The organism is uncultured Duncaniella sp., from assembly GCF_910577345.1.
Lineage (GTDB): Bacteria > Bacteroidota > Bacteroidia > Bacteroidales > Muribaculaceae > Duncaniella.
Map to the genome: position 1 here is coordinate 1 of NZ_CAJTMT010000021.1, position 55,672 is coordinate 55,672.

Genomic DNA, 55,672 nt, shown 5'->3' on the forward strand with positions numbered 1-55,672 from the left:
ACATTTTCCTCCCCCTTTCCTCCTCCCCTCGAAAGAAATTTGTAATTTTGCGGTGTTATTAAGACAACGTATACTGAATTAAGACAAGTATATGAGACAACGTTTATTTATAAGTCTGTTTATTTATGAAAATGTCAATTTTGCGTCAGAGGCTTAAGCCTTGGATGCTGCCGATAGCCATGTTGGCCGGGATGGTTTTTCATGACTTCATGGGACGGATCGAGTTCATCGCCCCCTACCTCATCTTCATCATGCTCTTCATCACCTTCTGCCGTGTGAAACCGCATGAATTCCGCATCACCGGGCTTTCCTGGGGCTTGCTCTCAGTGCAGGTCATCGGTGCTATCGCCGTCTACTTCTGCCTCCTCCCCCTCAGCCCCGACATCGCGCAAGGAACATTCATCTGTGTCTTCTGCCCGACAGCAACCGCCGCCCCCGTCATCACCGGAATGTTGGGTGGAAGCGTTCCGCGACTCGCCACCTTCTCCATCATCTCCAACGTCACCGTCGCCATCCTCGCGCCCATCCTCTTCACACTCATGGGCACCGAAGCCGACATAACATTCATGGACTCGCTCACCACCATCTCCATGAAAGTCATGCCCCTCATCATCCTCCCCCTCATCCTCGCCCTCCTCTTGCTCAAGGTAGCCCCCAAAGTCCACCGCGCGGTGGCCGAACGCCAGGCAATATCCTTCTACATCTGGGCCGTTTCGCTCTTCATCGTCGTCGGACGCGCCGTCAGCTTCATCATGGACGAACCAGCCGCTGCCGTCCCCGAAATGATACTCCTTGCCATCTTCTCGGGCGTTGTCTGCTGCGGTCAGTTCTGGATCGGACGCAAGATCGGACGCCGTTGCGGCGACAAGATTGCCGGCGCGCAGGGCCTCGGACAGAAAAACACCGTCCTCGCAATCTGGATGGCCCTCACCTACCTCAACCCCGTGTCGTCGGTAGCTCCCGCAGCCTACGTTGCTTGGCAAAACACCATCAATTCCGCCCAACTCTATTTCAAGGCCAAGCGTGATGCCAAAAACGCCACTGCAGAATCGTAACCTTTGATACAAAAGCACAAAAGTGCATAAGCGACAAAAGAATTTTATCATAAAAAATACGAATACAACTCCCAATCTTGCAGAAAACATATATCTTTTGTTTCTTATGCCCTTTTGCCCGTCTGTATCAAAAAAACGGAAAACCCAAAACAAAGTGTTAATTCAAAAACTAAAATCTCCCAATTTACGTTAAGAGATAAATAGGGCACCGCACCCTTTGCGGACGACATCTTAATCTACACGACAGATCATGGCACTCAACAGCATGTATGAGAATCTCATGGGGCTTCCCCTCTTCAACGGCGTCAGCTACAATCGCATCTCAGAGATTGTCGGCAGCACCCGTCTCGCCTTCTCTAAATATCTTCCCGGCGAGAAGATCCTCGACGCAGGCGACCCCTGTGTGCGCATGATGTTTGTCATCGGCGGCAGCGTCAGACTGACCGTCCGCAACAGCACCGACCGCTTCACCGTCAGCCAGACACTCGAAGCTCCGACCGTTGTCTCGCCTGACTTCCTTTTCGGACGAAACACTCTCTATCCGGCTACTGTCACCGCCATCGACACTGTGTCAATCATGCAGATTGACAAAAACGACTTCATCAACATCATCCGTTCCGATGAGGTCTGCCTCTTCAACTACCTCAACTACATCTCAACCAACGCACAGAAAGCCATCGACGGCGTCCTCGCCCTCACCTCAGGCTCACTGGAGGAACGCATAGCCTTCTGGATCATTGCCCTCACCCAGCGTGACGCCAAAGACATCACCCTTGCCTGCCGTCAGCGCGACCTCTACGCACTTTTCGGCGTGCAGCGCTCATCGTTCATCAACACGCTCGACAGCCTCAAATCACGCGGCATCATCGACTACACGTCCACCGAAATCCGCGTCATCTCCCGCACCGACCTCCGCTCAGTCCTCCTCAAATCCCCCGATTGACCAAACGTCCGGAAAAATCGAATATCTATTGACTCTTTAAAATCAAAATACCGATAGCCCTCCATATCTGCATGAATGCGAATATGGAGGGCTATCGGTATATCACTATCGCGAGTTTTATGGTAGAAACTCAATCATACGCTTCACACGCTCTTCCCCATCCGGAAGAGGACGCGGCCGAGTTCGCCTATCCAGAGGACAAGGGATGTCGAGAGGACTATGATTACCCAATCCTCAAGTTTGAGGGGAACGACGTTGAAGAAGTCTCCGCCGATGGTGACAATGACAATCTGACCGATAAAGATGATAGCGGCTATCATCAGGAATTCGCCACAGGAATGAAGGTGGAAAGCGCTGCGATGGGTTGCAAACGCACGGGCATTGAAAAGGTTCCAGAACTGCAGCATCACGAATGTGGTGAAGATAATTGAGAGTTCGTAAGGACTCAACCCCTGACGGCCTCCGATATGGACAGAAAGCAGGTCGGCAAGCGAGGTCACATCAGCGTGTTCAAACACATAGACCATCCCGAGCACAATCGCAGCGAAAAGCAAGCCGACACCTCCGATAAAGCGCCACATGCCCCCTGTGATGATAAACGCATGGCGGTCGCGGGGCTTGGCATCCATCACAGATCTCGAAGGAGGCAGCGACGACAGCGCCATCGACGCGAAGGTGTCCATAATCAGGTTGACCCATAGCATCTGCGTGACGGTAAGCGGCGATTCCGTACCCATGAAGGCACCGACAAGCACCACCAGACAGGCCACGACATTGACCGTCAATTGGAAAAGGATAAACCGTTGCAGATTCTGGAACAGCGACCGTCCCCACATCACGGCGCGGCCGATGGATGCAAATGAATTGTCGACAATAGTGATGTCGCTCGCCTCCTTGGCCACCGACGTACCGTCGCCCATCGAAAGCCCTACATTAGCAGCTTTCAGCGCAGGAGCATCATTTGTACCGTCGCCGGTGACAGCCACTACATTTCCATTCTTCTGCAGAGCCTCCACCAGCCTCTTCTTGTCCATCGGACGTGCGCGGGCAATGATTTTCAAATCACCCACACGGTCGAGGAGTTCTGCATCTGTCAGCTCGCCGAATTCAGGGCCGGTGATGATGTTGCGCTCCCCGTCGCCCGGTTGCCACAGACCAATCTGACGGCCTATCTCACGCGCGGTGGCAGGAGTGTCGCCGGTGACGATCTTCACAGCGATTCCGGCATCGATACATTCCTTTATCGCATCCGGCACCTCCGCCCTGACAGGGTCAGCAATGGCAACGATACCAATAAACTCAATACCGTCGGCATCCACGCCATCATCACCGATACCCTCCGCACCGTCAGGCAGCAGACAAGTCGCGAAACCAAGCGTACGCATTGCCTTCTCCTGATAGCCGAGAAGCTGACTGTTGATATGGCTACGCTCCACTCCGCCGGCAACACTGTCAGCCATCGCCATGACGATTTCGGGCGCACCTTTCACGAACAGACGCTTCCCTTCAGGAGTAGCCACTACGGTAGCCATATACTTGCGTTCGGTTGTAAACGGCAATTCCTTCACCACCTTGGCCTCTTCACGGAGCTTGCGGTAATCAACACCGTTGTCGCGGAGCCAGAGCAGAAGAGCGCCTTCGGTCGGATTGCCGAGCACCGACGGATGCTCAGGATTCGAGAGGTCAAGCTGCGCAGTCGAATTGACAGCAATCGCAGTCTCTATCAACTTGCTTGTCGCATCGTCGCCAAGTTTCTGCGACGGTAACGCGAAGAAATCAGTCTCAGCCACGCGCATCTGATTCTGCGTCAGCGTACCGGTCTTGTCCGTACAGATGACAGTCGTCGCACCCATAGTCTCGCAAGCGTGCATCTTCCGGACGAGGTTGTTGGTGCGGAGCATACGGCGCATACTGTAGGCCAGACTGAGCGTGACAGCCATCGGCAGACCTTCAGGAACCGAAACCACAACGAGCGTCACGGCAATCATGATGCTCTGGAGGAAATATGCGATAAACGACAGCCACTCGAACTGGCCGTTCTCGATGAAATACATCACTATGCGCCCGACGATGACAGCTCCGCCAATCAGATAACTGCCCTTGGTGACAAGTCCGCCGAGCCGTTCAAGCTGTTCGGTCAGCGGAGTCTTGGTTCCGTCGTCGATATGGGCAGCCTCATAGACCTTACCGTTCTCAGTCGAGTCACCGACAGCAAACACCTCGGCCACACCATGCCCCTCCATAACGCGGGTTCCGCGCATCACATGGTCCGACGGAAATGTAGCCTCCGGATCGAAATGCTCCGGATCCGTTGTCTTCGAAGCCATCGGTTCGCCGGTCAGGGTCGATTCGTCGACATTGAGCTGAGTCGACTCAAGCAGACGGGCATCAGCAGGAATCTCCTGACCGGTATTGAGAATGATGATGTCGCCGACAACCACATCCTTCTTTGAAATCTCGGTCGGATTACCGTCGCGTATCACCTGGACGAGTTCATCGTCATTCACCTGATTCAGAATCTTGAACTCATCCTCAGCCTTCTTCTCGAAGTAAAACGAAAGCCCGGTGGCAAGAAAAATCGCCATGAAGATACCGACAGGCTCGAAAAACACCGTGCCCCCCTGGTCAAGCGCGAAATATTCATAGCAGGAAATCAACACTGACAACACTCCCGCCATAAGCAGGACAATTATCAATGGATCCTTGAACTTGGCTAAAAACAGATGCCAAAGCGACTCCTCGGCTGGAGGAGTGAGCACATTTGCTCCATGCAGACGGCGGCTTTCCTCAACCTGCTGTCGAGTCAGTCCGCGATGAGGGGCAGAATTAGGTGTCATATAGTCGAAAGTGAATTTTAAACGGGCACAAAAGTATTACTTTAACAAATTATAAACAAATAAGGGTCATTAATATTTCATTAAATTCTTGTTTATTGAAAATTTTAACGGACTCAATCATCTTTTATGTCTCCCCTATCTGCATGAAATCAGACAATAGACTTTAAAAGTAAAAAATTGCGACAACAGCAACTTGTTTGATTTTGCATAATAAGGAATAAAACGCTATCTTTGCATTGTTTGATTTAAGAAGGTGCTTAATAAACTTTTCGCCTCTTAAATGGTCATAAAATAAAAGGGCATATTATGATAGCGATACCTAAGACCGGACAGATTGATTCCATAGTGTTTGCGAATTATATTCTTAAACATTATGGCCCGATGTCACATTTGAAACTTCAAAAATTACTGTTTTACTGCGACGCATATTGCTTGGCCTTTTTTGGAAAAGAATTGCTGTCAGACAAATTTGAAGCGTGGGTCCACGGTCCCGTATGCCGGAAAGTATTCAATGAAATGAGAGGTGCCTCGCTCCTCTATTCTGATATGTCCTACTCCCCCATCAATGGGATTGACGAGGATTCCCATTTCAATAACCTCTCCATTGATGTCCGCGAATTGCTGAATGATGTGCTTTCAAATCTGGCTCAGTGGACGGGTATTGAACTTGAACGTGCAACCCACCGTGAATTGCCGTGGATTGAAGCAAGACAAGGCTACGGAGAAGCCGACAAATGTCATGTGGAAATTGCAAAAGAGACAACCCGCAAATTCTACCGCACCCAACAAGGACTATAATGGCCAGGTTCAAACCATCGGAACGATCTTCCGTAATTCTGGAAAGAGGTTCTGTGTCGGATGAAAAGAATACGTCCAACTTCAAGATTTCGCTCGCATATTTCGATCCGCAACAACCGTTCGCATCGAGCTTTCATCATTGGCAATCCGTTGGTTTGCTGAGCCGTGCTATGGAGACTCTTCAAGGATTCTGCAAAAGGCCGTTACGACAACAGATAGATGGTGAGAAATTTGCTGTTTACCAATCATTTCCACCAGCTGATAAAACGAGATTTGAATACCCCAAGCATGTCCCTGAAGATGCTGAATGGGCAAGAATCCATGTAAACGGTCCGGCTGTGCTGGTGGGTCATATTGTCGGAGATACCTTCTATCTGGTATTTCTTGACAAAACGCATAAATTCTGGTTAACCAAAAGAGTTACCGGCAAATAACTCTCCCGATAATTTTGCCTTTGAATCATCTACACAGGTGCTTATGAAACGTTTCTTCTATTTTCTACTGTTATGCCTGCTTGCATCGCCGGTCGTGACGATGGCTGGAAATCCACGGTCGTATGGCAGAGTTGGCTTTAGCGGGGCTCTCACATCGTCGGACACCTACTCTCTTGAAGCCTCGTATCATCAGATGTTTGGCTCCTACATCGGTATTGGCGGAGCTTTGGGCTACTGGGCGAATTACTATGAAGTCGGTTGGGCTTCCGGTCCGAACTGGAACATTGACAGCGACGACAACAAACCGTCGAACTTCTTCCTCCGTCCCTCCCTCGTGCTCAAATCGCCCGGCATCAGATACCACGCCACCCGCTGGTCGCTCTATGCCGAACCCGGCGTGATGCTCAACATCCCCTATCGCCGGGTGTGCATAGAAAGCACTCCGGAATGGCCCAAAACCGACTATCACTACATCAGCACCAACAAAGGCCAATGGGCCGCCGTAGACCTGCGCATAGGTGTCTGCGCCACAATCGGCCCCTGTGAGGTAATCGCAGGCTACATGATGTCGAACCTCGATATCTACAGCCAATACCGCCACCTTTCGTATCAAGGAAAATCATTCAAGGATTTTTATCCTACGAAATCATTCATGCAGGGAGCCTACATCACACTCACCTACAACCTCAGCTATTACTATTAGAATTACAGACAGCTTTTAACGACTACGATTAGAGATGCCTCCGGTTTTTCACCGACCACCTGACGCCACCCCTTATAAGACCGTACAAACAGTTTCTCACTTCCCAAGCGGGACATTTTTAGTCTTTCCAAACCTGCGGCGACGCTCCTGCTCCAGACGGCGGCGCTGTCGGCGCGTCATTCTATAAGTAATACTATCGTCTTCGGCTACTTCACGCATAGCCATAGTAATTACCCGCTCAATATCGCTGTCGGTTGGAATCATGCATGAATCTGTCCGGTTAGTCTCTTCGCAATCAGTGGATTTAGCCACAGGCTCCGACGCTTGGCAACAATGACAATCCGACTCCTGACTCTCTGCCGACTCCACAGCACCCTTAGCCTTCCTTCCCTTTGCCCGTTCCCTTGCCCTGCGTGAACGTCTCATAGCCTTATCTATCTCAGGACGCAACATGGCAAATACCAACCTCAAGCTCGCATCTGTATCTTCCACCACCACAACGCCTTCCGAGATATACAGATCAATCATGGCTTTCATCGCTGCATACGTCTCGTCCCCGCCTCCAATGCAAGCGGCAGCTTCACGCAGACGGTTGTCAATGTCGACATAAAATTTCCGTGACACACACTGACGCAACTTCTCACTCATCCTCACACTTCCTTTGGCAGAGCGTTTCACACTTCCCTTAACAGACCGTTCCACTCTTTCCTTGGCTGACCGTTTCACACTTCCTTGACCAGAGAATTCCACCCTTTCTTTGGCAAACCGTCCCAAACTTCCTTGACCAGAGAATTCCACCCTTTCCTTGGCAGACCGTCCAAAGCATTTTTCAGTCTTCTCCGTCATCATACCATTTGTTTTCACAATTGATTTTTCCTTTTTCATAGTCATTTTAATGGGTTTCATGCTTGTTTCCATAACCGATGTCAATTTGTAAATTTGTTTCCACAAATTTACGATGCAAAAAAGCCGGGAACAGTGCGATTATGCAAAATCACCGCAAAAAATTCACATCCTCACCCCTCCCCACCAATGCACCCTTTCCTTCCCAAAAGGAAACTTTTTCCATTTTCTTTCCTTCTGAAAAGGAAACATTTTAGAAATCTTTCCTTATTAAAAGGAAACTTTTCCCAAATTCTTTCCTTTCTAAAAGGAAAGTTATTATATTTGCATTATGAAACGTAAAGAAGTTATTCAAGGCATAATCTCAACAATGCAACAGGAGATACCATTTCCTGTGATATGCCGAGATATGGAACTGCCAATAAACAGCGGTCAAATGATTACTGTTCCCGGAGTAAGACGCTGCGGCAAATCTTCCATGATGAAAATTGTGGCCAACAATCTGGTGGCATCCGGAATAGATTCGTCAAGAATCCTTTGGGTAAACTTTGATGATGAACGACTCGACGGTATGAATAGCGATGAACTCGATGAGGTACTCCAAGCTTACCGTGAAATGTTTCCATCCATCCGGCTAAATGACATCTATATATTCTTCGACGAAATTCAACATGTCGAAAAATGGGAATTGTTTGTATTGCGCGTATATAAGACATATTGCAAGAACATTTATGTTTCTGGAAGTAATGCACAGATGCTCTCATCCGAACTATCGAGCGCATTGCGCGGCTGGCCGTTGGAATATGAAGTATTTCCCTTATCTTTTCATGAATACTGTAAGTTTAAGGATATTGCAGTAGACAAATACTCAGAAGAAGGACGTGCCATACTTCTGACCACTTTCAAAGAATATCTTCATGCGAGCGCATTTCCGGAGGTCACGCTTATGGAAGAAAAATCATTGCAAATCCGGAAAGTTCAAGCCTATTTCAACACGATGCTTTTCAGGGATCTCGTGGAACACTACAAGCTCAACAACCCTGATATTGTGAGGTATTTCGTAAAACGCATCATGGCCAATCTCACAAAGCCGACTTCCATCAACAGCATCTACAACGATTTGAAATCAAGAGGTTTAAAAATCAGTAAAGACTCTCTCTATGAACTTGCCGACCATGTTTGTGAGATATTTATGTTTTTTAAAATACACAAGTATTCCACCTCACTGATAAAAGAAGCCAACGGACTGCCAAAATATTATTTTATTGACAATGGCATGAGAAATTCAGTACTTTTGCCTCAGAGTGGAGATGAAGGAAAACTTCTTGAAAACGCGGTTTTTCTTCAATTGCGCCGAAATTTGTCACCTATGCAGAAAATCACATACTTCTCGGAGGAACACGAATGTGATTTTATCGTTCAGACAGAAGACCGGATTGACCAACTTATACAGGTTTGCTTATCGATGACCGATGAGAGTACCCGCCTTCGTGAACTCAAAGGCATGAAAGAGGCCAATCGGGTAACCGGATGCACAAATTGCACAATCGTAACCCTCGAAGAATCCGACGAAATCGAATTTGAAGGTCTAAAAATCAATATTGTACCCGCTTGGAAATGGTTCCTGCCATAAAAATTCCATTTTCATAAAATGCTATGATTTAATATGAGAATATCGGCTAAAACTGAAAAGCCAAAAAGACAGAAATAAATAACGGATTCATCCAATTTCCGCTAATTTAAGATTTCAGTTCCTGATATTCATTTCATTTTTTCCAAGACCATTGAGATTCTCCATCCATTAGGCAAAAAAATTCATTGATTTTGCCTACATTTGCTAATGAATAAAAAACGTGGCAAATTTTTCGGATATGATTGATTCCATCAGCATTGAAAATTTCAAAAACCTTTCGGGGCTTACCATTCCCGAACTATCACGCATAAATCTTATTTCCGGCAAAAACAATGTCGGCAAATCTTCTCTGCTTGAAGCGTTAGGAATTTTTATTTCTGATACTGAATTGCTCGAAATAATAACCAATCGTGGAGAATTCCATAAAAGTTATCAAGGCTCCGGAAATCCTGCTGATTCCGACCGTAATCTTGAAGCTTTATCTTCGATTTTCACAGGTAGGGAAAAGAGTTGTGATGAAAGCAAGCGCATCACCATTAGGGATGCTGAAAATGTAGTGACTCTTGGATTTCAGCAGTTTGCACAGGTAGCTATTCCTAATGAAGATGGTGTGATTTCACAAAGGTTCATCAAGATTAATCACCCTGATGATCTTAGCCACGACCTGTGGCAGGCGTTGGAAATCACCCGCAACGGGATGGTTTCATCCCGATTGTTTACTGACAAAAAATTGGACTCTATCCGTTTTCATGACTCATTGAAACAGAATGGATTCAAAAATCTAATTGTCATTAATTCAACTGATAATGACGACACGGAATGTGCCTCTTCCCTATGGGATAGAATTACACTTACCGATAAGGAGCAACACGTTATTGAAGCTCTGAGAATCATTGAACCGGGAGTGGAAAATATCGCTTTCCTCGAATCGCCTGCACTTCGTGGACGTTATCCCGTAGTCAAAGTCAAGGGGATATCCGGCAGAATACCGCTTCGGAGTATGGGAGACGGTATCAACCATATCCTTTCTTTCATCCTTGCGATAGTCAACTGCGAGGATGGATGTGTGATGATTGATGAGATTGATAACGGTCTTCATTACAGTGTGCAGAAACAGTTGTGGGAAATCATATTCAAGATTTCAAAAAAACTGAATGTCCAGATTTTCGCCACCACCCATAGCTCCGACTGCATCAGTAGTTTTGGTAAAGTCCTGTCGGCCGATGATAATATGTCTGAAGGCCAATATATCCGTCTTGAATATAAAGGAAATAAGGTCTGTGCCACTACCTACAATCCTTCGGAACTGGACATCGTAGCGGCTCAAAACATCGAAATAAGATAGGCCATGGCTGAACGACACGACCGCCAACTATTAGTGGAGGGCAATGACGATTGTCACGTCCTCTATGCGCTATGCGAGAAGTTCAAGCTTCCCGAGACTTTCGACATCATCGACTGCAAGGGAATCGGGAACCTTTTCAAAGGACTTCCGACACGCATCAAAAGTTCCGGTGCGATAAACACCATCGGCATAATCATAGATGCGGATACCGATATTTTGGCCAGATGGGAAACTGTGCGCAACATCCTGCTTTCGTCCGGAAAATATGACAATGTCCCCAACATCTGCCCTGAAGGCGGACTAATCCTGCATCCTATCATCCCGGAAGACATTACATTCGGTGTATGGATTATGCCGGACAATAAGACCAACGGCATGTTGGAGAATTTCACAACATATCTTATCCCTAATGACGACAGACTACTGCAAGTTGTCGACGAAACTTTGGACCGTATCGAATCTGAAGGACTGAACCGATATGAATTGATCCATCGCGAAAAAGCCCGCATCCACTCATGGCTGGCATGGCAGGAAACTCCGGGAACACCAATGGGACTTGCCATCACAAAGAAATACCTCTCCACCGAACCTCCTGTATGTCAAGCCTTCGTCAAATGGCTAAACAGTCTGTTCAATCAAGAGTGTATCAAATAGTTCAATGAAGCATCTTTCACCTATCATGCTTGCCGGGACGGGGAGTGATGTCGGCAAGAGTTTGATCGCCACAGGTCTATGCCGTATTTTCAGGCAGGACGGCTACAGCCCCGCGCCTTTCAAGGCACAGAACATGGCACTGAACTCCTACGCCACGCCCGACGGTTTTGAAATCGGGCGCGCTCAGGCCGTACAGGCAGAAGCCGCCGGTATCCCCTGCTCCACCGACATGAACCCTATCCTGCTGAAGCCATCCGGCGAACATACCTCGCAAGTTGTCCTCAACGGCAAACCGGTCGGCAACCGCAACGCCTACGAATATTTCCGCAAAGAAGGGCGCGAGGAGCTGCGGACACTCGTCCACGAAGCCTTTGACCGCCTTGCCTCCCGCTTCAACCCCATCGTGATGGAGGGTGCCGGAAGCATTTCCGAAATAAATCTGAAGGACAGCGACCTTGTCAACATGCCTATGGCAAGATATGCCGACGCAGATGTCATCCTCGTCGCTGACATTGACCGTGGAGGAGTGTTTGCGAGTGCCTACGGCTCAATTATGCTCCAGAACGAGGAGGACCGGCGGCGCATCAAGGGCATCATCGTCAACAAATTTCGAGGCGACATGCGTCTCTTCGAGAGCGGACGCCGGCTGATGGAGGAAGTCTGCGCAGTCCCTGTGCTCGGTGTTGTCCCCTACGCTCCCGACATCCACATCGAAGAGGAGGATTCGGTTGCTCTCGGACTGAAAGCCACAGGCATGGCGCGCGACAAGGTGAACATAGCCGTAGTCCTGCTGCGCCACATCTCAAACTTCACCGATTTCAATGTGCTCGAGCGCAATCCCGACGTAAACCTATTCTATACCAACAATGTCGACGATATTCAGCAAGCCGACATCATAATTATCCCCGGCAGCAAGTCAACCCTTTCGGACCTCTGCGAACTGCGTCGCAACGGGCTTGCACAAGCCATCCTGCGCGCTCGCCGGGAGGGAAAGACCGTCATCGGCATCTGTGGCGGCTATCAGATCATGGGCATGGAAATCTGTGATCCCGAGGGGATTGAGGGAAACATCGAAAGGCTACCGGGCCTCGGACTGCTCCCGACGCGCACAATCCTTGAAAGCGACAAGGTGACCCGTCAGGTCCAATTCCGCTTCCTCGACTCCGACGCACCATGCAAGGGTTATGAGATACACAATGGACGGACTGTCCGCGAGGCTGACAGCCGTCCGCTCAACAGCATTGACGGTGACGGTCGCATGGACGGATGCTTCGCCGATGACCGTTGCTTCGGCTCCTACATCCACGGACTGCTCGACAACCCGACGGTCATCGACTTTCTCCTCCAACCCTATCTCAAAGAGAAATCGGGCAAAGACTTCGACTATACGGCCTACAAGGAGGAGCAATACGACCTCCTTGCCGCACATCTGCGCAAACATATCGACATAGACCGTCTTTACAGCATAATGGAAAGAAAATGATAGAGGGACACGGCGACGACTGTTTCAGATATGGCTCTAAGATACGCCATAATTTCAGCACCAACATCTGCTCCGACGTTGACCATGCCGGACTGATGGCCCATCTCTCCACTCTCGGTGAAAAACTCAGCAGCTATCCCCCGCCGGTGCCTGCCTCCGTCGAAACTCTCTTGGCGGAAGAGGCCGGAATCGGGGCTGACTGCGTGATGGTCGCAACCGGAGCCACGGAAGCCATCTACCTGATTGCGCATCACTTGCATGGAAGCCATTCAGCCATCGTAAGCCCTACATTCCGCGAATATCAGGACGCTTGCAGTGTCTATGGCCATCAGATTTCGTTTATCAGCGACTTGTCGTGTATTCCCGCTGACGCGCAGGCCGTATGGCTCTGCAACCCCAATAACCCGACCGGACAGGTCACTGACAAAAACCTCCTGCTCAAGACCATAGATGGCCATACGGACATCATTTTCATCATCGACCAAGCCTATTGCGACTACACCTCCCAACCTGTCCTATCGGCTCGTGAGGCCGTGGATTGCCCCAACGTTATCCTCCTCCATTCATTGACAAAACGTTTTGCCATCCCTGCCCTACGCATAGGCTATGCCATTGGAAATCCACGACTGCTGTCATCTGTCAAGGAACTGCGTATGCCCTGGGCTGTCAACCTCTTCGCCATCGAAGGGGCGGAATATCTGCTCCGTAACGGCAACGGCTATCGCATCGACCACCGTCAGCTCCATGCCGAAGCGTCGCGAATCGCATCTCGGCTGACAGAGTTGGGAATAAGCGTCCTCCCTACCGACTGCAACTTCATCCTCTGCCGTCTGCCTTGGGGAAAAGCCTCTGATTTGAAAAACTTCCTCATTGACCGTCACGGCCTGCTCATCCGCGATGCCTCGAACTTCCAAGGTCTCTCCGATGCCCATTTCCGCATCGCGGCCCAAAGCCGGAAAGAAAACGATTTATTGATTTCAGCTATCAAACAATGGATGTCATTATCATAACACTGCTTCCTCTTTTCCTCGCATGGATGCTCGACCTGATATTCGGCGACCCCGCGCGTCTGCCCCATCTCATCGTCTATTTCGGCAAGGCGATCGCCTATTTCGAACACCGCCTCAACAAAGGGAAACACCGTTTGGCAAAAGGCGCTTGCGTAGCCATCGGGCTGATAATCCTCTCATTTTCCCTTACATGGGGACTGCTCGACCTCATCGCCCCGTGGCCGTGGCTGACAGTCATCGTGAAAACAGCACTTATATTCTATTGCCTTGCCGGAACCACCCTCATCCGTGAAGTCAGGATGGTCTTTCTTGCCCTCGACAAGTCGATTGACGCAGGCAGACGACAGGTGGCCCGCATCGTAGGCCGCGACACGGCGCAACTCTCTGAGGATGAAATCCGGACCGCCGCTCTTGAAACTCTATCTGAAAATCTGAGCGACGGCGTCGTGGCTCCGCTCTTCTGGTTCGCGCTGCTCGGTGTACCCGGAATGGTGGCCTACAAGATGGTCAACACACTCGATTCAATGATTGGCTACCGCAACAAACGTTACAAGGATTTCGGATGTGTGGCAGCTCATATCGACGACATTGCCAACTATATTCCCGCCCGTTTGACAGCATTCCTGATGGTCATTGCGGCCGGAAAACCGGGCTTGCTCTCCTTCGTCAGACGTTTCGGACGGCAACACGCAAGCCCCAACAGCGGTTACCCCGAAGCGGCCCTTGCCGGTATCCTCGACTGCCGTTTCGGAGGCCCGCACGACTACTTCGGCGAGACCGTCGACAAACCCTACATCGGCACCACCGACCGCCCACTCACCACCACCGACATGCGCACAGCCGTCCGCATCAACCGCATCGCCGAAACCCTCGCCATCCTCACCGCAGGACTCGCAAGACTGCTGATGATATGACATGGAATTTTGCCACACAAATTCAGACACTTCAAATTGCAGCCGGGGTCATGTTGACAATATGAATCTTTATCATAAATATTTTACCAATAGTTCCTTATTCCGCGGGAAATTTGAAAACTATGGGTACCGTAAACCATACATTGACTTTCTTGCCGTTAAGTGTCCCGGGACTAAATTGAGGAAAAGAATTGACAAGCCGGATTGCCTCTCTGTCTAACGCAGAATCCTTACCTCTTACAATCGTTGGTTCACATACATTACCTAAGGTGTCAACATAGAATTTTATGACAACTCTTCCTTGAATACCGGCGTCCAACTGTTCTTTGGGATATTTCAAGTTTTTGGCAATAAAATTCATCATCGCCGCATTACCTCCCGGAAATTCAGGCATTTGTTCAACACAGTTATAAATATCCTTGTCATCTGGATTTTTAGGTAATTCATCCGGCATTTCACCCTGCGTAACAATAACATCAGAAATATTGGCTACCTCTCCCTCTTTAACGCCACTATTATCAAACACTGAATCTATCGCCTCAATTTCGCCTTCCTCCTCTTCTTCGCAATCAAGAATCATCGCACCCTGAAGCAACTCCGTAGGCTCACCTTGCAGCTTATCACTATCGTCTGTCGTTTGATTTGAGGACCTGCCGCAGCCTGAAAATGCAATCATACCGGCCGATATTCCGGCAAGCACAACGGCTTTACCCATAAGTTGACGGGTGCGGAGCTGTTGCTCCAAATATCGCACCTCAGCCTCGCATTTGGGACACGTTCCAAGACAGTCCCCTTTGTAGCGACACTCCGACGTTACAAACTCTATATCATTCGCTTCGGCTATCTGCCGACGAATCTCTTTCAATATCTTACAGGTCTGCTTTCCTCGTGCCATAATCATGTCCTTAATAATCCAATAATAGTGGTACTTTATGTTCAATAGCAAAATTTACAGCTTGATATAGCATGGAAAATGCACATTGTGCCAATTCTTCTGTTCGGTATTTTACTCCTTGCTTTTTACGAAGGAGAAAACCAAATAAAGGCTTGGATTCCTTTTGTTTTACCGGAAAATAATATTTGTCATCTCTCCATGACAGTATGGTATGCTCATCTGCTCTCCATATCCGCCTGTTCAGTTCTTCTAATTCCTGTTTCAGCAATGGCAGTGTAGAAACGCGTGCTTCAACTCCGGTAGGCAAATTGATAGTAAACATAGCCTTGTCTTCTATTGGCAGCCAATGAGCCACTTCGGATAGCAACGAAATATCGGTTTTCTGTGACATACTTTTTTTGACAATAGGTTCATCAAAAGCACTCCAACCGTTTTCAACATATTCCGGCAATGGACAGCCTTGTAAATGACACGCCTGTAACATCACCAATGCACCGAAAGCCTCCCAATCCGGCTTGTCAGTGAAGTAGTCGCGTTCATTTATCTCGTCCCATAACGGATGAGGCATGGGTTCGCCTATTTGTTCTAAACCTGCAGCTAATTTTTCTGTCCACTGGCATATTATGTCACGAACCTCCATTATCTCCGCTTTATCCTCTACTGGTTTTATTTCATTACCAAGCCCATCTGTCATTACGCACTTTTGGCCATTAGCCTCAGCTATTTGCTGCACTTTGTTTTTCCAGTTGTGGCTATAGTAACGGGTCAATGTCCCGGCATAAATATCTAATCCCATGTGAATAACTGTATTAGCGTTTATAGGTGAATAAATCTAATTTAGAGTAGCCAAGTGCGGAGAGAGCCTTACGGCTTTCCTCGCGGTCGGCGTCGGTATTGAAATCCGGAATAAGCGGAAGACGTATCATGCAGTCTTTCTGACGGTCTGCCTCGGCAATCAGGCACAAATTAGAAAGCACACGCGAATTATCCTTACCTGTGTATTGACGGTAAATATCCGCGTCCATATCCTTTATGTCGATAATCCAAGAATCTACCACCGGGAGCAGAGCCTCGATATTCTCTTGGGGAACATTCAGCGATGTTTCTAATGTCAGCCTCCATGACGGGCCACACAGTTCACGGAAACAGCGGATAAAATCAGGTCGTAATGCAGGTTCTCCACCACCGAAAGTCACACCACCATTGGTGGCGATGAAATAAAGTTCATCAATTCTGACTTCATCATAAAGTGACCGTGGAGTGTATTCCTTGAAGCGGTCGCTATCACCGAGCGATTGTGGATTCAGGCAGTAATGGCAGCGGAGCGGACAGCCGTGGAAAGCGACAAGCGTGGTCACGCCATCGCCGTCGGTGGAGAGGCGATGACGGGAGATGCCAATTATTTTTGCTCGGTCGGGAGGCATAAGGCTGTCGGATCGGCATAAGAGCCTATCGCAAAGATAATCAGAATATTTGATATAAAAGTGGTTTAAGCGCATAAAAATCGCCGTTATATCCTGACAGCCGCCGATTTATGAATAATGGTCGCTGAATAATCCACCCTCAATAGGACAAACCCTTCGCTATCAAAAACCGGAACTTCCTGTGCGTGAGCAGGGGGAGTTTTTCTGTTATGTGGGCGATTGATTCTTCTTCCCAATAATCAAAATGATAGAATAAACAGCCAGAACGATAAATTGCAAGGTGTTAATGCATAAGAGATAGAACCACCATGTAAGTCCCGCGCCACCTTCGCTCTTGAACAGTAGTCCGTAACTCAGCAGGAAATTATATCCCAACCAAAATATAATATTGTATAATGCTGTTCGGTATCTGAACTTACGAATAATGGCTATGGCAATCAGCGACAGAGCAAACGCCACAGCAAGGAGCAATGTATCTTCACTCCATGATGAGCATAAGCATACTGAAACAGCCATAATTGCTCCGATAATCCATAATAGCCAAAATCGGTTATCGTAGTGTACCATATAATATTTCATTAAGACATATAATTCACGATTGCCGACTTATTCTTTGCAAAAAATTTACGTGAATTAATATTCAATGCTCCAAGAGCACGCGTTCCTTTTTCTCTTATATAAAAGAACGGGAAATTTACTGTTGCCACAAACTGCTTTCCTGAGTAATCCAACATTATCTGATATTGCTTGTTTATATCGTCATACGTTGTATTCAAAATAACACAACTATCTGGTAGAAGTTTCTTTGTCTTTCGCATAACGTAACATTGCTTAAGCCAATTGTCATATAGAAACATACCGTTTGAAACAACAAATACAATGAGAATGAAGAGTAATCCAAATGTAATGACCTGACCGGATATTGGATCTCCATTATTCATTTGAATAAATAGGCAGATTGAAAATAACATTATACAAATTGCCAACACCCATGATATTGAGAACAGGAGGGCATCTTTTAATGCAAATAAGAAAGAGGTATAATAGGTCCTTTTTGTACCTCTCCAAAATCGTTTATCGGTCAGTTTCATGGTCTAATATACAAATTATTTACTGATACGATCTCTTTAACTTGAAACTGTGGCAAAGACGTCTTAACATGCATATAAAAGTCATATCCAAAGTCTATTGAAAAACCATGTAATTTATTGGAGAAAACAGCCCAGCAGAACTCTCTAATACATAATCGTAGATAATCAGAACACGATGAAACAGACACTCTCAGTCCCTGTTTAATGTTTTGAGCAGCCTCTAATAATTGTTTATTACATGACCGTTGACTAAAACTATCCCTTATGTCGTTTTCGCATTCGAGATGATTGATAATTAAGTAGGAGCAACCAGATAAACGTGCTAATGTCACAGCTACATCAATATATCGCTGTTCAATTTTCAAGTACTCTTCTTCTGACAAAATTCCATTATAAAAATTTCGGCCTATTTCCCAAAACGAAGTCCACTCGTTCCTAAGATAACATCCATTTCCGTCATATAAATCCGGTCTATACTTTGAAATAGAATATTCTTTCATAATTTACCTCCTTCTCAAATCGTTTATGAACCGATGTGCTTCAGTAGGAGACATCCACGGCACAGAATCTTTCGGGAGCTTTATTTGTCTCTCCGTTTCAACTCTCTCCACCAATAATGTATCTGAGTCAGTTATCGATAATATGTCATTTTTTGATACAGAAAGGGTTATCAATACTGAATCCAAAAGATTTCCTTTTCCGAATGAACGATACTCTATTTCTGCTAACTGAATATAGTCGGATCTGTGATATTCAATACTGGAGCTGTCACGGTATTCGATTGTTGAAAAATCTTTCGGCATCACAAATACCATTTTATCATAACCGATTGTGTTTGCATGAAATATGCTATCAATCTGTGTGTCAATAACATTATTATGTTGGTGATAAGCTGAACTGTCAATCGGAAACACATGGATACTTTTATAATAGTCATTCCAAATTTTCAGGCTGCTATAACCATGATCTTCATTTACTATCCAATTTTCAGCACATATATCAAATTCCACATCATCTGAATTGTATAATTCTTTGATAAATACTCCATCTGATTTTCCTAACCTAAGTGCCGGCTTTGCCATTCCTCCACCTGTTGTAAATAAAACATACTTACCCCTTTCAGATACAAAATTAGCCTTTGACACGATGAACGTGAAATAAAAAGGTATAAAAAGTAGTATTGTGGCTACAAAATCAATCCGCAACCACCATTTTAATAATTGGGGTTTGTCAAGGCCGCGACTTAAAGGTAATGCAAGTATTCCAATAAGATAACCAGCCAACATAAACCAAGCCAAAAGATTCCACCTCCAAATATAAGGTTTACCTTCGACTGCCCACATCATAAGATATACAATAGGTATGAGTGCGAGTTGCATCCACACCATCCATAGACATACTTTATATTGGAGAGACCCTTTCATCCGATTAAATCTTTTATTGATTTTGCCTGCTGTGCCAATCTCATAAGGACAGACCTTGATATATCTTCATCAAGTGTATCATACATTTTTAGTAATAAGTCTTTTAATTCATCAAAATCAATACTTTTATGCGTATCATCGAAATATAGCTGTTCCGACTTAAAATGCAGTATCCTATTTATTATTATTACTGTCCGCTAAACCATAAAGGCACTTGCCCAACCTCTTGAGAAGTAGAAGTTGGGCTTTTTTTGTGCAAGGACAAGCCCCTCTTAATGATTCTCGTTCGTTTCGGGTGGTGATTCCGAGGCCTGCTCGAGCATGATTTTGAGGTCGGCGTCTGGTTGGTTGAAGAATGTCTCAAGATTTAGATAGTACATGAGGACGATTCTTACCATTGTGGCTAATCCTGAGAAACTCCAAGGACGCGAAAGTGAGCTTTGAAGCACTGAGAGCAGCAGGTTGGCTATGAGTGTAACCCAGATCTGGATTTTTATGGCGTTGGCACTCTCGCCATAAAAATACCGCAATGGAAAATTTTGTTTTATCTGTTTGAAAAGCGACTCTATCTGCCACCTGCGGCGATATATGGCGACGATTGTCTCAGGGCGCATATCAAAGTCGTTTGTAAGCAAGGTGACCAACTTAGGCCGTTTCCCCTTTTTGTGGTCAACATATGTGATCATGCGGGCTATATGGTTGATGTCGCCCTTGCGGAATACAACTATCTGCTCACGGTACACCATCTTACCCTCCGGTGTAATCTCCATGAAATCAAACAGGAGCTCATATCTGAGGTTTTGCTTCATTTTTGTGACGTATATCACATCGCGGCCGGTCAGTTCCTCAAATTTCTCATAGTTGATGTAGGCGCGGTCGAGGGCCACAATCTCATGGTGATTGTAATGAGACGGAGCGAGCATAAAAGAGTCGTTGGTTGCGGCGGAAGTGAACCTGACATCGCATGGTACACCCTCATTGGCGTGTATCACGGAGTGTACTTTGATACCGCCTTTCTTCTTCCCTGTTTTGGGGTGACGGCCGACACCCTTGAAAATCATGTTGGAGAATAGAGTGATAGTCGTCGAATCGATGATCCTGAGGGCTTTTATCCACGCTTCGGTGCCGTTTCTGCGGCTGTCCGATGAAAGTTTGCTTTTGTTGGACTCATAGAGGTCCCGATAGACCTCCTCAAAAAATTTTTCCGGCCTTCTGGCATTGGCATCAGAGAGTGTGCTGCGCTTGGACACTTTTTCTATTCCCAAATGTGCCAGTTTACGGACTTCGGCGGTCATAGCGGCCTCTATCTCACGCAGTGAATCGAAACGCATGATTACCGCAAACAGCATTGTCAGTAGGTGAACATAGCCGTCAAAGCTCTTTACATACCTTTCTCCGCCGTTTTTGCGGCTCATTTCAACAATTTTTGCCCGGTCAAGTGATTTTATCAGCTGACCATACACCGGCTGTCCGAAAAAATGGGTACTTTTGCTCATGGTTATTCGGTTTTGTTTGGCGACAGCTAAATAACCAAAATGGGCTGACTCCACCAAATGGAATCAGCCCTAATTTTTTCATCGCTTAAAATTTTTTAGCGGACAGTAATAATTTATTATATTTGATTTTCTTTTTCCAATCAATCTAAATATCTGTCCCTGCTGATCTACATATTCGTGATTTAGATAGTATCGGTCAAATATATGTTTGTTGTCCGGATAATCCCAATAATCGCCGATATGTAACGCTTCAAGAATATCGGAGTTCAACGATGGTATTGATATGTTGAGTATTGGAAACCTCATGACTCAACCCTCCTTTCCTGAAAATAATATTGTGGATTCAGGCAGTAACGGCAGCGGAGCGGACAGCCGTGGAAAGCGACAAGCGTGGTCACACCATCGCCGTCGGTGGAGAGGCGATGACGGGAGATGCCAATTATTTTTGCTCGGTCGGGAGGCATAAGGCTGTCGGATCGGCATAAGAGCCTATCGCAAAGTTAGCCATTATATTTGGATTTCAGTGCATTATTGACTTTTTTGTGTAACTTTGCATCATGACAGCAGAAATCGATACACCAAATCTTCCGGTTGGTTACGCTGAATGGCGTAGAAAAATCGTAACGCTCATTGAGAATGCCAAACTCAATGCGGCCATTCATGTGAATACCGATATGCTTTCTTTGTATTGGAGCATCGGCAGTGACATTATCCGTAAGAAAAAAGAACTTGGCTGGGGCGCGCAGGTAATAGAACAGTTATCCTTGGACCTGACACGCAAATTCCCCGAAGATAAAGGCTACTCCGTGAGAAACCTGCACTATATGAGACGTTTTGCGGAAAACTATCCCGACTTTCCAATTCTGCAAGTGCCACTTGCAGAATTTAAGAACTTACCAATTTCGCAAGCGGCACTTGCAGAATTAGCTGGCGACAAAGACTGTGTGGATATTCCGTTATCGACCATAAGCTGGTATCACCACATATCCATGTTGCCGAAAATCAAGAATAATGCGGAACGTGCCTTCTATATCCTTGAAACTACCCGTAACGGTTGGAGCCGGGACGTGATGCTGTCAAAGATAAACGGCGGTTATATGAAAACCATCGGTAATGCTGTGACCAATTTTACACGGACTTTACCGGAATATCAATCGGATCTCGCACGATATGCGTTCAAAGACCCTTATAATTTCAGTTTCATAGGCACGATGGCTCTGCAACATGAGCGCGACATAGAGAACAGTCTTGCCGAGCGAATGACAGAGTTTTTGTTGGAACTGGGGCATGGATTCGCCTATGTAGGCAGACAATATAATGTAGTAGTTGATGGCGATGACTATTATATTGATATTCTGATGTATCATCTGAAACTCCATTGTTATGTGGTTGTCGAATTAAAGGCAGTTGAGTTTATACCCGAATTTGTAAGCAAACTGAATTTTTATATCTCGGCTGTTGATGAGTATGTGAAATCACCTGAAGACAAACCGACCATCGGTCTTTTGCTCTGCCGTAACAAAAGCAATAAAAAGGCTGAGTTCGCATTGAGAGGTATAACGCAACCGATGGGTATAGCCCAGTATGAAACCGAAAAGCTATTCAAGGATGTTGCCTCAGCGCTGCCGACAGTCGAGGGGATTGAAGAAGAATTGGATTATTGAAGTTGAAAATCACTCTTAATCCCCTGCATCATCTCCGGAGAGGAGTCCGGTTCCGCTTCAATCAGAGATATGTCCAGAATCAGTAATTTGCCGTCTGTCTCTACGGCTCTCACCGGAATCTTAATAGGTTCGGTCTCCGGCCTCCATTTATATTTGACCAGGTACCAGTCATCTTTAAGCGGGCAGACAATCAAGGATTTAATGCCGTATTGACAGACATCCTGCGCATGAATGACTGCGTCGACATCATATTTTTGCGTGTAGCCTCTGAGTTTTTCAATGAGTTCGGTGGATGTATATGCTTTCAAAAGCTCGAAATTACTCTCCTCATTATTTTCTGCATTCCTCATGTATTGGACATAGAATTCCTTGATTTTCGCTTCACACTGCCCGTATGAATAAAAGGTGCAGAGCGAAAACATACCGACCAAAAGCGTTCTAAAAACTCGCATATTCATGATTCCGAAACTTACTGATACGAGATACAATGGGAGACTCTCAGAACCTCCATATAGGATAATCAAAGGCCTTGCTGCCGTTTTTCCGATGGAAGTACACGGTAAGGCCAATGGCCAAGACGATGCTGACGATACGGAGAATATTCGAAATCAGCCCTCCTGCAGCAACCTCAGTGCCTGTCACGTTGAATATTATCCATGCACCATTCATCAGTATATGAAGAAAAACCGGGACCCACAAGTCGAACTTCCACGCTGTGTACATCCAACTGAAATAAAGAGCGCCGATAAATGTCACCCCAACAGCAGCCATACACGACATTAAGTCATGCCCCTGATATATGTGAGGATAGGCAAAAAGGAGAGCCGGCAGGATGGTTGCCCAGAAAAATCCCACCTTTGCATACCGGAAGAAGAGACCGAACATGAAACCACGCCATATAAATTCCTCTATAAAACCGGGCAACACGCATCCCTTGGCAAGCAACGAGAAACTCCAATCAGGATTTACCGACCCGATAATCGGAAAAACGAGGTAAAGTGGCAGCACAGAAATCACAGCAACCAACTGTCCTTTCGTGTACTTTGAACCAAGTCCGAGAAACGAAAATATCTTTCCGGGCTTCATCACTATGCAAAGAATAAGGGCAATGAGTATGACCATTAGAAGATCCTTCGCAGTGTAATAGATGACCGTATGCCTCGGCAGTCCTAACCATGATGCCACACGCCCGACATTATACCATGCGAATTCTACCATAACCGATGCAATCGCCGCAAAAGCCACCCTGCCTATTTTGGAATTCAATTCTATCATATTTTCGTTATTTATCAATACAAAGTTACACGTTATAGATAGAAAAATTCTCAACAAATGTTGAATATCGCAAAATCTTAAACGTTTTTTCCCGACAATATCGGAAAAATCGGCACAAGCCGTAACCACAGTGCATTAAATTCGTCAACATCTGAAAAGGGTACAGAAAGACAGAAGGTCAGAAGATACAAAAAGATTAATTCCAGTAAATTATACTTCTGTTGCTTTTGTTTATTATGTTCTTTTGTATCTCTTTTCATTTTCCATGAACCGGATTTTCAGATTGAACCAAAGTTTCCCGGATTGACTGCTGAAATTTTTTTCAAAAAAAATTTTTCTGCGAATAGTAGTTTTTCAATCGCTTGTCGTCTTAGTGATAAAACCCGCTTGTTCTCCTGTCCTCCGGTCGGGTTTGGTCATCGTAGCGCTGAATGGTTGGTTGTGCCATGCGCGAGTGATGACACTATCGTAAATCATTTTGCTAACAGCGTCTGCTATTTGTCCCGGCAACAAAAAGTGACCGTCCGAAAAAGTTGAGAGGCAATGGCATTCGCACAAAAAAACTTGAATGCCAATGGACAGATATTCAGTGGTAAGGCCACTCATTGCCTTATTTTTACTTATCAGCATGACTTTTGGAAACACAGTGCAGGCCAACGGCAGTATGAAACCAATGACCGACAGCATCGGCATGACCTCATCCGACAGCCGATTCAAACCCTCACAGCTCATCGTACCCGGAACAATGATTGCCGTCGGGACTCTCGGAGTCATCAAGGGAGGGCCGTTGCACAAGGCAAAACATGCAGTCAAAGACCATCTCGACAAACTGCGCGGTGAGGAAATTTTCTGCCTTGACGATTACACCCAACTGTTTCCGGCCATCACATATCTCTGCATGGGTGGCAGACATGCCAAACATTCTTTCAAGGAAAGAGCTGTCGTAGGAGCTACGGCCTATATGATTATGGCCTCGATAGTCAACACGGCAAAATATACCATCCGCGAACAGCGCCCCGACGCATCGACCCGCAACTCCTTCCCATCCGGCCACACAGCCACTGTGTTCACCGGCGCGGAACTCATGCGCGAGGAATACGGACCCGGCTGGGGCGCCGGAGCCTACACCCTCGCAACTATGGTCGCTTTCCTGCGCATGTACAACGGCCGTCACTGGCTCAACGACGTAGTTGCCGGAGCGGGAGTGGGCATACTCTCCGCACGCCTTGCCTACCGTATGCTCCCACTCTATCAGCGTTGGTTCCATTGGGACAACAATAACTCCGACTGCACCGCCATAGTCCTCCCCTCCTTCAACCCCGACAACAAAAACTTCGCAATCAACGTGACAGTCACGTTTTAAAAATGCTGTATCAAATCTATACCGGAGATACAAAAGCACAAAAAGAGCATAAGCAACAAAAGATTATAATAAAGAATATGAGGATAATCCTCAGTCTTAAAGAAAACTTTATATCTTTTGTTTCTTATGCTCTTTTTGTGCTTTTGTATCAACTAAATGAAATACTGAATCATGATAAAACTCCTCTTTAAATCAGAAATCCAAATCACACCTCCATCTCGACTATTTCGCCGTAGGTGGGTTGGGAGGCGAAGGCTTCGGTGTCGGACATGCCGCGGAGCGTGGCGAAGGCGTGGATGATGATTCCGCCGTGGGTGAAGATGGCGATTGTCGTGTTGGATAGTATCGGATTATCGTTGCTGAAATGCTTTGTCCGGAGGTCGGAGATGAAGTCAAGAAAGCGGGCGCGCTGCTGCATGGAAGATTCGCCTCCGGTGGCGGGGACGTTGAGAAAATCGTCATACCAAAGCTGCAAACGCGAATCGGTGATTTCATCGTAACGCTTCATCTCCCAATCGCCGAAGTTCATCTCCATAAGCCGCGAATCCAGTATAGGAGTATCATAGCCACAATACGCCGCTAACTTCAAGCAACGCGAAAGCGGACTCGAATAGACCGCATCAAAACTGTATTTTTCCAGATTTCTCTTTACGATGACAGCTTCGTCAGGGAAACCACCGGCAAGGGGCACATCCGACTGCCCGTAGCATACGCCCCGTGGGACGGCAACTGAGGTGTGGCGTATGAACACAAGTTTCATGTCCTAAATTACTTAAATATTGGTTGACGGCGCCATGTACGCTGATAATAAAAACACCTGAACATCAGCGACAATATGCTATCGCGGAAATAGCAATCAGCATTGAAAGTTCACAGATAAGGAATGTGGCCCCACAGCAATCACCGGTGTAGCCGCCGATTTTACGCCACATCATTGAAGCGAGAAAGAGTCCTGCAATCACCGGAGCTATGGCCGCGAATGCAAATAACGGATTGAGAGCGAGAAGCGGGAAGAGCGGCAACACTCCGCAGACAATCTGGAAAATCAGCTTCCCCCACCCCATGCGCGAGTAGGAAATACGGTTTTTAGCACCTTCAGGACGTGCATATTGCAGGAAATTTGTCAACTGCCCCGCACAAAGTTTCCCGAATGGATCAGCCGCAAAAATGGCGCAGGCAGCCACAAAAGGAGGAAACGATGCAAGCAGGCTTACGAGGAGAAGGAAGTAGAATATCAGCCCGATAACGCCGTAGGTCCCGATATGGGAATCCTTCATAACGGCAAGGATTTTTTCTTTTCCTCCACCGCAACCGAAGCCGTCGCAATAGTCGGCCAGACCGTCCTCATGGAGCGCACCGGTCAGAAGCACACGCACGAGCAGCGCACAGATGACTGCGGGAAAAGCCGGAAGAACAGTTCCGAAACCAATCAAGGCAAGAGCCGTCACACCTCCTGTCAGCCATCCGACCAAAGGCCAGAAAACAACAGCATCCGAATAATCCTCCTGCGACGGACTCACCAAACGCCACAACGGCAGACGGGTGAAAAGAATGACAGCAGCAGCAAATTTTTTCATCATCAGAAATACTTTGTGACGCTGACTTGGGCGAAGGTGTCCATGCGGGTGATCATGCGGACGGCGGATTCGATGATGGGATAGGCGCAGACGGCCCCCGATCCTTCGCCGAGACGGAGGTCGAGATGGAGGAGCGCTTTCACATCGAGGGCTTCGAGCATGAGTTTGTGGCCGCTTTCGTCGCCCTGATGTCCGAAGATGGCATAGTCAAGCACGGCGGGACAGAGTTTCGAGGCTGCAAGGATGCAACTCGTCATGATGAAACCGTCGACGATTATAATCATGCCAAGCTCGGCAGCACGGAGCATCGCACCGACGGCCATTACCATTTCGTAGCCTCCGAACCATGCCATTTTCGACTCGACCGAGCCGTCTCCCTTATAGCCATCGAGCGATGCGGAAAGCACATTGTACTTGTGGCTGATTCCGGCATTGTCAAGCCCGGCTCCGGCACCGATGCAGCGGTCGAGAGATATTCCGGTAAAGAGGTGCATCCACATTGATGAAGCCGACGTGTTGCCGCTACCCATTTCACCGAAGCTGACAATGTTGCAATCGGTAGTGGCATGGATTTCGTCCATCACCTCGGCTCCACGGCGGAGGCAAAGGTCAAATTCATCGGGAGTCATGGCCGCCTCATGGCGGAAATTGCGGGTCGACTTGCGGACCTTTTTGTCGATAATGCCTCGACCGGCCGGAATATCATAGTCCACGCCTGCATCCACAAGGACGAGCTTGAATCCGTGTTGCTCGCAGAGGAAATTGATTCCGGCACCACCTTTGGCAAAATGGCCGAGCTGCTGCCATGTCACTTCTTTCGGTGAAACACTGACACCCTCCTCGATGACACCGTGGTCGGCGGCGAAGAGGACATTGTGGGGTGAACGCAATTCGGGGGTGAGCGTCTGCTGGACGAGACAGATTTTAAGGGCAAGTTCCTCCAGACGGCCAAGCGAGCCTTTGGGTTTGGTAAGATTGTCGATTTTATCAATAATCTGCTGACGCAGAGCTGTGTTGACAGGGTGAATGTTGAAAGTCATGATTTAAGATTTGCTTTCCAATTAACCGGAATGATGATTATGGACGCAGGGAAGCCTGCGGTTTTATTTTCACATCTATGCCTGACACAATAAGATGGACTTCATCGGCTTTGGCTGCAACGTATTGGTTGATTGAACCTTGCAAGTCGGTGAAACGGCGCTGAAGAGCGTTTTCCGAAACTCCACCGAGGCCGATTTCATTAGTGACCATGATGAGTGTGGCACCCGTGCGCCCAAGCGCATCCAACCGTGTGGTCATCTCATCCAATGCCGTCCCGACATTCTCGCCGGAAGCGAAAAACCAGTTTGTGGCCCAGAGAGTCACGCAGTCAAACACCACTACGTCGCCCTCACCGACGGCTACCTCATCAACGCGCAGAGGCTCCTCAAACGTTGTCCACTGCGGACCGCGACGAGCCTTGTGGACATCCACGCGCCGACGGAATTCATCGTCAAACACCTGTGCAGTCGCAAGATAGACGGGATGATCGGTGAGTGAGAGCGCAAGGCGTTCGGCAAACATGCTCTTGCCCGACCGCTGCCCTCCTGTTATCATTATAAGCATGATGCGAAAAAAGAGTGATTACCCTGCAAAATTACAAATTATTCAGAGAAAGTCACAACCGATTTTGCCATGCGCATCCACCAAGAGGCAATTTTATTTAATATTTAGAAAGGTCCTTATTGCAAACCAAATGTGACTACCGGAAGCAACGCTTATGTTTTCATAAAGATAGCAGACAGCGAGGTTTCATCTTATATGCAAACTGTTATCACTTTTTTTGCTTTTTCAACGGCTTCTTTCAACTTGCGAGTATTCTCAGCGCGCTGCTCCTTGCTGAGATTTTCGACTTCTTTCCTAAGACGTTCGAAGCGGATGGCGTCCTCACCTGTCAAAATTGGGGTTTCTGCTATTGGTCTTGCCATAGTTATATTCCTTTTAACATATTGATTAACAAAGATACAACAATTTTTCGAGTTATATGCCTTTCTGTTTAAGAAATCTTAGGCTTAACGTTGCATTGGAGATATAGATACCTGAAGCATCAATCCTGCGCGGGAGTGGTTTGGGCGGCGCGGCGGGCGGCGAGCTGACGTTTGACGGCCTTGCGGTTGGCCATGATGTAGAATACACTGAAGATACCGGAGGCCACAAGGATGATGGCCTGGAAACTCCAGCAGACAATCGAATAGGCGGCACCGTCGCTGTTGCTTATACCGAAGAGGCTAAGGGCAAACATGACGGCGATGTTCCACGGTCCGAGACCACCGTTGGAGGGGACGGCCATGCTGCACGAACCGAACACGAAAACCACAAGTCCCGGGACAAGTCCGAGCGTATAGGATGAGTTCATCACCAGCTCACGGGTGAAAGGGAAGGCAAAGAAGCAGACGTATGTCTCGAAGAAATAGCAGATCCAGATACCAAGAGTAAGGATGAGATACAAACCTGTCCCCTTCATGTGAAAAAGCACTTTGAAGCCGTCCCAGATGCGGAGGATACTTGCATTGACACCTTTGACGAATTTAGTGTTGCGGAAATACAGGTCACCTGCGACCAAAAGTGCGACAACAACCACAAGAATCACCCACATAGCGCCATCGGTGGTGAAACGGTCAATGGCCTCTCCGAGTGGATAACGGTCGAGAAAGCGGTCGATGGCCGGATGGGCCACGACGACGGTGAGAATCATGATGAGAAGAATCATGATGCCGTCCGAGGCGCGGTCGCCAAGGTCAGTGCCGACTACAGTCGAGAGCTTGCAACCCTCGCGACGGGAGATGTAGACACAGCGCCATGCCTCACCCAAAAACGGAAAGACGAGGTTGAGGGCGTAGGCACCGAAAATCGACACACTCTCAGCCGTTGCCGGAATACGCGGAATCCCTGCGGCACGCAACTGTATGCCCCAGCGGATGCCTCGGATGATATGGGAAAGGACGGTGATAGCCATCATTGCTACAATATAGCGCCAATCGACTCCCTGACGTATGATGGTCTCGACCTGATGAATGTTGACTTTATGAAAAAGCCATACGATAAGTCCGGCTGAAACGAGCAAGGGAATCAGATATTTAAGCACCCGGCTGACGATTGCAAACCTGTCATGGCGGGGCGAAGGAGCTGAAGATGTGGTGGATGTCGTCTGCATGAAAATTTAACAAACTCGCGGGAGGGAAGGTTGTTGCCTTGAGGGATTTCTTTACAGTATAGAGATTTTTCGTTAGTCTATCCCTTACAGTATAGAGATTTTTTTAGTATAGAGATTAAAGTATAGAGTATAGATAATAGTTTTGAGGATTTGGACGTTGATTTTTAGAGGAGGAGTCCGTGGACCTACCCATCCTCCCAAAACTATTATCTATACTCTATACTTTAATCTCTATACTGTAGGGGATAGACTAACGAAAAATCTCTATACTGTAAAGGAGCGATTAAAGAAATATCTATACTCTATACTTTAATCTCTATACTGTAAGGGATAGACTAACGAAAAACTGTAAAGAATCAACTAATGAAAAAAATATACACCATGTCATATCTGTCGCCTTGCGGGGAGATGCTGTTGGGCGAGTTTGAGGGGAAGCTGTGTCTGTGTGAATGGCTTTCCGGGAAGAGCAATGAGAGCATTCACCGTCGGCTATGCCGATTGCTGAATGCTCAATTCGTGGATGCGCCTGCGGGGAGAAACATGAGTTCGGAAATGACGGAACTTGCTCCTGCCATGAGCAACCGATGTTCGGAAACCGATGAGGTTAATCATATAGGTAAGGGTTCGGAACCGGCAAGCTCCGGCTGCTGCGATGTGGGGTCGGGAGGGTACTCAGGGGTAATTGAGAAGGCTGCGTTGCAACTTGACGAGTATTTCGACGGGACAAGGAGGAGTTTTGACATTCCACTCCTTTTTGTCGGGACGGAGTTTCAGAAGCGTGTGTGGAATGAGCTGCTGACAATCCCCTACGCCACTCCCCTATCCTACGGCGAGCTTGCCCGACGCATCGGTATGCCGTCGGCTGTGCGCGCGGTTGCGAATGCCAACGGTGCGAATGCCATTTCAATTTTTGTCCCCTGCCACCGTATCATCGGCACCGACCGTAGCCTGACGGGCTACGGTGGCGGACTGGCCGCCAAACGACATCTGTTGGATGTTGAGGGGATAGCATATCGGGAGCAGTAGCCAGTCAACGCTGTTTGGCAGGGAGATTTTGTAGAGCTATCCGGCAATAATATTTTGCATAGCCATCGGGCATAGTATTTTGAACGGTCATCCGGCAATAGTATTTTGAACGGTCATCCGGCATACGCGCTACAGCGCGTCCCTACAAGGACTGACCGAAAGCGATTTGTCGGCGGGGTTGCTGTCAGAATTTGGGGCGGAGGAGTTCGATCCAGTAGCCGTCGGGGTCTTCGATGAAATAAATGCCCATAGCAGGGTTCTCGTAGCAGACCACTCCCATTTCCTTATGGTAGGCAAGCAGTTTGTCGTAGTCCTGACCTGCGCTCAGACGCATGGCAAGGTGCGTTTCGTTCTCACCGAGATCGTAGGCTTGAGGATGGTCGCGCATACAGGTGATTTCGAGCCGGAAGGAGGTCTCACCGTCGCCAAGATAGGTTATCGTAAACGCTCCGTCAGGGCCGTCGATATGCCCCACCTCCTTCAAGCCAAGCGCATCACTGTAGAATTTCAACGACCTGTCGCGGTCCGCCACATTGATATTATAGTGGTCAAAATGAAGTTTGAAGTCCATGATTGTGTTGTGGTTTTAATTTTATTCTAACTTATATCTAAATGCAATCCGTTAGGCACATATACCTAATTAACTATACTTGCCGAATGGCACAAAGGTTCACCGCTGCTTGAAAATATCCGGTTAAAAATATTCCGGACTTCCTGCCATGCAGACATGACAAATAAAAAAATATCCCTGCGCCGATTGTTTTCGGTGCAGGGATAAATGAATTGGTTGCAATCAAAGGAATTCTATCAAATTCCTGTAATCGGCGTATAAAGATCTGCGAAATTGGGATTATTCCAGCCTTGGATAGCCTTGTTGTTATTGCCTTCAGAGCGGATGATTACCATATTCATCCATGCAGGACGGCCATTTGTGTTATAGCGGAAATCCTGACGCCAGTTAGTGCCGGCATAAGCACGAGTCACTGAGTAGTTGAGACGCTTGATGTCGAAAAGGCTCTGACCTTCGCCCCAAAGCTCAACTCGCTTCTGGAATACAATCTCTTCAATTATAGCATCCTGATCGGCAGCTTCGCAAGTGTATTCGGGGTCACGGTATGTCTTCATGAATTTTTCAACTTCAGCTTTGCCTTGGGCTGCATTCGTATGGGCAAGAGCCTCAGCATAGATGAAATACATTTCCTCGACACGCATGAGAGGCACTGCGGTTGCAGAACCAACCGACGGTTCCATGTAGTTGCCTTCACCGGGACGGAATTTCACTGCGACAAGAGGACGGACACTAATCGCGGGATTGCAATATGAAACCTTGTCGGCAAGTTCACTTCCGGCAGGAGCAACCCATGAAAGCTTACGGAAATCGGTATCTGAAATGCGGGCATACATTCCTGCGTCGATCATCGGGAAGGCACCGGCTCCGGCATAACCGTAGGCAGCTTCCGAACTCAACATAGAGGTCCAGTTACATATACCGGTGATGACCGCATCATTCTCTTTCTCAAATTTCATACCCCACATCCAAGACGTGTTGTTGAGAGTATTGAATCCGGAGGCAGGATCCGTCCATGCAGCCTCGCTCAACGGTGTACGTCCGCTTGTTGAGATTGCGAGGTCCGCATATTCGGCAGCCTTGGCATAATTCTCATCCCACATATAGAGACGTGCGAGAAGACCATAGACACAAGCCTCATTCGGAAGAGTGCGCTCGGTGAAAGTCGAATATTTGATATTCTCGGCGGCGTAGGTGAGGTCAGAAAGGATGAAATCAAACATTTCCTTATGTGTGGCACGGGGATTATTTCGTGCATCCTCCTCAGTGGTCTCCTCGGTCACGATGGGCACCGTAAGGTTGAGCACATCGTTACCATCGTCAGTAACACTTGAAGTCACCTCATTGGGGAGGAATTCAAACCAACGTGCGAGATCGAGATAAAGCATGGCACGGAAAGCCATCGCAACCGAACGGGCACCGCGTGCAGTCTGATTCTCGGATTCAAGCTCATAGCTTTTGGCAGCGATATTGGTTGAAAGAATCTGCTTGTAATAATAGTTCCAGATAAGCTGCGTATAGGCAAGATTATCCGTGACATAAGCCTCACCCCAAAGGCTGTAACGGTCAAGACCTGTAGCCGGTTTGGGCATATCGCCGGTCATACAGTCACGCACATGCATGAACGATGAATAGCCGAAGTCAATGTGGGATGTCGAACCCGGATAGTAACCGCTGGTATCGAAATTAGGCATGAAACCGGGCATGGCGTAAATGCCTGATTCCGCAGCCTTGATTGAAGAGTCAAGCTGCTCCTGGCTCACCGAGCTTGTCGGTTCCACCTCGTCGATACAACCGGTAAGAGTAAATCCGGCAGATGCGAGAGCAACGACAAAAGTCGATTTTAATATATTTTTCATTGTTAGTCTGTGGATTTAGAATGTTACATTGATACCGCCGGAGATTGTGCGGATCGGAGAATAGTAAGCTGACGAAGATTCGCCGTTAAAGTTGTTTGTCGAATCAAAGGTGAGAGACTGACGGGGATCGAGACCCTGACGCTTTGCCCAGAGAGCAACATTGTCGCAGCTAAGATAGAAACGGATGCGGTCAACCTGAATCTTCTTGGTGACTTTAGAGGGAAGAGTATAACCGAAGTTGATATTCTGAAGAGCAAGATATGATGCATCGGTCAGGAATCGGTCAGAAGTACCTCCGGAGTACTGGTCACCATACTGGAAACGGGGAATATCAGAATTGGGATTTTCCTTGCTCCATGCATTGTAGAGGTCCTTGTGCATAGCTGAACCGAGACCGCTACCGGTCGGGCTACCCATGAGACTTGCATAAGTTGAATCAAGCACCTTACCGCCAAGCTGATAGCCGAAGCTGATAGAGAAATCGAAACCGTATGCCTCTACTGAAGTTCCGAAGCCACCGTAGGCTGAGGGAAGTGCAGTGTCACAGAGATAGTAGCTTGCCTGACCGTAATCAGTGGTTGTCTCGCGGGTCACCACACCGTTGGCATCAGTCTTGTTGACATACCAGAGAGACTGACCGGTCTCTGAATCAACACCTGCATACTTCTTTGTATGGTAGGTATAGATTGAAGAACCCTCTGCAAAATAGAAGTTGCCGCTTGAGAAGCCCTTCTTTCCGTCGACTGTCATTGTACGGCGTTCTTCAGGAAGACGTGTGATTTCATTCTTGTACCATGTGAAATTGAGATTGGCGCTCCATGTGATGTCGCGGTTGCGGAAAATCACGCCGTTAAGGTCAATTTCAAAGCCCTTGTTGGCCATGTCACCGATATTGTCGTAATAACCGGTGTAACCGAAGCTCGGAGAAAGCGGGAAGAAGAAAAGCATGTCGGAAGTCTTGCGGTAGAAGCCTTCGATTGTACCGTTAAGACGTTCATTGAAAAGCGAGAAATCAACACCGGCGTTGAAGTTTCCACCCTTTTCCCACGAAATGTTGGGATTGCCCATAGTTGCAGGAAGAGCCACAGGCTTGCCACCGCTATTAGCGATAGTGTACATGTTCATGTAACGGAAGTTACCGATGTTATCGTTACCCTGTTCACCGTATGAAGCCTTAATTTTCAACATATTGACCCAAGGAGCCTGGAACCACTGCTCCTTATTGATAATCCATGCGGCTGAAAGAGACCAGAAATTACCCCAACGGTGTTTCGGATCGAAGCGCGAGGAAGCGTCACGACGATAGGACACACTTCCGAAATATTTGCTGTCATAGTCATAGTTCACACGACCGAACCAACCTTCACTGTTATAGTTGTTGACGTAGGAGGATGACGAACCGTCGACCACCGCACCATCAAGTTCGGTATTGTCGGGCATGAGCATATTGCTGCGGCTTGCGCTCAGATAATAATATTTATTCCAGTAATTTTCATGACCGAGAAGAACGTTGATGTTGTGTTCACCGAACTGGCGTGTCCAGTTAAGGAGTTGCTGATAAGTGTAGTCGATACGGCGTGCATGTACTTTCTGTACGATACCGTTGGAAGTTGCATATTGTCCGAAATAAGGATTTGTCACGTCAGTTGCACGCTGTTCGAACACATTGACAGTATTGTTTGATGTGAACTTGAAATCACGGAGGAAACGGATTTCAGCGAATCCGGTAGCAGTCATTGCATTACCCTCGTTTTTGTCTACATTGAGGATATTGTCTGAGATAGGGTTGGAATTTGCGAAGTAGGGACGTTCAAGACCGGCGTTCATTCCATCGCCATAGTCATAGAGCTTGACACCATATTGGTTATACATGGGGTTGCCATTGCCGTCGCGGACATAAAGAGGATAAATCGGGGCAAGCTGATTTGCAACAGCAAATATGTTGCCTACCGAACCCGAACTGCCATCATCGCCAAGCGATTTCTGAGTGTAGTGAGAATAGCTCATGTTGGCACCGACCTTAAGCCAAGGTTTTGCCTGAAGATCGGCAGACAGACGACCGGTGAAACGTTCGTAACCGGTATTTGCAGTGATACCTTCATTATTGAGGTAGTTTGCCGAAACATAGAATGAGTGCTTGTCAGTAGCCTGTGACACACTCAGGTTGTATTCCTGACGGAGTGCGTCACGGTAAGCTGCATCTACCCAACTGTCAGGGCGGAGAAGATACTCAACGCCATCGTAGGTCACTTTGTTGCCAAGAGTTGCATTCGGATTGAGCTTGTAGCCATCCACAAGAAGACCCTCTCCTGCCGGAACATTGTAGACATTATAGATAAGTGAGAATGTATTGTTCGGATCGGGGTTCACCATATTGCTGTTGACAAGGCGCAGGGCTGTCTCAGCATCGTAGACAGTTCCGTTCTGAGAGGCAGGATCCATAATGAAATTTCCAAGAGCCCGACCATACATCTCATAATATGCGGCAGGCGAGGAAATCACATCATAATCCTTCACAGCGCGAGAATTCTGACCCCACTTGGCATCAAATGTCACTTTGGCTGTACCCTTACCTCTCTTGGTAGTAATAAGGATGACACCGTTGGCACCACGAGCACCGTAGAGAGCTGCGGAAGCAGCATCCTTAAGCACAGTCATCGACTCGACATCCTGAGCGCTGATATTATCAACACTTCCGGCGTAGGGAGTACCATCCACAACGATAAGGGGTTCAGTACCTGCGGAAATAGAAGAAATACCACGGATAAAGATGTTGGGTGAAGATCCGGGCTGACCGGATGCAGTGTTGAGCTGAACGCCCGAAACCTTACCTTTGAGAGCGTCGATTGGATTGGTGACCTGCACAGCTTCAATCTGTGAAGCATCAAGGACTGATGCCGAGCCGGTGAAGGCTGAACGTTTGGCGGTGCCGTAAGCGACGGTGATGACTTCGTCGAGCATGTTTGTTCCGTCGAGGACGATGTTCATCTTGGAGCCGGGGGTCACGGCTACTTCCTTGGTGTGCATACCGACGTATGATACCTGGAGTTTTTTGACTGTGGAAGGCAGCGAGAGCGAGAAGTTGCCGTCGACGTCTGTCGCGGTTCCGATCTGAGTACCGACTCCCATGACGGTCGCGCCCACCAGGGGCTCGCCGTCGGCGCTGGTCACCGTGCCGCTGACGGTCTGGTTCTGTGCCATGACCGCAAGGCTGGTGATGAGGGCCGCAAGTAGTAGAAACAGCTTTTTCATACCTAATAGTTAAGTAATACGAAATTAATTAAAGTATAGAATAATAATGATTGTTCGTTGTTGGTCAGCGGTTTATGTAGGCATATCCCGCGTTGGAGGATTGGGGGTTCAGGGCGTTTAAACAAGGTTAAATCGTACCTAATGGAATCTCGCCACCACACGGTGGCTTTTATGTTGTGATGGTTTGGTTTGCCGTGGTGCGTGGTGCACGAGAGTCAGCGTGGACAGATGAAAAAAGCGAATAAAACATACAGATTTTTTCACAAATCCTAAACTATCTGGCCACAAAAGTAATATTTTTTGAGGAATATGTTAATCATATTTATGTAAAAAGATGTTAAATCTATGTGTTAACAGCATCAAATTGGCATTTTAAGGCTTTTGAGTGTGGCAAAATGAAAGAAAACGGCAATATAAAATGACAAGAATCAAACTTTGCGGCATCTGTCGCGGATGTTTGGAATGGAGGGTGATTTTAAGTCGGGGATGGATGATTTCTTATCAAATGTGAAATCATTATCGGCAAAGTTACGAAAAATCAATATTGTATGAATATTTTTGATAAATTATTTGTTTAAATGAAGTAATGGTTATAAATTTGCACCGTTCAAAACACAATTCGACAATGACCACACAGCTTATCAACAAGAATTATTGGTGGCACATCGGTAGGATATATCGATGGCAATGATTCGTGCAGGCATGAGTCGAAAGATAGGAATGATTTAGCTATAATACAATAACGCGGCCATCGATTAACGAAATCGGTGGCCGCTTCTTTTTTTTCCGGAAATACAATCAAGGTAATCATCACACACTATACACACTGGTATGAAAAAATACAGATCGCTCCTTCCGATTGATGAGGAAGGCTACTACGGACGATTCGGTGGCGCATACATCCCCGAGATTCTCCACAGCAACGTCAGAAATCTCCGCGAGGCATTTTACCGCTATGTCGATGACGAAGATTTTCAGAAGGAATTCGACGCACTGATGCGCGACTATGTGGGCCGTCCGTCTCCGCTCTACCGTGCGGACCGCCTGAGCGCCCTCTACGGGACCAACATCTATCTCAAGCGCGAGGACCTCAACCACACGGGCGCTCACAAGATCAACAACGCGATAGGGTCGGCTCTGCTCGCCAAGCGCATGGGCAAACACCGTATCATAGCCGAGACGGGCGCAGGTCAGCACGGAGTGGCCACCGCCACGGTCTGCGCGCTGATGGGACTTGAATGTGTGGTCTACATGGGTGCGACCGACGTCGCTCGTCAGCAGCCCAACGTGGAGCGCATGAAGATGCTCGGCGCGAAGGTGGTCCCCGTCCAGTCGGGCAACAAGACCTTGAAGGATGCAACCAACGAGGCCATCCGCGACTGGTGTTGCAACCCTGACAGCTTCTATATCATCGGAAGCACCGTCGGGCCTCACCCTTATCCGGAGATGGTGGCCCATTTCCAATCGGTCATCAGCAAGGAGATAAAGGATCAGCTGCGGAGTCAGATTGGGCGTGAGAATCCTGACTATGTTGTGGCCTGCGTCGGTGGAGGCAGTAATGCTGCCGGAGCTTTCTACCATTTCGTCAATCATCCGGAGGTGAAGCTAATTGCCGCCGAGGCAGCCGGGAAGGGAATCAACAGCGGTGAGACAGCCGCGACCATCCATGCAGGTAGCGAGGGCATCATCCACGGCGCGCGAACCTTGGTGATGCAGACGGACGACGGTCAGATTGTGGAGCCTTACTCGATTTCTGCCGGTCTCGACTATCCGGGCATCGGCCCGCTCCATGCTTTCCTTGCCACATCGGGGCGTGCGGAGGTGATGGCCGTGACTGATGCGGAGGCTTTGGATGCCGCGATGACTCTGACACGCAACGAGGGGATTATTCCGGCGCTCGAAAGTGCCCATGCCTTGGCTGTCCTCGACAAAAAGCATTTCCGTGAAGATGATATAGTGGTCATCAATGTGTCGGGCCGAGGAGATAAGGATATGCATACTTATCTTTATTCTTTACAGTATAGAGATGTCTCTTTATAGTATAGAGGTTAAAGTATAGAGTATAGATATTACCACCTTATTATATATAGGGATTGTAGGGACGCGCTGTAGCGCGTATGCCGGATGACATTCATCAGGCTGTGCATTCTGTTTCCATCCGGAAATGTATTCCGTTTCATCCCGTAATGTATTCCATAATATATTCTATCCCGCCGGACATTTTGTAGTTCATTTGGCATACGCGCTACAGCGCGTCCCTACAAAATTAGATATAACAATTATTTGCATATAACGACAATACATATACAACCATAATTTATTAACAACGATAACTCACATACAACTATATATGAAAACTAAACTGAAACAATATAGACGTACAATTCCTGCGGATCTTGAGACTCCGGTTGGAATCTATCTGAAAGTGCGCGACCTCTATCCGCAGTCGGCCCTGCTCGAAAGTTCGGACTACCACGCACAACACAACGCCACATCCTTCATCGGCGTGGAGCCTATCGGTAGTTTCAAGGTCGTCGACGGAGAGATTGTAACCACCGTCCCCACCGCCGTAGGGGGTGAGACCCGCCTTAGTATTGCCGACGGTGTCGACGTGGTTGAGGAACTGCGCAACTACATTGAGAACTTCGACATAGAGGATGCCAACCCGAAACTCCCCGACGGACTGCTCGGCTATACGGCCTACGATGCGGTGCGCTACTTCGAGGATGTCGAGATTCAGCCTAAAGAGGAGAAGTTTGCCGGTGTACCCGACATGTATTATGTCCTTTACCGCTTTCTCATTGAGGTCAACCACTACAAGAACGAGATGACCATCATCGAGAACTGTCCGGAGGGAGAATCCCCGAAAACCGACGAACTTCTCTCGGTGCTCCACAACAACAATATGGCGCAATATCCGTTCACACCCGCCGACGATCTCGAATCGACCATGACTGACGAAGAATTTGTCGGAATGGTTGAAAAATGCGTGAAACATGCTCTTCGCGGCGACGTCTTCCAGATTGTGCCCTCGCGCCGCTTCTCGCGCGGGTTCACCGGTGATGAGTTCAACGTCTACCGCGCTCTCCGCTGCATCAACCCATCTCCCTATCTATTCTACTTCGATTTCGGCAGTTTCAAGGTGTTCGGTTCGTCTCCGGAGACACATCTGCGCATCACCGGACGCACCGCCTACATCGACCCCATCGCGGGGACATTCCGCAGAACCGGCGACGACGACCGCGACCGCGAACTGGCCAAAGCACTCCTCAGAGACGAAAAGGAAAATGCCGAACACATCATGCTCGTTGACCTCGCGCGCAACGACCTCAGCCGCAGCGGCGGACGGGTTGAGATAGAATTCCTGAAAGAGATACAGTATTACTCCCATGTTATCCACATGGTGTCGCGCGTCAAGGCCGAACTGCCCGAGGGGGTCAACAACTACCGTCTCTTCGCCGACACCTTCCCTGCAGGAACCCTCTCCGGTGCTCCGAAAGTGAGAGCCATGCAAATCATCAATGAAGTCGAGCCCCACAGCCGAATGCTCTACGGCGGTTGCATCGGGTATCTCGGTTTCAATGGCGACATCAATCAGGCCATCACCATCCGCAGTTTCCTCAGTTGCGGCAAGCGCCTCTACTCACAGGCCGGTGCGGGCATCGTCGCACGTTCCAACCCGCAGAGCGAACTCCAGGAGACACGCAACAAGCTCGGCGCTCTCAGCAAAGCTATAACCTACGCCGTTGAATTCGGAAAATAACCCTCATAATAATTCCAAGCCATGCGACTACTCATATTTGACAACTACGACTCTTTTACATATAATATAGCCCACGCCGTGCGTCAGCTCGGAGTGGAACCCGACGTCATCCGCAACGACAAAATCACCCTTGACGAAGTCGGTAACTACGACAAAATCATCATCTCCCCCGGACCCGGTATCCCGTCGGAAGCAGGCATACTTCCGCAATTGCTCGAACGCTACGGCTCGGAGAAACCCATACTTGGTGTGTGTCTCGGCCATCAGGCCATCGGCGAACGCTTCGGTGCGAAACTCCGCAACTTATCCACCGTCTATCATGGCGTACAGTCGACCGTCCGTCTGACAGCCGATGACTACATATTCGCCGGAATACCCTCCGAGTTCGAGGTGGGACGCTACCACTCATGGGTGGTCGACCGCGATTCGCTCCCTTCGGAGCTTGAGGTGACAGCCGTAAGCCCCGATGGCGAAATCATGGCCATGCGCCACAAAAATCTTGACGTGCGCGGCGTTCAGTTCCATCCCGAATCTGTCCTCACACCCTACGGACTTGAAATCATCGACAACTGGTTGAGACATTAAGCCCCTTTAAGAAATCATTCATAATGTACAATTGACATTACGTTTATTATGAAAAATCTACTCTATAAAATGTTTGAGCACAAGAACCTTAGCCGCGAAGAGGCGAGGGAAGTGCTTCTGAATATAGCCGACGGCAAGTATAACGACGCGCAGCTTGCAGCCTTCATGACCGTCTTTCTCATGCGCAGCATCACCCTCGATGAACTGACTGGTTTCCGCGATGCACTGCTCGAACGTCGTCGTCCGGTCGACATGGGCGATGTCAAAGCCATTGACATCGTTGGCACAGGCGGAGATGGCAAGAACACATTCAACATCTCGACAGCCACATGTTTTGTTGTGGCCGGATCGGGCAGAAAGGTGGTGAAGCACGGCAACTATGGTGCAAGTTCCGTGTCGGGTGCAAGTAACGTGCTCGAACATCATGGCGTGAAGTTCACCGACGATATTGACAAGCTCCGCCGTTCGCTCGACGAGTCGGGAGTCAGCTACCTCCATGCTCCCTTCTTCAGCCCTGCACTCAAAAGTGTTGCCCCTGTCAGGAAAGCCCTTGCGGTGCGTAATTTCTTCAACATGCTCGGCCCGCTTGTCAATCCGACACTCCCGAAGCATCAGCTCCTCGGTGTCTACAACCTTAAGCTCATGCGTCTATACAACTACATCGCTCAAAACGAGGGAATCAATTGCACCATAGTCCATTCGCTCGACGGATACGACGAAATTTCGCTGACTTCACCCTTCAAAGTTGTTGGCGTGCAGGAGGAAAGAGTCTATACGCCATCCGACATCCGTCTCCCGCAGGCTATGGAAGCCGATCTGTGGGGCGGCGACACCGTGGCCGATGCTGCAAAGATTTTTGATGCAGTGCTTTCCGGCAAAGCAACTCCGGCGCAGGAAAACTGCGTGGTTGCGAACGCAGCCTTTGCCATCCGTACTCTTGAACCGGAAGTGAGTCTCGACACCGCACTCAGCGAGGCGCGTGAGAGCATCCGGTCGGGCCGTGCGGCGGAGTCGTTCAAAAAATTCGTGGAAATCAACAGCTAACACGTCGTCATCATGTCAAATATACTTGATAAAATCATAGCCAACAAGCGCCGGGAGGTGGCGGCCACCGATGCTATTCTCGGTCCGGAAGTGAAAATAGCCACCGACCGCACGCCCATTTCGCTCCGCCAGGCCTTGCTTGACAGCCCGACCGGCATAATCGCCGAATTCAAGCGCCGCTCACCGTCAAAAGGCGAGATTCATCCGCTTGCGCTTGTCAATGAGGTTCTTCCGGCCTATCAGGATGCCGGTGCGGCAGCGTGTTCGGTCCTTACCGACACGGTTTACTTCGGAGGCGCGTTGACCGACCTCATGCTTGCGCGCAGTTGCAGCTCATTGCCATTGCTTCGGAAAGATTTCATTGTGTCGCGCAGGCAGATTGCCGAAGCGCGCGCCTGTGGGGCGGATGCCGTGCTTCTCATCGCAGCCGCTCTTGAGGCTGAGGAGATTCTGGATTTCACCCGCTATGCCCATTCGCTCGGCCTCGAAGTGCTTTTTGAGATTCACAATGCCCGTGAACTGGAGAAGTATTGCCCCGAAGTGGATATGGTCGGTGTCAACAACCGTGACCTGACCACCTTCCACACCGACCCATTGCTGTCGGAAAGAGTGGCGCGTGAACTTCCTGCCGATGTGGTGAAGGTTGCCGAGAGCGGTCTGACCTCCATGACTGAGGTCGAGCAGCTTCGCGCCTCCGGTTTCAGTGGTTTTCTGATTGGCGAGACCTTCATGCGTCACGACCATCCCGGTGAGGCTCTGAGAGATTTCATGGAATTCAGAATGTAAAACCGGATAGATGACCGCCATGAGCCTTTCAATCAAAATCTGCGGGATGGCCGATGCCGGAAATATCCGTGAGGCGATGGCCCTGTGTCCCGATTACCTCGGTCTGATTTTTCATCCCGCCTCACCTCGAAATGCCTGCAATCTGAATCCGGAAGAGCTTGCCGGGGTTAGGGAGGCGATTAAATTCGTCGGAGTGTTCGTCAACCGTCCTGAGGATGAGATTCTTGCCCGTTGTGAGGCTTATCGTCTTCACGCCGTGCAGCTTCATGGCGATGAGAGCCCGGAGTTTTGCCATTCGCTGCGTGGCCGTGGATTTGAAATCTGGAAAGCGGTTGGTATTGAGACTGTTGGCGACATCAACTCATTGGAGAGATATGCCGCTTGCGTCGATCGCTTTGTTTTCGACCGCAAAAGCCCGCGACACGGCGGCACCGGAAAGAAATTCGACTGGAGCCTCCTCGCGTCCTATAGTCTCCCGGTCGGCTTCATGCTCGGCGGCGGAATAGGACCGGAAGATGCAGATGCCATCGCAGCGCTGCGTCACCCACAGCTCGTCGGTATTGACCTGAACAGCCGTTTTGAACTTTCGCCGGGAATAAAGGACATTGGACTTCTGAACGCTTTTTTGAAAAGTCTCGGATAGAAATAATTACAAATCTAAGCGTGGATTTATCACTTTTGAATGACCCTCGCGATAAAAAAACATACAAAAAATGAACAGAATAGATAAGCTTTTCGCCCGTAAGAACAGCGATATACTTTCGATATATTTCACATGCGGCTATCCGCAGAAAGATTCGACCGTCGATGTCATCAAAGCCCTTGCCGATGGTGGGGTCGATATGATTGAAGTCGGTGTCCCATTTTCCGACCCTATGGCTGACGGTCCCGTGATTCAGGAAAGTTCCACCGTTGCACTGCGCAACGGCATGAATCTCCACCTTCTTCTGGATCAGGTCGAAGAAGCGCGTCGCACCGTCACCGACATCCCTATGGTACTCATGGGCTATCTGAACCCCATGATGCAATATGGCATCGAACCGCTTTTCAAGCGTTGTAAGGAGATTGGCATTGATGCAATCATCATCCCCGACCTCCCGTTTCATGAATACATGCGCGACATCCGCAGTCTCTGCCGGAAGTATGACCTTCCGATGATAATGCTGATAACACCCGAGACTTCCGACGAGCGCATCCGCCTCATTGATGAGAACTGCGACGGCTTCATCTACATGGTATCCGCGGCAGCCACAACCGGCACACGCGATTCATTCGGTGAGCAGCAGATTGATTATTTCCGACATGTCAACTCCCTCAGTCTCACTCATAAGCGTCTCATAGGCTTCGGAATTTCCAATCCATCCACCCTCGGCGAAGCCTTCACCTACGCATCCGGAGCCATCGTCGGTTCGCTCTTCATCAAATGTCTCGCCAAAACCTCCACCCCCGCCGAGGCGGTGAAGCTGCTTAAAGAAACTCTTGGAGTATGATAGGCTATCAATAAGTTGACCGTAATATCAAAAGGCTCAAAAAAGTACTCCGGCATGTCATCAATGCCGGAGTACTTTTTTTGAACCTCTCTGATTCGATATGTCGTGAGTCAGATTGAATTGAGCGATGTAAAAACAAACTGATTGTCGGGGCAATTTTCGCAAATAGTGGATTTATACGCCTTTTTTGCTTAACTTTGCATGTTGATTCACTCTATCAGACTATCATTTATCCAAATGCGCAACGAATCTGAACTCCAAGGGGTGTCGCTGCTCGGTAACACCGGAACAGCTTACCCCACGCAATATGCACCCGAAGTGCTTGAAACATTCATCAACAAGCACCCTGACAATGAATATCTCGTGACATTCACCTGTCCGGAATTCACGTCGCTTTGCCCCAAGACAGGGCAGCCTGATTTCGCTAAAATCCTCATATCATATATCCCGCGTGAGAAAATGGTCGAGAGCAAGAGCCTGAAACTCTATCTCTTCAGCTTCCGCAACCACGGCGACTTTCATGAGGATTGCGTCAACATCATCATGAAGGACCTTATAGCCCTCATGGATCCACGCTACATTGAGGTCAAGGGCATCTTCACTCCGCGTGGAGGCATAGCCATCCATCCCTTTGCCAACTATGGTGATGCTGACCACCAGCATCTGGTCAGCCAGCGCCTCCTCGCCTCCATCCCCGACAGCTTCTGACAGCCCAAGCCGGAGGCCGTCGGACCAGGCGGACCAGTCTGACAAGTCCGACCGGTCCGACAAGTCTGACCAGTCCGACCGGTCCGAAAGCTCCCTCACCAATCATCCCCCTCCAACCCCAAGACTACAATCATGGTAAAAGATACACTCCTTGTCCTCTCCGGAGGAATGGACTCAGTGACAATGCTTTGGGAATATGCCGATACCATTGCAGCCGCTGTCACTTTCCAATATGGCTCTAATCATAACCGGCGCGAGGCCGAATGTGCCCGCTGGAACTGCAAACGCCTCGGCATAAAATGGTATGAAATCGACCTCTCCTTCATGGGAAAATACTTTCAAAGCTCGCTCCTGAGCGGTGCCGATGCCATCCCCGAAGGAAACTATGATGATGAAAACATGCGTTCGACCGTGGTCCCGTTCCGCAACGGTATCATGCTTTCCGTGGCAGCCGGACTTGCCGAAAGTCTCGGACTGAAAAACGTCATGATAGCCAACCATTCCGGCGACCATGCCATCTATCCCGACTGCCGTCCGGAATTCATCAATTCCATGGGCGCTGCCATAGCCGACGGGACCTACGAGCATCTTCAGCTCCTTGCTCCATACACCAATCTGTCAAAAGGTGAGATTGCCTTGCGTGGCAAGAACCTCGGCGTGGACTATTCACACACCTATTCCTGCTATAAGGGTGGCGAACATCACTGCGGAAAGTGCGGCACATGTGTTGAGCGTCGTGAGGCTCTCGAATTTGCCGGAATCGTACTCGACAACGACTGATGGCCCCGATGAACAACAGCTATCAGTCAGATTCCCGGCGACCGCGACGAAGACAACGCCGCAAGTTCAGCCCGCGCAAGACCATGCGCCTTCTCCTTCCGCTCGCTCTGTTCATCGGTCTGTGTGTGGTGATGTGTACTCCCACCCATAATTCCGAGGGAGACGGTTCGCAGGTTGTGACCGCAAAGACAGGAAGCGAAGCGGTTGTGGAGGAGGAAGTTGCAAAGTCCGACCTCACAAAGCCCTCAGCAAAGAGCGAACCGAAGCCCGTGAACTACAAAAGTGTGCGCGAGTTGGAGACCGACACCGTCAGTTCCTACCTTGCCCACCTTCCGGAAATGCCTGAGCCTACCCGCCGCATTAAGGTGAACTACTTCGGTAATATGCGCAATCATTTCAACGACAGTAACTATATCCACTGGCAGGAAGCCGAACTCTTCGGCATCGAACCGCTTTCCGACACCCGTTCCCACTGGCAACTGCGCGCTCCGATTGTGAAGGTGACAAGTTGCGAGGACTACTTCATAGATTCGCTCGTTTTCTCCCGTCCCTACCTTGTCCCGACTGCAGTTGCGCGTCTCCACGAAATCGGCCGGCGTTTCCGCGACAGTATCAACGTGCGTGGCGGTGGTGACTACCGTATAAAGGTGACAAGCCTTCTGCGCACTCCCCGCACTGTCAAACTCCTGCGCCGTCGCAACCGCAACGCAATCGACTCCTCGGTCCATCAGCTCGGCACGACGTTCGACATTTCCTACGCCTCCTTCATTGCCGACAATGCTGATAATCCCCGCAGTGTCGACGACCTGAAAGGAATCCTCGGCGAAGTGCTTAAGGCAATGCGCGAGGAAGGGAAACTCTGGGTGAAATATGAGCACGGACAGCCATGCTTTCATATAACCGCCAGAAAAGAAGGCGAACATGAACAGCGGTAGCTGTGCATTCGACCCATATATAAAAATTTTACGCCTCCATCCTGCGTTATGATACTTTGTTTATTGTTATAATTCATGGTGGTATTATTGATTCTGCCATCCATGTCTGAACAGGCTCCTTCTACGGAGTCTCCATAAAATTTCAACGCAATATGTCCGACGATAAAAACTCTCAGCAAGTCATCCCCGACAGTGCGGCCGATACAGGTGGTGCTGCTTCCCCCCGTAAACCGTCCAAGCGTCCGAAGCCCGTTTGGGTCAAGGTGCTGCGCGCCATGCTTTGGACCATTCTTGCGGTGGTGGTCCTCGTGCTTGTGCTGATAACGGTGGCCGTGTCCTACCTGAAGCCTGAGAGATTGACTCCGTTGGTTGAAAAATATGCCAACGAGTATGTGGATGCGGATGTGAATATCGGCAGGGTGGAGATTTCTTTCTGGTCAACATTCCCCAAGTTCATTCTCGACGTGCGCGACCTCACGGTCAACAGTCATGCCTTCGATTCGCTTGCTCCGGAAATCCGCAAGGACTTGCCTCAATATGCGGATTCCCTCATTTCGGTCCGTCACTTCAACGGAGCGGTCAACATTCCCCACATTCTTGCCGGAAAAATATATCTCTATGACATCACTTTCGAGCATCCTGCTGTAAATATCGTGCAGGCTACCCCCGAATCTTCCAATCTGGATATTTTCCCGGAGTCGGAAGAGAAGAATGAGGATTCACCGCTGCTGATACCCGATATTGCAATCGGAACATTCTCAATACAGGGTGGTATGCCGGTGCGCTACTTCTCGCGCCCCGATTCTCTCGACATAGCTGTCAATTTCTCCACGACCTCCCTTGACGGCAATGGTGCCCCTATATATAATGTGGATATTGCAGGTCTGACCTCCGCCTCGTTGCCTGATTTCTCGATAAGGAATCTGAGTTTCGGTGCAGACGGTAAAATCACCTGGGACCATCATAAACCTATGATGGTTGCCCTTTCCGATTTCAAACTTTCGGCCGGAAAGGTCTCGACAGTGGTTTCGACGGATATTGACATGACCGACGGCTTCCGTGTCAATGCCCTTGACTTCCTGCTCCCTCAAACCCCGGTGGCCGACATCATCGCTCTCATTCCGGAGGATATGCAGGGAGAACTTGCAAAAATCACCACAGACCTGAAGATAGGTATGAACGGGCGCCTTACAGCACCCTTCAATCCTGCTCATGATTCAATCCCGTCGTTTACACTGAGCCTGAACATACCGGAGGGGAGTGGCCGTTACGAACAACTGATCCTCACCCGCTTTGCCCTTGATGCGAAAGCCGATATTGACGGTAAAGACCTTGATGGCTCGACAATCGAGTTGTCGCGGTTGCTTGCCATTGGCAAAGGTGTCGGTTTTGAACTTAACGGAGTGTTTAAGGACCTCATGTCGGATCCCTCGGCGGAGGGTTCTTTTAAAGGAGGTATAGAAATCGACCGCCTACCCTCAAAACTGCTCGAAAAACTTCCGTTCAAAATCGACGGCAGTCTTCGGGCCGATAGCCGCTTTGCTTTCCGCCGGAGCTACTTCGACAAGAAGAATTTCCATCGCATTCGCCTCACCGGTGACGCCACTCTCCGTGATTTCACCCTTTCCATGCCCGAACTTCCGGCTGACCTCTATACCGATAATGTCGAACTGAAACTCGGAACCAACTCCTCCTTTACCCGGGGAGAAGTACATGTCGATTCCCTTCTGACTGCATCATTGAAAATTGATTCAATCTCAGCCTCGGTCACCGGCATGTTGCTTCAGGCAACGGGTGTGAAGATGGGTGTCGGGTGCCAGAATACTGCTTCATCACTTGACACTGCGCTTATCAATCCTATCGGTGGACGCATCGTGGCTGACCGCATACTCTTCAAGTCCACCGAAGACTCCTTGCGCGTAAGATTGCGCAAACCGACTGTGGGTGCGACAATACGTCGCTACAAGGGTGAGGAGACCAAACCCCAACTCCATCTCGACATCGCAACGGAAGGTGCCTTCTATGCTGACCGCGTCAACCGTGCGCTTCTCAGAAAGGCACTCCTCTTCGTGACTGCCAATCCCACGGATTTTTCGCAGACTCCACGCAAATCACGCCTTGCCGATTCAATCGCCAATGCCCATCCGGAACTTTCGCAGGATTCGATCCGCACGCTTGTCGCTCTTGAAAGACGTGCTCGGCGCGCTGCAATGATGGCTGTCGACAGTGCGGCTGTGGCCGAAGGAGAGATTATCGACATCGGCGTCGATAATTCAATGCGCCGTATGTTGCGCAGATGGGAGGCCCGTGGTATCCTGAAAGCTGAGCGCATGAGGGTGTTCACTCCCTATTTCCCGCTGCGCAACACTCTGAGCGATTTCAACATGCGTTTCAACTCCGATTCGGTTATCATCTCCGACACTAAGATGCGCGCCGGAAAGACAAGCCTTGTCATGAACGGCAATGTCTCCAATCTCACCAAGGCTTTGACATCCGTGCGCCATACGCAGCCTTTGCGCATGGAGTTCAACCTCTCAGGCGACACCATTGAAATCAATGAGATTGCAGCCGCGGCCTTTGCGGGTGCGGCTTTCGCCGAACGCGATTCGCTGAAGACCTACGTCGCTCCCGATACTGAAAATGAAACCGAATTGCAGACCGCAGTGTCGACGACAGGCGATTCGCTTGCCATTCTTGTCGTGCCCTCGAATGTCGAGGCAAAGGTGCATATAGCTGCCCGCGATATTTTCTACTCCAATCTTAAGTTTACCGATTTCACCGGCGACATGAATGTCCTCGGCGGTGCCATCAATCTTGAGAGCATGAATGCGCGCACCACAGTCGGAAGCATAAACCTCAATGCCCTATATTCCGCACCTGCATCGACCGATGCATCGTTTGCCTTCGGCATGAAGCTCAACGATTTCCATATCGGGCAGTTCCTCGACCTCGTCCCGGCCATCGACTCTCTCATGCCTCTTCTCTACGACATTGACGGTATAATCAATGCCGATATTGCAGCCACGAGCCGTATAGACGAAGGTATGAACATTGACATCCCCTCGCTCAAAGCGGCTGTCAAGCTTTCAGGCGACAGTCTTGTCCTCGTCGATCCCGAGACCTTCCGTAAGGTGGGCAAGTGGCTGATGTTCAAGAATAAGAACCGCAATGTCATCGACAGCATGAATGTCGAGATGATTGTGCAGAATTCCCAGCTCGAACTCTTCCCATTCATCTTCAATCTTGACCGCTACAAGCTCGGTGTAATGGGCTCCAACGATATGGCCATGAATCTCAACTATCACGTCGCCGTACTCAAATCGCCCATCCCATTCAAGTTCGGTATCAATATCTCCGGAACTATGGACGACATGAAAATCCGGCTCGGCGGTGCGAAGTTCAACGAGAAGAACATGCCACGCTCAGTTGCTATTGCCGATACAACCCGAATAAATCTCGTCAAGGAGATAGGCAACATATTCCGCCGGGGTGTGCGTGGTGCACGGATGAGCAGTATGCGTTTCGGAAATCTTCCTACCAACGCGGCTGCCGGATTGACCGATGGCAAAGCCGACACCATATCACATGCTGATTCGCTTTACTTCATACAGGAAGGGTTGATTGCCAAGCCGGACTCTGTCCCGCCCGTGGTCACCGACACCTCACAAAAGAAAAAATCCCGAAAGAAAAAATGATACCTCCCATACCGTTTTCAACTGAAATCCTCCGTTTTCTCGACCGTCACCATTTCGACCGGATTACGCCACGTGCGGCACTCATCGACATGGACGGCACCCTCTATGACTCAATGCCAAGCCACACCCGGGCATGGTATCGTCTCATGACCGAAGCGGGTGTTGACTGCACTCCCGAGGAATTCTATCTCTACGAAGGACGCACCGGAGCATCGACCATCAACCAGCTCTTCCTCCGCGCTTTCGGTCGCGAGGCCACCAAGGAGGAGACGGAAGCCCTCTATCAGCGCAAGACCGAATATTTCCGCGAACTTCCCCCGGTCGGTCCTATGCCGGGTGCGCTCGACATGCTGACCGTCCTTAAGGAGACCGGGATTCAGCGTGTGCTTGTGACAGGTTCGGGACAGCGTTCGCTCATCGACCGTATCTCAGCCGATTTTCCGGGAATGTTTGATGCCGACAAGATAATCACCTCGCGCGATGTCACTCACGGCAAACCCCATCCCGAACCCTTCATCCGTGCCATGCAGCTTGCGCGTGTGAGTCCCTCGCAGGCAATAGTCATCGAGAATGCCCCGCTCGGAGTAGAGGCCGGCGACCGTTCGGGAGCATTCACCATCGGAGTGACCACCGGTCCTATTCCTCGCGAGACTCTCGAAGAGGCAGGTGCGGCCATCGTTTTCCCATCAATGCCCGAATTTGCACGTCAGCTCCCGTCGCTCTTGCTCTCGATGCTGACAATTTCAAAAGAATAAAAAACTGTATCAGAAATACCCCACTTACACATGCAGACGATACTTTATACCAACAGCGTCAGTGAAGCCATCCGTGGCCTTGTCGCTGACATGAAACCGTCAAGCGTACATATCGTTACCGATACGCAGGTCGAATCGCTCGTCCTTCCTCGTCTCGGTCTGGATTATCCCGTCATTTCCGTTCCCCCGGGCGACGAGTGCAAGAATCTTGAATCACTTTCAGCCATCTGGGCAGGACTGATTGCACAGGGTGCCACACGCAAATCGCTCGTTATAAATATAGGTGGTGGTGTTGTCACAGACATGGGCGGTTTTGCCGCTGCTACATTCAAGCGCGGCATACGTTTCATCAACGTCCCGACCACCCTTCTTTCGGCTGTCGATGCGGCTGTAGGAGGAAAGACCGGCATAAATTTCGAAGGGTTCAAGAACGAAATCGGAGCCTTTGCTCCGGCCGATGCAGTGGTTATCTCGACAATGCTTTTCTCCACACTCCCTTCGGAAGAACTTCTGTCGGGCTACGCCGAGATGCTGAAACACGGTCTTCTCTCATCCGCCAAAGACTATGCCGACCTTCTTGCCTTCGACATCCTTGATGCCGATCTCGACCGACTTCTTCCGCTTCTTGAAAAAAGTGTGCGTGTCAAGGAGCGTATAGTCGAGGAGGACCCGCGTGAGCAGGGCATACGCCGTGCGCTCAATCTCGGCCACACTGCCGGACATGCTTTCGAGTCGCTGGCCATCCGTAAGGGTAAGCCAATTCCCCACGGTCATGCGGTGGCCTTCGGTATGCTTGTGGAGATGATTCTTTCCCACACAACCGAAGCCTTCCCCTCGGCGGAACTCTACCGCTATGCCAACTATCTTAAGGAGCAGGGCTATGGCACACCCGACATCACCTGCGAGGACTATCCCGCGCTTGTAGAGCTTATGCACCATGACAAGAAGAATGATACTCCCGATAAGATTAACTTCACTCTCCTTGCAGCCCCGGGTCGCGTGTTGATTGACCGCACTGTCCCCGAAGCCGACATCCTCGCCGCCCTCGACATCTTCCGCGACCTCATGGAATAAAAAATCATCTGGAATTAGTCGGGAAGGGTACATAATGACATAAGGTCAGAAGAAACATAAGTTTTTTATATCTCTGAAATTTTTGCCTTCAAAATAAATTTCGCTTTCATAACTATTGATTTTATCTATAGTTATGAGACATAGACAATAAATAATCAGCAGATTACGAAATAATCAGCAGATTACGGCGACAGATAATTCATCACGCCATAATCTGCTGATTATTTATGAATATTAATATAAAAACTTATGTCTCTTCTGACCTTTTGTCCTTATGTACCCTTCCTGCAATAGCTTTCTAGCGGCCGTGGAGGGAATCAGAACTTATAACCGATGGTGCCGTAGAGCTTGATGTTGTGTGACGAAGGCTTGACTATACCGTCGCTCTGAGCCACGTTGCGGAAACCGAACTGGCTGCGGATGCCGACAGTCACCTTGTTCATGAAAGTAAGACCGGTTGCCAAGTGCAGACCGCTGTCGAAATTCCTGTAGGAATTCAGGAATGCCTTGTCGTTGTCATAGTAGTCGGTCTTCTGCTTGGTGACAGTAGTTGTGAGCTGACCGAGGTCATTGACATTGGCATTATATATAGTGGTGTTCTGCGAACCGCTTGTACCGAGGTCGAAATAAATACCTCCGTCGGCATTCCATTTCACGCTGTTCGACAGGTGGAAATTAAAGCTGAGGAATATAGGAATATTGAATGAGCGGTAGCTGTTTTTGATGAACACGTTCGAGACATTCGGTTTTCCCTCGGTAATCACAGCCATGTCCATCTTGCCCGATGAGCGCAGATAGTTCAGCTCGGTTCCAAGTCCCACGAATGAGGTGATGTTGAATTTCACCTGAAAACCCGCACCCCATGAGAATCCCATGGAATTATTGACATCTGAGACCGATGAGTATGCGCTCTTGTAGTTCTGGGTCACATAACTTCCGCCGAGCAGAAGATGCACTTCAGTTTCCATGAACTTCGACGGCTTGCCGTGGACAATCAGCTGTGCCTTCGACGTAAGAGGCAGAAGGAAGAGTAACGAGAGGAGTGCGAATGCTACTATGCGTTGTCTTTTCATAATGTGTGATAATGGATGTTTGTCGTTAATGGGAATGATTTGTTGCGAAATCACCGTCTTCGCATGTCCAAAATTACATGAAAAGGCCGTGAAAAGCAAATTCTGCGAAAGAAATAGAGAAAAATAAACAATTTTGTTGCACAATTGAATAATTATTCCTACCTTTGCAACGTCAAAACGAAAGGACAACGGCTCCTTAGCTCAACTGAATAGAGCATCTGACTACGGATCAGAAGGTTACAGGTTTGAATCCTGTAGGAGTCACAAAATCTGCCTGCAATCACATCAAATTCAACGTTGATGTGATTGTTTTTTTGTATGTCGGCCTCGTTTCTGTCAGTCGATGGCTGCCACCATCTCGCGTTTGAGCTCAGTATCGATTTCGCGGTAGCGTGCGAATGCCCTGCTCCCCGGAGCGTGACCGCTGAGCTCGCTGACAAGCCCCTGGTCCTTGAATTTTTTGAAAATATTGCCGATGAAGGTCCGGCGTGCTATGTGGGAGCTCGCCACCTCGTAGAGCTTACGGCTGACCGCTTCGCGCGTCAGAGGGTCGATCACGATGACCTTGCGTTTGATTCCGGCCTCCCTGAGTATCTCCTTGATTATATTGTTGTAGCCCATCCGTGAGTATATCATCGGAAACAGCGCCTCCCTGTCGGGTTCGGCATAGCGTTCCACTATTGTCATCGCCGTCCGGTTGAGGGGCACTTTGATTGTCACCGGTCGGCCTTCGCGTGTCTTTCGGGCCACATAGTTCAGCTCCCCGTCCACGATATTGCCCGAACTCAGTTGCATGAGGTCGGAAATACGACATCCGACACAGCATTGGAATATGAAAATGTCACGTTGCAGGGCGAGTCTCGGCCTGTCGGAAAAATCATGTAGCTCGACTTTTCTCCGTTCGTCGAGGGTGAGATAGATTGGTGTACCGTAGACATTCTGGCCACCGACGAAATTGTCGAACGGGTTCGTCGGGATGCGCCTTGTCTTCACAGCCCATCTCATCACAGCTTTCAGCAACTTCATGCGGTCGTTGACCGTGTTAGGGCTCTTCGGCCTGGTCCGTCCGGAGAGTCCTGCGCCGACGGCTATCTGCGGATGGCGCTTCACCCACTGGTGTTCCTTGTGCATGAAGCGCTCGATGTTTTTCAGACAGCTTTCGTCCATGCGTCCCGCATAGAGCTTGAAGCGGGGAAACTTCAATTTGCGGAATGCCTCGAACCGTGCCACCGAACGCCTGACAAGCCCGTAGGCTTCCATCCTGCTTTCCGAATCTGTCGGTCCGGAGGTGAGGGCAATGAAAGTGTCGATCAGCCCGACCACTTCCGTGCGTTCCTCGTCAAGTTTCGGCATCTCCTCCGCATGGAAACGTTCGATCACGTCAGCAAGCCAGCCCGCTTTCACACCCTGCCGTCGTCTCAGGCAAAAACATTCTTCCACATATTCCATCAGTCTTGCCAAAGATTCCGCTACGTTTGCAGTCTCGGTATGCCCCGGTGTCCCTTTTCCCGCTTCCGCCACCTTTATTATATATTCAGGCTTTATAAATCCGTTTCGGGCTTCCGAAACCTTCTCCTTCACTGCATCCTCCGATTCACTGTTCCTTGTCTCAATTTTCAGCTTACTCCCGCATGTCTTGCTCTTTGATTCTCCAATGCTTGCCACATCTTCCGGTTCTATTTCGCCATGAGTGCCGGGGCCGATTTCCCCGGAAGCCGTTGATAGTTCCTGCCTTACCGCATTCGGCGACACCCATAGATTGGTCGCTGCCTGTTGGTCGATGAACTTGCCATGGCGCAAACGCAGGGAAATCTCCACCTTCCCGCGACTGTTTTTCCGTTTACCTATATAAATCTGAAATACCATAGAAATTAATAGTTATATGATTGATGAATAATACCATTTTTCCATGAATGGATCTTGCAGAGACGTCAAGTCATCAGACGGTATTTTGATATTTATGATTCAAAACACCTCTTTTCTATAGGTCACACATGTTTACTATAGGTGAGTCATGAATACTTTGTGCGCGACCTATAAAAGACCTCTTTGTGCGTGACCCATAAAAAGTCCTTATTCTTTTTTGACGTTCGAATCACCGCGAATGTTACACTTCGGCAGACGGATTCTTTTGAGAAAAATCACATTCCTCCCATGGCCCCCCAATTATAATTCCGCCTTCATCCCCCACATATCCCCTTGATTTCCCCCTCTTATCCCCGACT

The 55,672-nt window shown here is 48.8% G+C and carries 49 protein-coding genes, 1 tRNA gene and 1 pseudogene; 28 read left to right on the plus strand and 23 right to left on the minus strand.

The genetic code is table 11. The features are described 5' to 3' along the window. Positions 1-125 precede the first annotated feature (125 nt). A complete protein-coding gene (locus QZ310_RS09530; protein WP_297072275.1) occupies positions 126-1,055 on the plus strand; it encodes a transporter in 930 nt (309 codons plus the stop codon). A 250-nt stretch (positions 1,056-1,305) separates the two neighbouring features. Beyond that, positions 1,306-1,998 carry a Crp/Fnr family transcriptional regulator gene (locus QZ310_RS09535; RefSeq protein WP_297072276.1) on the plus strand — a complete coding sequence of 231 codons (693 nt, stop codon included), beginning with the start codon at positions 1,306-1,308 and terminating at the stop codon, positions 1,996-1,998. A gap of 143 nt (positions 1,999-2,141) precedes the next feature. Here QZ310_RS09535 and QZ310_RS09540 read toward each other — a convergent pair whose 3' ends face one another. Further along, positions 2,142-4,835 carry a calcium-translocating P-type ATPase, PMCA-type gene (locus QZ310_RS09540; RefSeq protein ID WP_297072277.1) on the minus strand — a complete coding sequence of 898 codons (2,694 nt, stop codon included), beginning with the start codon at positions 4,833-4,835 and terminating at the stop codon, positions 2,142-2,144. A gap of 381 nt (positions 4,836-5,216) precedes the next feature. On the opposite strand from QZ310_RS09540, the gene QZ310_RS09545 reads away from it, so the two are divergent. The 3 genes from QZ310_RS09545 to QZ310_RS09555 are packed head-to-tail and all read left to right on the plus strand — an operon-like array spanning position 5,217 to position 6,770. Continuing rightward, on the plus strand, positions 5,217-5,633 hold the full coding sequence (locus tag QZ310_RS09545; protein WP_297072278.1) for a type II toxin-antitoxin system antitoxin SocA domain-containing protein: 417 nt from the start codon (positions 5,217-5,219) through the stop codon (positions 5,631-5,633). After that, positions 5,633-6,067 carry a hypothetical protein gene (locus QZ310_RS09550; RefSeq protein WP_297072279.1) on the plus strand — a complete coding sequence of 145 codons (435 nt, stop codon included), beginning with the start codon at positions 5,633-5,635 and terminating at the stop codon, positions 6,065-6,067. Before QZ310_RS09545 ends, QZ310_RS09550 begins: the two co-directional genes overlap by 1 nt. A gap of 43 nt (positions 6,068-6,110) precedes the next feature. Continuing rightward, positions 6,111-6,770 carry a hypothetical protein gene (locus QZ310_RS09555; protein WP_297072280.1) on the plus strand — a complete coding sequence of 220 codons (660 nt, stop codon included), beginning with the start codon at positions 6,111-6,113 and terminating at the stop codon, positions 6,768-6,770. 96 nt (positions 6,771-6,866) lie between these two features. Here QZ310_RS09555 and QZ310_RS09560 read toward each other — a convergent pair whose 3' ends face one another. Continuing rightward, positions 6,867-7,676: a hypothetical protein gene (locus tag QZ310_RS09560; RefSeq protein ID WP_297072281.1), complete on the minus strand. Its 810-nt coding sequence runs from the start codon at positions 7,674-7,676 to the stop codon at positions 6,867-6,869. A 268-nt stretch (positions 7,677-7,944) separates the two neighbouring features. Here QZ310_RS09560 and QZ310_RS09565 point away from each other — a divergent pair, with 268 nt between their 5' ends. From QZ310_RS09565 to cbiB, 6 genes are all read left to right on the plus strand, one after another. After that, complete coding sequence (locus QZ310_RS09565; protein WP_297072282.1) at positions 7,945-9,246, plus strand: ATP-binding protein; 1,302 nt, start codon at positions 7,945-7,947, stop codon at positions 9,244-9,246. A gap of 238 nt (positions 9,247-9,484) precedes the next feature. Beyond that, complete coding sequence (locus QZ310_RS09570; RefSeq protein ID WP_297072283.1) at positions 9,485-10,591, plus strand: ATP-binding protein; 1,107 nt, start codon at positions 9,485-9,487, stop codon at positions 10,589-10,591. 3 nt (positions 10,592-10,594) lie between these two features. Continuing rightward, positions 10,595-11,245: a DUF3226 domain-containing protein gene (locus QZ310_RS09575; RefSeq protein ID WP_297072284.1), complete on the plus strand. Its 651-nt coding sequence runs from the start codon at positions 10,595-10,597 to the stop codon at positions 11,243-11,245. Between the two features lie 4 nt (positions 11,246-11,249). Beyond that, complete coding sequence (locus QZ310_RS09580) at positions 11,250-12,728, plus strand: cobyric acid synthase (RefSeq protein WP_297072285.1); 1,479 nt, start codon at positions 11,250-11,252, stop codon at positions 12,726-12,728. Beyond that, positions 12,725-13,738: an aminotransferase class I/II-fold pyridoxal phosphate-dependent enzyme gene (locus tag QZ310_RS09585; protein ID WP_297072286.1), complete on the plus strand. Its 1,014-nt coding sequence runs from the start codon at positions 12,725-12,727 to the stop codon at positions 13,736-13,738. The genes QZ310_RS09580 and QZ310_RS09585 overlap by 4 nt, the downstream gene beginning before the upstream one ends. Further along, on the plus strand, positions 13,720-14,652 hold the full coding sequence (gene cbiB, locus QZ310_RS09590) for an adenosylcobinamide-phosphate synthase CbiB (RefSeq protein ID WP_297072287.1): 933 nt from the start codon (positions 13,720-13,722) through the stop codon (positions 14,650-14,652). The genes QZ310_RS09585 and cbiB overlap by 19 nt, the downstream gene beginning before the upstream one ends. Positions 14,653-14,749: 97 nt before the next feature. On the opposite strand, the gene QZ310_RS09595 is transcribed toward cbiB, so the two are convergent. The 8 genes and pseudogenes from QZ310_RS09595 to QZ310_RS09630 all read right to left on the minus strand — a co-directional run. Continuing rightward, a complete protein-coding gene (locus QZ310_RS09595) occupies positions 14,750-15,547 on the minus strand; it encodes an energy transducer TonB (RefSeq protein WP_297072288.1) in 798 nt (265 codons plus the stop codon). 10 nt (positions 15,548-15,557) lie between these two features. Further along, the gene (locus QZ310_RS09600) at positions 15,558-16,343 is read right to left on the minus strand and encodes a hypothetical protein (protein WP_297072289.1); all 786 of its coding nucleotides are present in this window, start codon (positions 16,341-16,343) and stop codon (positions 15,558-15,560) included. A 13-nt stretch (positions 16,344-16,356) separates the two neighbouring features. Further along, on the minus strand, positions 16,357-16,971 hold the full coding sequence (locus QZ310_RS09605) for a radical SAM protein (protein ID WP_297072290.1): 615 nt from the start codon (positions 16,969-16,971) through the stop codon (positions 16,357-16,359). Between the two features lie 578 nt (positions 16,972-17,549). After that, positions 17,550-18,062, minus strand: coding sequence for a hypothetical protein (locus QZ310_RS09610; protein ID WP_297072291.1), 513 nt, complete (start codon positions 18,060-18,062; stop codon positions 17,550-17,552). After that, positions 18,059-18,562 (minus strand): hypothetical protein, encoded by a 504-nt coding sequence (locus tag QZ310_RS09615; RefSeq protein WP_297072292.1) that lies wholly within the window; start codon positions 18,560-18,562, stop codon positions 18,059-18,061. Before QZ310_RS09615 ends, QZ310_RS09610 begins: the two co-directional genes overlap by 4 nt. A 3-nt stretch (positions 18,563-18,565) precedes the next feature. Beyond that, positions 18,566-19,441 carry a hypothetical protein gene (locus tag QZ310_RS09620; RefSeq protein ID WP_297072293.1) on the minus strand — a complete coding sequence of 292 codons (876 nt, stop codon included), beginning with the start codon at positions 19,439-19,441 and terminating at the stop codon, positions 18,566-18,568. Positions 19,442-19,758: 317 nt separating this feature from the next. After that, positions 19,759-20,982: an IS4 family transposase gene (locus tag QZ310_RS09625; RefSeq protein WP_297072294.1), complete on the minus strand. Its 1,224-nt coding sequence runs from the start codon at positions 20,980-20,982 to the stop codon at positions 19,759-19,761. A gap of 335 nt (positions 20,983-21,317) precedes the next feature. After that, a pseudogene (locus QZ310_RS09630) lies at positions 21,318-21,446 on the minus strand (radical SAM protein); the annotation flags it as partial. A gap of 93 nt (positions 21,447-21,539) precedes the next feature. Between QZ310_RS09630 and QZ310_RS09635 the strand changes: the two are divergent. Next, positions 21,540-22,646 (plus strand): PDDEXK nuclease domain-containing protein, encoded by a 1,107-nt coding sequence (locus tag QZ310_RS09635; protein ID WP_297072295.1) that lies wholly within the window; start codon positions 21,540-21,542, stop codon positions 22,644-22,646. On the opposite strand, the gene QZ310_RS09640 is transcribed toward QZ310_RS09635, so the two are convergent. After that, positions 22,640-23,104 carry a hypothetical protein gene (locus QZ310_RS09640; protein WP_297072296.1) on the minus strand — a complete coding sequence of 155 codons (465 nt, stop codon included), beginning with the start codon at positions 23,102-23,104 and terminating at the stop codon, positions 22,640-22,642. The genes QZ310_RS09635 and QZ310_RS09640 overlap by 7 nt on opposite strands. A gap of 40 nt (positions 23,105-23,144) precedes the next feature. Beyond that, positions 23,145-23,921, minus strand: a complete 777-nt coding sequence (locus QZ310_RS09645) for a CPBP family intramembrane glutamic endopeptidase (protein ID WP_297072297.1) — start codon at positions 23,919-23,921, stop codon at positions 23,145-23,147. 628 nt (positions 23,922-24,549) lie between these two features. Between QZ310_RS09645 and QZ310_RS09650 the strand changes: the two genes are divergently transcribed. Then, positions 24,550-25,284 carry a phosphatase PAP2 family protein gene (locus QZ310_RS09650; RefSeq protein WP_297072298.1) on the plus strand — a complete coding sequence of 245 codons (735 nt, stop codon included), beginning with the start codon at positions 24,550-24,552 and terminating at the stop codon, positions 25,282-25,284. A 205-nt stretch (positions 25,285-25,489) separates the two neighbouring features. Here the strand turns inward: QZ310_RS09650 and cobC are convergent, their stop codons facing one another. The 6 genes from cobC to QZ310_RS09680 form a co-directional block, all read right to left on the minus strand. Beyond that, a complete protein-coding gene (gene cobC, locus QZ310_RS09655) occupies positions 25,490-26,044 on the minus strand; it encodes an alpha-ribazole phosphatase family protein (protein ID WP_297072299.1) in 555 nt (184 codons plus the stop codon). 64 nt (positions 26,045-26,108) lie between these two features. After that, positions 26,109-26,861, minus strand: coding sequence for an adenosylcobinamide-GDP ribazoletransferase (cobS, locus tag QZ310_RS09660; RefSeq protein WP_297072322.1), 753 nt, complete (start codon positions 26,859-26,861; stop codon positions 26,109-26,111). A gap of 2 nt (positions 26,862-26,863) precedes the next feature. Further along, positions 26,864-27,904 (minus strand): nicotinate-nucleotide--dimethylbenzimidazole phosphoribosyltransferase, encoded by a 1,041-nt coding sequence (cobT, locus tag QZ310_RS09665; RefSeq protein WP_297072323.1) that lies wholly within the window; start codon positions 27,902-27,904, stop codon positions 26,864-26,866. A gap of 34 nt (positions 27,905-27,938) precedes the next feature. Continuing rightward, entirely contained in the window at positions 27,939-28,466 is a 528-nt protein-coding gene (gene cobU, locus QZ310_RS09670; protein WP_297072300.1) for a bifunctional adenosylcobinamide kinase/adenosylcobinamide-phosphate guanylyltransferase, read from the minus strand. Positions 28,467-28,657: 191 nt separating this feature from the next. Next, positions 28,658-28,828: a hypothetical protein gene (locus QZ310_RS09675; RefSeq protein ID WP_297072301.1), complete on the minus strand. Its 171-nt coding sequence runs from the start codon at positions 28,826-28,828 to the stop codon at positions 28,658-28,660. Between the two features lie 119 nt (positions 28,829-28,947). After that, complete coding sequence (locus QZ310_RS09680) at positions 28,948-30,054, minus strand: lysylphosphatidylglycerol synthase transmembrane domain-containing protein (RefSeq protein ID WP_297072302.1); 1,107 nt, start codon at positions 30,052-30,054, stop codon at positions 28,948-28,950. A 363-nt stretch (positions 30,055-30,417) separates the two neighbouring features. On the opposite strand from QZ310_RS09680, the gene QZ310_RS09685 reads away from it, so the two are divergent. After that, positions 30,418-31,080, plus strand: coding sequence for a methylated-DNA--[protein]-cysteine S-methyltransferase (locus QZ310_RS09685; protein WP_297072303.1), 663 nt, complete (start codon positions 30,418-30,420; stop codon positions 31,078-31,080). A 184-nt stretch (positions 31,081-31,264) separates the two neighbouring features. On the opposite strand, the gene QZ310_RS09690 is transcribed toward QZ310_RS09685, so the two are convergent. From QZ310_RS09690 to QZ310_RS09700, 3 genes are all read right to left on the minus strand, one after another. Next, positions 31,265-31,651: a VOC family protein gene (locus tag QZ310_RS09690; protein ID WP_297072304.1), complete on the minus strand. Its 387-nt coding sequence runs from the start codon at positions 31,649-31,651 to the stop codon at positions 31,265-31,267. A 236-nt stretch (positions 31,652-31,887) separates the two neighbouring features. Further along, a complete protein-coding gene (locus tag QZ310_RS09695) occupies positions 31,888-33,507 on the minus strand; it encodes a RagB/SusD family nutrient uptake outer membrane protein (protein WP_297072305.1) in 1,620 nt (539 codons plus the stop codon). A 15-nt stretch (positions 33,508-33,522) separates the two neighbouring features. Next, positions 33,523-36,759: a TonB-dependent receptor gene (locus QZ310_RS09700; protein WP_297072306.1), complete on the minus strand. Its 3,237-nt coding sequence runs from the start codon at positions 36,757-36,759 to the stop codon at positions 33,523-33,525. Positions 36,760-37,590: 831 nt separating this feature from the next. Here QZ310_RS09700 and trpB point away from each other — a divergent pair. The 13 genes from trpB (at position 37,591) to aroB (ending at position 52,374) form a co-directional block, all read left to right on the plus strand. Then, positions 37,591-38,799 carry a tryptophan synthase subunit beta gene (gene trpB, locus QZ310_RS09705; protein ID WP_297072307.1) on the plus strand — a complete coding sequence of 403 codons (1,209 nt, stop codon included), beginning with the start codon at positions 37,591-37,593 and terminating at the stop codon, positions 38,797-38,799. A 310-nt stretch (positions 38,800-39,109) separates the two neighbouring features. Further along, on the plus strand, positions 39,110-40,522 hold the full coding sequence (locus QZ310_RS09710) for an anthranilate synthase component I family protein (protein ID WP_297072308.1): 1,413 nt from the start codon (positions 39,110-39,112) through the stop codon (positions 40,520-40,522). Between the two features lie 21 nt (positions 40,523-40,543). Next, positions 40,544-41,107, plus strand: a complete 564-nt coding sequence (locus QZ310_RS09715) for an aminodeoxychorismate/anthranilate synthase component II (protein ID WP_297072309.1) — start codon at positions 40,544-40,546, stop codon at positions 41,105-41,107. Between the two features lie 48 nt (positions 41,108-41,155). Further along, positions 41,156-42,151, plus strand: coding sequence for an anthranilate phosphoribosyltransferase (gene trpD / locus QZ310_RS09720; protein ID WP_297072310.1), 996 nt, complete (start codon positions 41,156-41,158; stop codon positions 42,149-42,151). 12 nt (positions 42,152-42,163) lie between these two features. Continuing rightward, positions 42,164-42,937 carry an indole-3-glycerol phosphate synthase TrpC gene (locus QZ310_RS09725; RefSeq protein WP_297072311.1) on the plus strand — a complete coding sequence of 258 codons (774 nt, stop codon included), beginning with the start codon at positions 42,164-42,166 and terminating at the stop codon, positions 42,935-42,937. Positions 42,938-42,956: 19 nt separating this feature from the next. After that, positions 42,957-43,580 (plus strand): phosphoribosylanthranilate isomerase, encoded by a 624-nt coding sequence (locus tag QZ310_RS09730; RefSeq protein WP_297072312.1) that lies wholly within the window; start codon positions 42,957-42,959, stop codon positions 43,578-43,580. Positions 43,581-43,650: 70 nt separating this feature from the next. After that, on the plus strand, positions 43,651-44,427 hold the full coding sequence (gene trpA, locus QZ310_RS09735) for a tryptophan synthase subunit alpha (protein WP_297072313.1): 777 nt from the start codon (positions 43,651-43,653) through the stop codon (positions 44,425-44,427). A gap of 237 nt (positions 44,428-44,664) precedes the next feature. After that, positions 44,665-45,135: a preQ(1) synthase gene (queF, locus tag QZ310_RS09740; protein ID WP_297072314.1), complete on the plus strand. Its 471-nt coding sequence runs from the start codon at positions 44,665-44,667 to the stop codon at positions 45,133-45,135. A 132-nt stretch (positions 45,136-45,267) separates the two neighbouring features. Next, positions 45,268-45,915 carry a 7-cyano-7-deazaguanine synthase QueC gene (queC, locus tag QZ310_RS09745; protein WP_297072315.1) on the plus strand — a complete coding sequence of 216 codons (648 nt, stop codon included), beginning with the start codon at positions 45,268-45,270 and terminating at the stop codon, positions 45,913-45,915. Between the two features lie 8 nt (positions 45,916-45,923). Continuing rightward, the gene (locus QZ310_RS09750; protein ID WP_297072316.1) at positions 45,924-46,850 is read left to right on the plus strand and encodes a DUF5715 family protein; all 927 of its coding nucleotides are present in this window, start codon (positions 45,924-45,926) and stop codon (positions 46,848-46,850) included. A 152-nt stretch (positions 46,851-47,002) separates the two neighbouring features. Next, the gene (locus tag QZ310_RS09755) at positions 47,003-50,545 is read left to right on the plus strand and encodes an AsmA-like C-terminal region-containing protein (protein ID WP_297072317.1); all 3,543 of its coding nucleotides are present in this window, start codon (positions 47,003-47,005) and stop codon (positions 50,543-50,545) included. Then, complete coding sequence (locus tag QZ310_RS09760; RefSeq protein ID WP_297072318.1) at positions 50,542-51,300, plus strand: HAD-IA family hydrolase; 759 nt, start codon at positions 50,542-50,544, stop codon at positions 51,298-51,300. The genes QZ310_RS09755 and QZ310_RS09760 overlap by 4 nt, the downstream gene beginning before the upstream one ends. Before the next feature lie 30 nt (positions 51,301-51,330). Beyond that, on the plus strand, positions 51,331-52,374 hold the full coding sequence (gene aroB, locus QZ310_RS09765) for a 3-dehydroquinate synthase (protein ID WP_297072319.1): 1,044 nt from the start codon (positions 51,331-51,333) through the stop codon (positions 52,372-52,374). A 317-nt stretch (positions 52,375-52,691) separates the two neighbouring features. Here aroB and QZ310_RS09770 read toward each other — a convergent pair whose 3' ends face one another. Beyond that, a complete protein-coding gene (locus QZ310_RS09770; protein ID WP_297072320.1) occupies positions 52,692-53,447 on the minus strand; it encodes an outer membrane beta-barrel protein in 756 nt (251 codons plus the stop codon). Positions 53,448-53,637: 190 nt separating this feature from the next. Here QZ310_RS09770 and QZ310_RS09775 point away from each other — a divergent pair. Then, positions 53,638-53,711: transfer RNA gene (locus QZ310_RS09775), tRNA-Arg, on the plus strand. 72 nt (positions 53,712-53,783) lie between these two features. On the opposite strand, the gene QZ310_RS09780 is transcribed toward QZ310_RS09775, so the two are convergent. Then, positions 53,784-55,313, minus strand: a complete 1,530-nt coding sequence (locus QZ310_RS09780) for a site-specific integrase (RefSeq protein WP_297072321.1) — start codon at positions 55,311-55,313, stop codon at positions 53,784-53,786. Positions 55,314-55,672 lie beyond the last annotated feature (359 nt).

Bases quoted from the DNA above. Each gene is read 5' to 3' on its own strand.
- cbiB (WP_297072287.1), top strand. From the start codon at position 13,720: ATGGATGTCATTATCATAACACTGCTTCCTCTTTTCCTCGCATGGATG.
- QZ310_RS09770 (WP_297072320.1), bottom strand. From the start codon at position 53,447: ATGAAAAGACAACGCATAGTAGCATTCGCACTCCTCTCGTTACTCTTC.
- QZ310_RS09650 (WP_297072298.1), top strand. From the start codon at position 24,550: ATGACTTTTGGAAACACAGTGCAGGCCAACGGCAGTATGAAACCAATG.
- QZ310_RS09635 (WP_297072295.1), top strand. From the start codon at position 21,540: ATGACAGCAGAAATCGATACACCAAATCTTCCGGTTGGTTACGCTGAA.
- trpD (WP_297072310.1), top strand. From the start codon at position 41,156: ATGAAAAATCTACTCTATAAAATGTTTGAGCACAAGAACCTTAGCCGC.
- QZ310_RS09695 (WP_297072305.1), bottom strand. From the start codon at position 33,507: ATGAAAAATATATTAAAATCGACTTTTGTCGTTGCTCTCGCATCTGCC.
- QZ310_RS09755 (WP_297072317.1), top strand. From the start codon at position 47,003: ATGTCCGACGATAAAAACTCTCAGCAAGTCATCCCCGACAGTGCGGCC.
- queC (WP_297072315.1), top strand. From the start codon at position 45,268: ATGGTAAAAGATACACTCCTTGTCCTCTCCGGAGGAATGGACTCAGTG.
- QZ310_RS09725 (WP_297072311.1), top strand. From the start codon at position 42,164: ATGTCAAATATACTTGATAAAATCATAGCCAACAAGCGCCGGGAGGTG.
- QZ310_RS09575 (WP_297072284.1), top strand. From the start codon at position 10,595: ATGGCTGAACGACACGACCGCCAACTATTAGTGGAGGGCAATGACGAT.
- trpB (WP_297072307.1), top strand. From the start codon at position 37,591: ATGAAAAAATACAGATCGCTCCTTCCGATTGATGAGGAAGGCTACTAC.
- QZ310_RS09700 (WP_297072306.1), bottom strand. From the start codon at position 36,759: ATGAAAAAGCTGTTTCTACTACTTGCGGCCCTCATCACCAGCCTTGCG.
- QZ310_RS09730 (WP_297072312.1), top strand. From the start codon at position 42,957: ATGAGCCTTTCAATCAAAATCTGCGGGATGGCCGATGCCGGAAATATC.
- trpA (WP_297072313.1), top strand. From the start codon at position 43,651: ATGAACAGAATAGATAAGCTTTTCGCCCGTAAGAACAGCGATATACTT.
- QZ310_RS09540 (WP_297072277.1), bottom strand. From the start codon at position 4,835: ATGACACCTAATTCTGCCCCTCATCGCGGACTGACTCGACAGCAGGTT.
- QZ310_RS09570 (WP_297072283.1), top strand. From the start codon at position 9,485: ATGATTGATTCCATCAGCATTGAAAATTTCAAAAACCTTTCGGGGCTT.
- cobC (WP_297072299.1), bottom strand. From the start codon at position 26,044: ATGAAACTTGTGTTCATACGCCACACCTCAGTTGCCGTCCCACGGGGC.
- QZ310_RS09545 (WP_297072278.1), top strand. From the start codon at position 5,217: ATGTCACATTTGAAACTTCAAAAATTACTGTTTTACTGCGACGCATAT.
- QZ310_RS09610 (WP_297072291.1), bottom strand. From the start codon at position 18,062: ATGAAACTGACCGATAAACGATTTTGGAGAGGTACAAAAAGGACCTAT.
- QZ310_RS09750 (WP_297072316.1), top strand. From the start codon at position 45,924: ATGAACAACAGCTATCAGTCAGATTCCCGGCGACCGCGACGAAGACAA.
- QZ310_RS09605 (WP_297072290.1), bottom strand. From the start codon at position 16,971: ATGCCTCCCGACCGAGCAAAAATAATTGGCATCTCCCGTCATCGCCTC.
- cobU (WP_297072300.1), bottom strand. From the start codon at position 28,466: ATGCTTATAATGATAACAGGAGGGCAGCGGTCGGGCAAGAGCATGTTT.
- QZ310_RS09595 (WP_297072288.1), bottom strand. From the start codon at position 15,547: ATGGCACGAGGAAAGCAGACCTGTAAGATATTGAAAGAGATTCGTCGG.
- QZ310_RS09560 (WP_297072281.1), bottom strand. From the start codon at position 7,676: ATGAAACCCATTAAAATGACTATGAAAAAGGAAAAATCAATTGTGAAA.
- aroB (WP_297072319.1), top strand. From the start codon at position 51,331: ATGCAGACGATACTTTATACCAACAGCGTCAGTGAAGCCATCCGTGGC.
- QZ310_RS09760 (WP_297072318.1), top strand. From the start codon at position 50,542: ATGATACCTCCCATACCGTTTTCAACTGAAATCCTCCGTTTTCTCGAC.
- QZ310_RS09530 (WP_297072275.1), top strand. From the start codon at position 126: ATGAAAATGTCAATTTTGCGTCAGAGGCTTAAGCCTTGGATGCTGCCG.
- cobS (WP_297072322.1), bottom strand. From the start codon at position 26,861: ATGAAAAAATTTGCTGCTGCTGTCATTCTTTTCACCCGTCTGCCGTTG.
- QZ310_RS09555 (WP_297072280.1), top strand. From the start codon at position 6,111: ATGAAACGTTTCTTCTATTTTCTACTGTTATGCCTGCTTGCATCGCCG.
- QZ310_RS09780 (WP_297072321.1), bottom strand. From the start codon at position 55,313: ATGGTATTTCAGATTTATATAGGTAAACGGAAAAACAGTCGCGGGAAG.
- QZ310_RS09585 (WP_297072286.1), top strand. From the start codon at position 12,725: ATGATAGAGGGACACGGCGACGACTGTTTCAGATATGGCTCTAAGATA.
- QZ310_RS09685 (WP_297072303.1), top strand. From the start codon at position 30,418: ATGAAAAAAATATACACCATGTCATATCTGTCGCCTTGCGGGGAGATG.
- QZ310_RS09550 (WP_297072279.1), top strand. From the start codon at position 5,633: ATGGCCAGGTTCAAACCATCGGAACGATCTTCCGTAATTCTGGAAAGA.
- QZ310_RS09640 (WP_297072296.1), bottom strand. From the start codon at position 23,104: ATGAATATGCGAGTTTTTAGAACGCTTTTGGTCGGTATGTTTTCGCTC.
- QZ310_RS09620 (WP_297072293.1), bottom strand. From the start codon at position 19,441: ATGCAACTCGCACTCATACCTATTGTATATCTTATGATGTGGGCAGTC.
- QZ310_RS09580 (WP_297072285.1), top strand. From the start codon at position 11,250: ATGAAGCATCTTTCACCTATCATGCTTGCCGGGACGGGGAGTGATGTC.
- queF (WP_297072314.1), top strand. From the start codon at position 44,665: ATGCGCAACGAATCTGAACTCCAAGGGGTGTCGCTGCTCGGTAACACC.
- QZ310_RS09625 (WP_297072294.1), bottom strand. From the start codon at position 20,982: ATGAGCAAAAGTACCCATTTTTTCGGACAGCCGGTGTATGGTCAGCTG.
- QZ310_RS09600 (WP_297072289.1), bottom strand. From the start codon at position 16,343: ATGGGATTAGATATTTATGCCGGGACATTGACCCGTTACTATAGCCAC.
- QZ310_RS09710 (WP_297072308.1), top strand. From the start codon at position 39,110: ATGAAAACTAAACTGAAACAATATAGACGTACAATTCCTGCGGATCTT.
- QZ310_RS09645 (WP_297072297.1), bottom strand. From the start codon at position 23,921: ATGATAGAATTGAATTCCAAAATAGGCAGGGTGGCTTTTGCGGCGATT.
- QZ310_RS09680 (WP_297072302.1), bottom strand. From the start codon at position 30,054: ATGCAGACGACATCCACCACATCTTCAGCTCCTTCGCCCCGCCATGAC.
- QZ310_RS09565 (WP_297072282.1), top strand. From the start codon at position 7,945: ATGAAACGTAAAGAAGTTATTCAAGGCATAATCTCAACAATGCAACAG.
- QZ310_RS09535 (WP_297072276.1), top strand. From the start codon at position 1,306: ATGGCACTCAACAGCATGTATGAGAATCTCATGGGGCTTCCCCTCTTC.
- QZ310_RS09675 (WP_297072301.1), bottom strand. From the start codon at position 28,828: ATGGCAAGACCAATAGCAGAAACCCCAATTTTGACAGGTGAGGACGCC.
- QZ310_RS09615 (WP_297072292.1), bottom strand. From the start codon at position 18,562: ATGAAAGAATATTCTATTTCAAAGTATAGACCGGATTTATATGACGGA.
- QZ310_RS09690 (WP_297072304.1), bottom strand. From the start codon at position 31,651: ATGGACTTCAAACTTCATTTTGACCACTATAATATCAATGTGGCGGAC.
- QZ310_RS09715 (WP_297072309.1), top strand. From the start codon at position 40,544: ATGCGACTACTCATATTTGACAACTACGACTCTTTTACATATAATATA.